Consider the following 55734-nt stretch of genomic DNA (forward strand, 5'->3'; position numbering starts at 1 on the left):
TCGTTGTCTGGTCAGAAACCGTCGCTCAGCCGTTGCTGGCTTTCAGTTTTAGCCACGTCGTGCGGACATTCTCCTTGACCTGTCCCCACTCGCTGGCCGCGACGTCCCAATTCACGATCTGGCGCGACGTACTGGCGGATGCACCGCTGGCGACGCTCGATGTCGCCATCGAGTCGTGCACATAGAGCACGCCGATGGTCAGCAGACAACCCAGCATCATTCCGATAAATGTTCGCATGTTATCCTCCGACAGATGCAACGCGGCGATGGCGCTAGAGTTCCATCGCACACGTGATCACCGGTAACTCGACGCCGTTCTTGAAACGCTTGCCGATCATCCGATCGTAACCGCCGGGTAGCCGCACGATCACTTGGCCGGCTGGCCGCGCGCACGATACGGACGCGATCGTCACGCGCGGAAATTTTCCCGACCGCGATGTTGTCACCGGCGCTGAAATTGTAGCGAACAAAATCCTGGAAGATCACGCCCATGTTTCCGCGCAGCGCGTCGAGATCGTAGTCGCGCAGGTCAGGTCGCCATGCGCGGCGGAACAAAAAGTTAAGAAGTTGCGGAGGGCCGGGATTTGTGCCGGAAAATGGTGGGCGCGACAGGGATCGAACCTGTGACCCCCTCGATGTCAACGAGGTGCTCTCCCGCTGAGCTACGCGCCCTTAAAGACCACTATTGCCGGGATGCGTCCCTATATCGGCTTGGACCGCCGCAGGCAAGGACGGGAAACCGTGTTTTGAGGGCTGATTGCCGCTTCAGGCCATCTTTTCGACGGCCTCTCAGGCCGCCAGCATCTTGTTCACTTCGCTGACCAATTCGCGCAGGTGCACGGGCTTGGAGAGAACCTTGGCGTTTTTCGGCGCTTCGGAGTCCGAATTGAGCGCCACGGCGGCGAATCCGGTGATGAACATGATCTTGATGTCGGGGTCGAGTTCCGAGGCCCGGCGCGCCAGTTCGATACCGTCCATCTCGGGCATCACGATGTCGGTTAGAAGCATTTCAAAGGGTTCTTCGCGCAGCCTCTGATAGGCTGACAGGCCGTTGTCGTAGGACGACACCTGAAAACCGGCATTCTCCAGTGCCTTGACCAGAAAGCGGCGCATGTCGTTATCGTCTTCGGCGAGGAGAATTTTGTGCTGCATGGCGCTGGTCGTTTATTCCGTGAAATGGAGAGGTCCCTGCCTTCTATTTGGCAGACGGGTAGTAAATTTCGGGTGAAGGCGAACTTCCTCTTGGCAGATCAGTTAGGTTTGCGGACAATGATGTTGCAGAAATTACCTGTTTTTCCGGCCAAAACAGATTGTCCGGTCGGGCCTGTCAGCAACGGCGAGCATAACGCCGTGATCGAGAATGGCGAGGAAAAGAGGCGGCAATGACGCGGTTCGAGGACGAGTTGTCGCCTCCGTTCGAAATCATGGAGCCGCCGGTCTGGCGCGCGCCGATCATCTTCAACTCCCCGCACTCCGGATCGGTGTATCCGCGCGAATTTCTGGCCGCATCCCGCATCGATGAAGCGGCCCTGCGCCGATCGGAAGATTCGTTCATGGATGAGATCATCGCGGACCTCACCGGCCGCGGATTTCCCATTGTCCGGGTGAATTTTCCGCGCTCCTATGTGGACGTCAATCGCGAGCCTTACGAACTCGATCCACGCATGTTCGCAGGCCGGCTTCCGAGTTTTGCGAACACCCGCTCGATGCGGGTCGCGGGGGGCTTGGGGACGATTCCCCGCGTCGTCGGCGACGGTCAGGAAATCTATTTCGAGCGGCTCGATGTCGAGGACGCGCTGAGCAGGATCGAGGCACTTTACAAGCCTTATCATCGGTCGCTGCGCCGTCTCATCAACAAGGCGCATCAAGCGTTCGGGACGGCGATTCTGGTGGATTGCCACTCAATGCCGTCGGTCGGCGTCTCGCGCGACGAGCCCAAGCGGCCCGACGTGGTGATCGGCGACCGTTACGGAACAAGTTGCTCCAGCTTGCTGCCTGACGCGGTGGAGGAAACCCTCACGACGCTGGGATATTCGGTCGGCCGCAACAAGCCCTACGCGGGCGGCTTTATCACCGAGCACTACGGTAACCCTGCAAGCGGATTGCATACGATCCAGCTCGAACTTAACCGCGCCATCTACATGGACGAGCGGCGGCGCGAACGCGGGCCGCGCTTCCGCAAAGTGGCCGACGATTTCGTGGTGCTGGCCGATGCGCTGGCCGCGATCCCGCTCGATAGCCTCGGACCTTTCCAGGCGGCGGCAGAATAACATTCTCGGTGTTGTTGCGCATGGTCTGGCCGAAAACCGACGCCAGCTATCGTGGGCCATATACCCAAGAAAAAAGGGCCACTCGCGAAAGCAAGTGGCCCAAGTCTAGGGAGGAAACGCCCAAGGAGGGCAGCAATAACGCGAGGCGTTATCGCACCGCAACAATATGCAGCCGCAACGCACTCAAGGCAAGTATTTTTAAAGAATTTGCTATGCTTTCCGAGCATGACAGACTTGCGGCATTACGAAACCAAGAAATAGAAAATCGTACGCATTAACAGATACTTACCGAAGTTTTGTCTCTCTGAGGACTGTCAAAAAAGCCCATAATTGCGCCCAAAGAATGAATCTTTGTTATTATCTTTAAGGAAGAGAGCTTTCGTTTATGCCTTCGCTTTGGAATCGCGGAGTAAGGAATGAACAGTAACCTGCACGACGGGTTCTTATCTTTCGGGCGAGTTGCTCCCCTGTCAGGACTCTTATAGGGCCGTGACCGGTTCGCATTTACACTCCGCAGGCATCTGTTTGCTGCAAAGGAATCTTCGTGACGGTCATCGATTTCACCGCTTTCATCGGACGACTGGCGACCGCCTCGGGCGAGACCATCCTTCCTTTCTTCCGTACTTCGCTCAGCGTCGAGAACAAGAACAAGGGCCGCGATCTCGACCCGGTCACTGAAGCCGACCGCGCGGCTGAAGCCGTGATGCGGCGGATGATCAAGGACAGCTTTCCGCTTCACGGCATTGTCGGTGAGGAATTCGGATCCGAACGCGCCGATGGGGAATACGTCTGGGTGCTCGATCCGATCGACGGCACGAAATCCTTCATCGCAGGCATGCCGATCTGGGGCACACTGATCGCGCTGATGCACAACGGCACGCCGGTGTTCGGCATGATGCACCAGCCCTATATCGGCGAACGTTTCAGCGGCGACGGCGGCTCCGCGCGCTACGAGGGCCCTTCGGGAAAACGAAAACTGTCGGTGCGGCGCTGCGCGTCGCTCGCGGAAGCCACGCTGTTTACCACCAGCCCGCGGCTGATGAACGATTCCGATCGCGCCCAGTTCGAGCGCGTCGAGAGCGAAGTGCGATTGTCGCGTTATGGCGGCGATTGCTACGCCTATTGCATGCTTGCGGCGGGCCACCTCGATCTCATCATCGAGACCGAGCTGAAATCCTACGACGTGGCCGCCCTGATTCCCATCGTCACCGGCGCGGGCGGCATCATCACCACCTGGGATGGCAAGCCGGCGCAATCCGGCGGCCGCATTGTCGCGGCCGGCGACAAGTACGTGCATGAGGCAGCGCTCAAGTTGCTCAACACATAACGCGCATCACAGCTTCGCAAACAGTTTCAGATGATCCGCCAGTTGCTGCACCGGCCGGGGCAGCAGCGACCGGCTTCGCATACAGATGGCAAGCCTGCGGCTGGTCCATGGATCGGTCATCCGGACCGTCCTGATTTTGGTGGACCTGCTGTAGCGACGCGCAGCCGCTTCCGGGATCACCGCCACGCCGACACCAGCCTCGACCATCTGGCAGATCGCATCGAAACTCTTGAGCCGTGCCCGCATTTTCGGACGCACGCCCAGTTCCGCCGCATGCGCGGCGATATGGTTCTGTAACGCACTGCCTTCGGTCAGGCCGACGAAATCGTGGGCCGCGACATCGCGAAAACCGATCTGGCGGCGTTGCGCGATCTCATCGTGAGGCGGCACCACCAGCACCAGCCGGTCGTCGCAGAACGGAAATCGTTCGAGACCTTCAGGCAATAGCGAAACAACTGCGATGCCGATATCGGCCGCGCCGGATGCCAGCGCCGTGGCGATCTCCGCGCTCTCGCGCTCCTCGACATCGACGCTGATGGCCGGATACTTCGCCAGAAACGCCGCCAGCGCCTTCGGCAGATGTTCGGTCGCGCCCGAGGTGTTGGCGAGCATGTGGATGCGGGCCTTCAGGCCGCGCGCATAGGTCGTGAGTTCGCCCTCCATCGTCGCCACCTGATGCAGCACGATGCGGGCGTGATCGAGGAGGCTTTCCCCGGCCGCCGTCAGCCTGACGCCGCGCCGCTGCCGCTCCAGCAGCTCCACGCCCAGCGCCGTTTCCATGCCCTTGATGCGCGCACTGGCCGAGGCCAGCGCCAGCGCCGAACGCTCGGCGCCGTGGGTGATGCTTCGCGTCTCGGCGACCGCCACGAACAGCCGCAGATCCACCAGATCGACATGCATGCTCCGACCTCCTGTCATGCCTTCGTTTAATCCGAAGGCTTACCACGTAAGCTCCAGATTGTGCAGTTTGTCGCTCTCGGTCAATGTGCGCGCATGTCCAGTTCAATGTCAGATCCGATTCTCATCGTTATCGCCGCCGTCTTTCTCCTTGCCGGTTTCGTCAAGGGCACCATCGGCCTTGGCCTGCCGACCGTGGCGATGGGCCTCCTGGCGACACGGATGCAGCCGGCGCACGCGCTGGCCATCGTGATCGTGCCGGCCATCGTCACCAACATCTGGCAAACCTTCGTCGGTCCGTATCTGCGTGACATCATGCACAGGCTGTGGCCCCTGATGATCGGAACGGTCGCCGGCATTCTCGCCGGTGCGGGCCTGATGACCGGGCCCTATGCGCGCTACGGCACCATCATTCTCGGTATTCTGCTGGTGATTTACGCCATCCTCGGTCTGTCGAAGGCTCGCTTCAGCGTCGCGCCTGCGAATGAGAAATGGGTCGGCGGCATCGTCGGCGTGCTGACCGGGATCGTTTCAGCGGCGACCGGCGTACAGGTCATTCCGTCGATGCCCTTCATGCAGGCCATCGGCATGGAGAAGGACGAACTGGTTCAGGCGCTCGGCGTTTTCTTCACCACCGCCACGGTCGCACAGGCCTTCAATCTGACAGGCGCGGGACTTCTGAACGCGACAATCGCCATTCCTGGCGCGGTCGCCATGGTGGCTGCTTTCGCCGGCATGTATCTCGGTCAGTTGCTGCGATCGCGGATGGACGCCGACACCTTCCGGCGCTGGTTCCTGGTCGCGATGCTGCTGCTCGGGATCTATCTGGCAGGCGAGATGCTGATGCGCATTTACGCCGAGACGGCAGCCTCCGGCGCGCGCTGACCGCGCATGGCGTGAAAATCGATGCCGGTTGCAACGGATCGTGCTACCCGTTCGACATGATCCGGGTGACGCGCGACATATCCATCGACGAGAAAGATCTCGACATCGTATTCGTCCGCGCCTCCGGACCGGGCGGGCAGAATGTCAACAAGCTCTCGACCGCCGCGCAATTGCGCTTCGACGTCCGTCGCGCGGCGCTCCAGCCCGACATGCTGATGCGGCTGAACACGCTGGCAGGCCAGCGCATGACCAAGGACGGCGTGATCGTCATTCATGCGCAACGCTTCCGCACCCAGGAGCGCAACCGCGCCGACGCCATCGACCGGCTGCTGGAATTACTGCGCGAGGCAGCCGTACGCCCGAAACCGCGCCGCGCCACCAGGCCGACCCTCGGCTCCAAAGTACGGCGTCTCGAAGGAAAAAAACGCCGCAGTGACGTCAAGGCAAAGCGTGGCAACAGCGGTTACGACGACTGAAAACCGTCCAACTGAAGAAACGGCAGCGCGAAAAACTCCGGCCGCGAAGCGACCGGAGTTCTGAAGGGAGGCGTTTTTCAAGAACGCTTAGCGCTTGAGGCCACCAGCGGCGGCACCGGCAGCTCCGTTGACGGCTCCTCCGCCGGCACCGGCTCCAACCGTACCCCTCGCACCCGTGTGGCTGCCGGCACCGACACTGGCGCCCGAACCTCCAGCGCTTGAATCAATACCGACACCGGTATTGGCCCCGCCAGACACGCCGGCAGGACCTGTGACCCCACCCTGTGCACCACCGCGAACCCGTGAGTCGGACGAAACACCCTGTGCCAGCACCGTGCCGGTCAGCATTGCCGAGGTTGCGAGTACAATCGCCGCTGTTTTTACAACCTTCATCCACTTCTCCTTGAATGACGACCCTCAATCCGGATTCTGCTCATGAGCCGTTCGCATTTGCCGGATCAGGCCGCCGGGAAACTCTCGCGAACGACGCAAGCGGATGCAATCTGCGTCGTGTGACCGTTGTTCAGAGATTTCGAGGTGATTTCGGGGAGTTTCCGCCATATCCAGACCGCATATACGGCAAGCTCACGGGGCCCGCTGCGATCTGGTGAAAGACGCGCAAATCATGTGGTCAAGGCTCCCTTTGCTCCATCCGACCAGATAAAATGCACCGGACATTGCCGCGAGTCGCGTCAGGAATCCCATGCCCGTCCGCCAGCTACCCATCCAGGTCGTCAACCGCATCGCTGCCGGCGAAGTGGTGGAGCGGCCCGCGAGCGCGGTGAAGGAACTGGTCGAGAACGCCATCGACGCCGGTGCGTCGCGCATCGATATTTTCACCGAGGGCGGCGGACGCAGGCGAATCGCCATCACCGACAACGGTGCGGGAATGACGCGCAGCGATCTCGCGCTGTCGGTGGATCGCCACGCAACCTCGAAGCTCGACGACGAAGACCTGCTGCGAATTCGCACGCTCGGGTTTCGCGGCGAAGCGCTGCCGTCGATTGGCGCGGTGGCGAAACTCGCCATCACCACGCGACACGCATCTGAGCCCCACGCGTGGTCGCTGAATGTCAATGCCGGAGAAAAGTCCGACGTGACGCCCGCCGCCTTGACAGGTGGCACGCGTGTCGAGGTCAGCGATCTGTTCTATGCGACACCCGCGCGATTGAAATTCCTCAAGACCGATCGCACCGAAGCCGAAGCCGTCCGCGAGGTGGTGCGGCGTCTGGCGATGGCGCGGCCCGATGTTGCATTCTCGCTCTCGGGCGAGGAACGCGCGCCGGTGACATGGGCTGCTGCATTGCCGGGCGCGGCGGGACGGCTGACACGGCTCGGCGATATTCTCGGCGCGGATTTTCGCGCCAGCGCCATCGAGGTCCGCTCCGAACGCGACGGCGTCAGCGTCGAAGGCTTCGCGGCAGCACCGTCACTGACCCGCGCCAATGCGCTCGGGCAATATCTGTTCGTCAATGGGCGGCCGGTGCGCGACAAACTTATTCTCGGCGCGGTGCGTGCAGCCTATTCGGACTACCTGCCGCGTGACCGGCATCCGGTGGTCGCGCTGTTCGTGACGCTCGACACGCAGGAGGTCGACGCCAACGTGCACCCAGCCAAGACCGAGGTGCGCTTCCGCAATGCCGGTCTGGTTCGCGCACTGATCGTGCACGCGCTGAAGGACGGGCTCGCGCGCGAAGGCAAGCGCACGGCGGCGAATTCCGACGGCGCGGCGATCATGGCATTCCGGCCGGGCAGCATTCCGCGCGGCGGCTGGGACTGGCGGCGTTCACCGAATTATCCGCCGGCCGCATTCGACAGCGAGACAGCCCCATCCTATGCACCATCTTTCGAAACAGGCGCGTTCGCGGAAGCCGCGCAGGCCGTGTTCGACACCGGCGCGCCGACTGCGGATCTGCGCGCCAATGCCATGCCCACGGGCGATCTGCTCGACCGTCCGCTTGGCGCCGCGCGCACGCAGATCCATGAAACCTATATCGTGTCGCAGACCCGCGACGGCCTTGTGGTGGTGGACCAGCATGCCGCCCACGAGCGCATCGTCTACGAACGCCTGAAGGCTTCGCTCGAACGTAACGGCGTGCAGCGGCAGATCCTGCTCATTCCCGAGATCGTCGAGATGGACGAAGCCTCCGTCGAGAAACTGGTGGCGCGCGCGGACGAGCTTGAAAAATTCGGACTCAGCATCGAGTCGTTCGGCCCCGGCGCGGTGGCTGTGCGCGAGACGCCGTCCTTATTGGGCAAGACCGATGCAGCCTCGTTGCTGCGCGATCTCGCCGAGCACATGGCGGAATGGGACGAGGCTCTGCCCCTCGAACGGCGGCTGATGCATGTCGCGGCAACCATGGCCTGTCACGGCTCGGTGCGCGCGGGGCGCATCCTCAAGCCGGAGGAAATGAATGCGCTATTGCGCGAGATGGAAGTGACGCCGAATTCCGGCCAGTGCAATCACGGCCGCCCGACTTACGTCGAACTCAAGCTTGCGGACATCGAGAAGCTGTTCGGGCGACGATAAAGCCGCTTACAATCACAAAGGCAAAACGGTGACGGTCTTCGCTGCAAAAGGCGAAACGGCAGACGAATTACGATGCCCCGGCGAATTCAGATTCAGCATCGAAGATGCGTCTAAATTCACTTGACTCGTTACATCTGAATGAAAATTCAAGCTATGCTGAAGCTGTTGCGCGCAGAAACGTGAACTCGGTCTCGTCATAGGCGCGGCGTTCGAGTTCCTCAAAGCCGTCACTTGCGACAAATGCCGCCTTTGATTCCTCCACCACCACCAGCGCCTCCGGCGTCAGCCATTTGCCGTCGCGCAATGACGCAAGCGCCTTGTCAGCAAGACCGCGCTTGTACGGCGGATCGATAAACACCAGAGAGAACGGCTCCATCGGATAGGCCGGACCGAGATTAGTGGCGTCGCGGCGATAGACTTTTGTCACGCCGCCAAGTCCCAGCGCTTCGACATTGTTGCGCAGAAGCGCCCGCGCCTCCGCGCCGTTGTCCACGAACAGCGTGAACGCCGCACCGCGCGAGACAGCCTCGATCCCGAGAGCGCCGGTGCCGGCGAACAGATCGAGCGCACGCGCGCCGTCGATGGGATTCTCGTAGGCGTGCATCAGGATGTTGAACAGCGCCTCGCGCAGGCGATCCTGCGTCGGGCGAATGTCATTCGACGAGGGCGAGGCGATGTTACGGCCTCTCAGACGTCCACCAACGACGCGCATGATAAGTTCAGTCTTCCGTGAAATCGGTTGGCGGCTTCATGTCGCGCTTGCCTTTGTAGCCGCGCGTCGGACGGCGCGGCGGACCGAATCCGCTGGCCTCTTCCTCGTTGCGCGCGCGCGCCTCGTCGCTGCCGGCGCGCGTCACCAGGATACGACGGCCCTTGCGGTCGGCAATCAATCCGCTTTTGGAGCCGGCGGGCTTGATGCGGCCCTTGATGCGCGGGGTATCGTCGCCTTCAGCAGCTTCCTTCACCGGCTTGTCGAACTGCGCGCCGGACATGGCGACGATCTTGTCGCCGAGCTGATCGCGCAGCACCCGCGACTTGATCTCCTCGACCTGGCCTTCCTCGATCTCGCCCAACTGGAACGGGCCGTAGGAAATCCGGATCAGACGGTTCACCTCAAGACCGAGATGCGCCATCACATTGCGGACTTCGCGGTTCTTGCCTTCACGGATCGCGAACACGATCCAGACGTTGGCGGCCTTGTCGCGCTCCAGTGTCGCATCGATGGAGCCGTATTTGACGCCATCGACCTCGACGCCCTTTTTCAGTTCGTCGAGTTGACCCTGGGTGACGTCGCCATGGGCGCGCACGCGATAGCGCCGCAGCCAGCCGGTGTCCGGCAGTTCCAGCGCACGGGCGAGCCCGCCGTCATTGGTCAGCAGCAGCAGGCCTTCGGTGTTGAAATCGAGACGCCCGATGCTGATAAGGCGCGGCAGGCCCTCGGGCAGATTGTCGAACACCGTGGGACGGCCCTCGGGATCGTCATGGGTCGTCATCAGGCCGCGCGGCTTGTGATACAGAAACAGCCGCGTGCGCTCGCGCTCCGGCAACGGCTTGCCGTCAATGGTGACGACGTCGTTGGTGGTGATGTCGAGCGCCGGCGAATTGATGACGCGGCCGTTCACGGCGACCCGGCCCTGCACGATCCAGTCCTCGGCGTCGCGGCGCGAGCAAAGCCCCGCCCGCGCGACAATCTTGGCGATGCGCTCGCCGCTCTTCTTTTTCTCAGGAACGGCGCGCGGCGGGCGCTTGTCGAAATCAGGCTTGCGCTCGCGATAGGCGCCACGGCCACCGAAGGCCGGGCGTTTTGCGAAGACCTTGCTGTCGTCCTCGTTCTCGCGGCGCGGGCGGTCACCGGTCTCGCTGCGCGGGTGTTCCTGCCAGTCGCTGCGGCCACGCGGCGCGCGATCCTCGCGCGGCTTGTCGAAGCGGGGACGATCGAATTTCGCACGGTCATCTCTCGGACGATCGAACTTGCGCGGGCCGCGATCTGCGCCGGCCGGGCGTTCGGGGCGATCTTCGCGTGGACGCGAGAACCTCGGACGCTCGCTCGAACCACGGTCGTCGCGCGGTTTGTCGAAACGCGGCTTGTCGAACCGCTTTCCGCCGTCACGCGACGGTTCGCGCTTCTGCCAGGGTTTATCGCCGCCGCGATCCTCGCCACGGTTGAATTCCTTGCGCGGCCCGCGATCCGGCGCGCCACGCGAAGGCCGGTCATCACGATTGAAGCGCGGGCGTTCGTCGCGTTGCGGCCTGTCGTCCCGGTTGAAGCGGGCGGGACGTGCATCGCCGCCTTCGCCGCGCGGCGTGTAAGGCCGCTTCTCGCCAAACTTCTTGTCCTGGAAACGTCCGGCGCCTGCACTGCGCGGCGCGCGATCATCGCGGTCACGCGGCTTGAAGGAACGACCCTCGCCACGATCCTCGCGCGGCTTGAACGGACGACCTTCGCTGCGATCGCCACGCGGCTTGAACGAACGGGCTTCTCCGCGATCCTCACGCGGCTTGAACGAGCGCCCTTCGGGACGATCGCCACGTGGCTTGAACGGCGCACGGCCCTCGCCGCGATCCTCGCGCGGCTTGAATGAACGTGCTTCCCCGCGATCTCGCGAACCGAAATCCTTGCGCGGTCCACGATCCGCGCGATCATCGCGCTGCGGACGATCGTCGCGTTTACCGGCGTAAGGCTTGGCTGCGTAAGGTTTGGCGCCCGGGCTGCGGGCGGCATATGGCCGCTTGTCGCCAAATTTCTTGTCGCCACCGCGCGGGCCTGCGCCACTGCGTCCGCCCGGGCCTGTCGAACGGCCCTTGCCGCCGCCCTTGTAACCCGCACCGGCTCCGCCTTCACGGCGCGGCGGACGACCGTTGTTTTTATCGTTATCGCGGGGCATGAATGATCTCTCAGGACTTGTGGCAGACTATATCGCGGCTGCGCGCTTTCGTGAAACCGGATCGGCATCGGCAAGGCGCGCCCCTGTCGATCAGGGCGTCTCTCACGCAAAACCGGTCATCACGTTTGCTGAAGCGGACCTACTAACAGAGTTTTCCGGCGGATACGAGGCATGACGGCACGATCTTTCATGGATTTGGCGCTGAAACAGGCGAAAATCGCCGAAACGGCGGGTGAAGTGCCGATCGGATGCGTCATCGTCCGGGATGGCGAGGTGATCGCGCAGGCCGGCAACCGCACCCTCGCCGACCGCGATCCGACCGCCCACGCCGAGATTCTGGCGATCCGCGAAGCCGCGCGCGTGACCGGCAGCGAGCGCCTGACCGATTGCGATCTCTATGTCACGCTGGAGCCCTGCACCATGTGCGCGGGCGCGGTGTCCTTCGCGCGCATCCGCCGGCTCTATTATGGCGCAGCCGATCCGAAGGGCGGCGCGGTGGACTCAGGCGTCAGGTTTTTCGCGTCGCCCACCTGCCATCACGCGCCGGAGATTTATCCCTCGGTCGGAGAGCGCGAGGCCGCGGCGCTGCTGACGAATTTTTTCAAGGCGAGAAGGTAAGTTGAATTGCGTCATTCCGGGGCGCGAGTGAAACGAGCGAACCGGGAATCTCGATGAGCTCTGCGAGATTCCAGATCAGCCCGCTTCGCGGCCTGTCCGGAATGACGGCGTGAAACTCACAAATCCAGCTTCATGCCCTCGTGGGACGCCTCGAAACCAAGCCGCTTGTAAAAGCGGTGCGCGTCAAGTCGCTGCTTGTTGGTCGTGAGCTGCAACTGCTTGCAGCCGCGCGTGCGGGATTTGGCGACAATCGCATCGATCATCTGTTCGCCGATTCCGAGACCGCGCAGCGAGCGATCCACCCGCACGCCCTCGACCTTCGCAATCCAGCTGCCGCCATAGGACATGCCGGGAATGAAGGTGAGCTGCAGACAGCCCATCACCGCACCATTCTCGTCCCAGACATAAAGCGTGTTGTTCGGGTCCGCCGCGATGACGTCGAACGCAGCATGATACGCCGCCATGTCGCCGGACAGATCCTCGCGGCCCCGCGCGACCTCATCGTCGGCCAGCATCTCGATAATGCGGCGAATGTCTTCCCGCCGTGCCTCGCGTAATGCCATCAGTCCTGCCCCGAAAAGAATTTCAGCAATGCCGCAGCCGTGGCTTGCGGGTTTTCCTCCGGCAGAAAATGCCCGGAATCGATCGGCTCACCCCGCACATCGGCCGCCCACCTGCGCCATGACTCGATCGGGCTGCTTGCCGACGACGCGATCCCCGCGGCACCCCACAGCGCCAGCAGCGGCACCGTGATCTTTTTCCCCGCATCGAGATCGGTCTTGTCATGTTCGAAATCGGCGTAAGCCCCTGCGCGATAATCCTCGCAAGCCGCGTGAATGCGCAGCGGGTCGCGAAAAGCGGTCAGGTAATGTTCGACCGCGCGCGGATCGAACGGATTCGGCCTATCCTTCTTGGCCCAGCTCTTGAACGTGCGGCCGAAATAGTCGTCGGGATTCGAAGCGATCAAATTCTCGGGCAATGGATGCGGCTGCGCCAGGAAGGCCCAATGATAGACGCGAAGGGCGAAGCTGCGATCCATCTTCGACCAGTAATCGTAGGTCGGAAGGATATCCAGTGTCGCCAATCGCGAGAGCCGCCCCGGATGATCGAGCGCAAGCCGATAGGCCACGCGGCCGCCGCGATCATGCCCGGCGAGCGCGAATTGCACATGTCCCAGTTTTTCCATCGCCTCGATCATCACCTGCGCCATGGCGCGCTTGGTGAACGGCGTGTGGTCGGCATCGGTCTTCGGGACGTCCGACCAGCCGTAGCCGGGCAGATCGGGGATCACGAGGGTGAATTTGTCCGCAAGCGCCGGGGCCACGCGATGCCACATCACATGCGTTTGCGGATAGCCATGCAGCAACAGCAGCGGCGGGCCCTTTCCGCCGACGCGCGCAAAGATGCGCCCGCCGCGGGTGCTGATCCATTCGGATGCGAAGCCGGGAAACAGATCAGCGAGATCGGACATGCTCAGTTCTCCGTATTCGCGGGGACGACATCGTAAATGGGGGCCGCCCGTCTAGCTTTTCAACGCTTTCTCGCGCGCGACAGCCTGCCAGCCGATGTCGCGGCGGCAGAAGCCTTCCGGCCACCGGATGCGATCAATCGCTTCATAGGCGCGGCGCTGCGCCTCGCTGACGGTCGCGGCCGTCGCGGTCACGTTCAAGACACGTCCGCCATTGGCGAGAATATGTCCGCCCTCGGATTTCGTGCCGGCATGAAATATCTCGACGCCCTCGACTTGCGCAGCAGCATCGAGGCCGTCGATCCGCGTGCCCTTGGCGTAGTCGCCGGGATAACCTTTCGCCGCCATCACCACGGTCAGCGCCGGCTCCGGATGCCAGCGCAGATCGAAATGTTTCAACTCGCCGTCCACCGACGCCAGCAGCGCCGGCACGATGTCCGACGTCAGGCGCATCATCAGCACCTGCGTCTCGGGATCGCCGAACCGCGCATTATATTCGATCAGCTTCGGGCCATCCTTCGTGATCATCAGGCCCGCGAACAGCACACCCTTGTAGGGCATCCCCATCGCCTTCATCGCACGCAGCGTCGGCAAAATGATCTCGTTCATCGTCCGCTCGCGCACGGCATCGGTGAACACGGGCGCGGGAGAATACGCGCCCATGCCGCCGGTGTTCGGACCCTTGTCGCCCTCGTAGGCGCGCTTGTGATCTTGTGCCGCCACCAATGGCAGCGCGTTGTCGCCGTCGCACAGCACGAAGAACGAGGCTTCCTCGCCCTCCATGAATTCTTCGACCACGGCTTCCGCGCCCGCTGAAGTGAACAATGCATCGACCGCGGCTTCCGCCTCGGCCAGCGTCATCGCCACCACGACGCCCTTGCCCGCCGCGAGACCGTCGGCCTTCACGACAATCGGAGCGCCGTGCTTGCGGATGTAGGCCTTCGCCGCATCGGCATCGCGAAAGCGCTCATAGGCCGCGGTCGGAATGTTGTTGGCCTTGCAGATGTCCTTGGTGAAGCCCTTGGAGCTTTCCAGTTGCGACGCCGCCTTGCTCGGGCCGAACGCCTTGATGCCGCTGGCGGCGAGATCATCCACGATGCCGGCGGCGAGCGGCGCTTCGGGGCCGACCACCACCAGATCGATTTTGTTCTGCTTGCAGAAATCAATCACAGCGGCATGGTTCGCCACATCGAGGGCGACGCATTCCGCTTCCTGCGCGATGCCGGCATTGCCCGGCGCGCACCACAATTTCGTCAGCAGCGGCGAGGCCGCCATCTTCCATGCCAGCGCGTGTTCGCGCCCGCCGGAACCGATCAAGAGGATATTCATGGATAAGGGTCGAACCGGCGTTTATGGGATGATAGAACCGTTTAACATGATGCTTCGCCATCGCAACAGATTCGAATCCTGATGAAAGCCACTGCTGCCGAACCGCTGCCCAATTCACCGGAATTCACCGTGTCGGAGCTGTCCTCGGCCCTGAAGCGGACGGTGGAGGACGCCTATGGCCATGTCCGGGTGCGTGGCGAGATTTCAGGCTTTCGCGGGCCGCACTCCTCCGGCCACTGCTATTTCGCGCTGAAAGACGACAGCGCCAAGATCGAGGCGGTGATCTGGAAGGGCGTCCACGGCCGGATGCGGTTCAAGCCGCAGGAAGGCCTTGAGGTCATCGCCACCGGCAAGCTCACCACGTATCCCGGCTCGTCGAAATACCAGATCGTGATCGAGGCCATCGAGCCCGCCGGCGTCGGCGCGCTGATGGCGCTGATGGAAGAACGCAAAAGGAAGCTCGCCGCCGAAGGTCTGTTCGACGAGGCGCGCAAGCAGCTTTTGCCGTGGCTGCCCGAGGTGATCGGCGTCATCACCTCGCCGACGGGTGCTGTGATCCGGGACATCCTGCATCGTCTGGAAGATCGTTTTCCGCGCCATGTTCTCGTCTGGCCGGTGCGCGTGCAGGGCGAAGGCTCCGCCGAACAGATTGCGGCGGCGATCCATGGCTTTAACGCGCTGGAGGAAGGCGGCAGGATTCCGCGTCCGGATCTGCTGATCGTCGCGCGCGGCGGCGGTTCACTGGAGGACCTCTGGTCGTTCAACGAGGAAATCGTGGTGCGCGCCGCGGCAGAGAGCATGATCCCGCTGATTTCGGCGGTCGGCCACGAGACCGACGTGACGCTGATCGATTTCGCCGCCGACAAGCGCGCGCCGACGCCGACCGCCGCCGCCGAAATGGCGGTGCCGGTGCGCGCCGAACTGTTCGTCGAGGTCACGTCGCTGGAGCGGCGCGCGATGCTGTGCTGGCAGCGTGGCCAGGAAACCCGCCGCAGCGAACTGCGCGCGGCGGTGCGCGCACTGCCGAAAGCCACCGAGCTGCTGGACATTCCGCGCCAGCGCCTCGATCGCGCCAGCGCACAATTGCCCCGCGCTCTGCGCGCCAACGCGCATGTCTACGAACGGCGGTTGTCCGCCATCGGCGGACGGCTGACGGTCACGGCGCTGCGCGCGCAGATCGATCGCAGCAAGGAGAAAGTGGAGCGGCTGGCGATCAGCGCGCGGCGCTGCGCGGATCTGCACATCCAGCAGCGTGACACCCGCTTGCGCTACGTGTCGCAGCTTCTGAATGCGCTGTCCTACAAGGGCGTGCTGGAACGCGGCTTCGCACTGGTCCGCGACGAACATGGCGCACCATTGCATGCGGCCGCGGGCGTGAATGCCGGCCAGCGCCTCAGCATCGAATTCACCGACGGCCGCATCGGCGTGACGGCGGACGGTGACGGAACCGCCACCACATCCAAAACGACATCGACGCCGACGCCAGCAAAGCCTGCATCGAAACGAGCCACCGATTTCGGCGTCAAAAAGGTTCAGGGCGACCTGTTCTGAGCCGCAGACAGGGCATGATCCCGTCAAAAGCGGGTTTCCCCTTTTCCAGATAGTGCCTATATTTAAGCAATCTTTCCGGACGATCACTGCCGGACCCCACAAGGACAACACTCGTGCTCAATAAATTCGGGCCTTCCGGCCAGGGCGAAGCGCAGGTCGAGTATCTCGACGGCGATTTCCGCGTGACGTCTCCCGGCTCCTACGTCCGCTGCGCCGTCACCGGCGAACACATCCCGCTGGATGAACTGAAATACTGGAGTGTGGACCGGCAGGAAGCCTATGCGACGCCGGAAGCCGTCTTGAGCCGGCATTATCCCGCGCAGCTGAAAAAGGCCTGAGGCCTATCGCGCGCGTGCTTTCGCCAGCCGCGCCGCCACGAAATTCCGCAACGCCGCTTCATCACTGAATTCCAGCGTGACCGCAAGGACGCGGATATTGTCCGCATGACGCGCGAGCCGTGCGTCGCTGCGGATACGCGCCATGTCCTTTTCGGTCGTCACCAGCGTGAGCGATTGTTCCGCCGCCTCCGACACCAGGCGTTCGATCTCGCCTGGCGTAAACGGATGATGATCGTCGAACGCTCGTTCCTCGATCACGGTCGCGCCGCCCTTGCGCAGCGTGGCGAAGAACCGCTCCGGATCGCCGATCCCCGCGAAAGCCAGCACGCGCTGATTGCGCAGCCCTGAAACCGATTCCTCATCGGGTGCAAGACGCGCGCGCAGAACCGGCGCGCCCCGCGCGGTGACGGCATCGGCGACCGGAGTGGCCGCCTGTCCCTCCCCGATCACAACCAACGCATCGGTGCGCGCGATCTGCGGCGGCAGAGGCGCACGCAGCGGCCCGGCCGGAAACACGCAACCGTTGCCGACGCCGCGTGCCGCATCAATCACGATCAGGGACACATCCTTCACCAGCGCCGGGTTCTGGAATCCGTCGTCAAGCACGACCACGCTCGCCCCCTGTCCGCGCGCGAGGGCCGCTCCGGCGACGCGATCGCGCGAAACGATGACCGGCACGAATGCGGCCATCATCAGCGGCTCGTCGCCGACGTCCGCGGCCGTGTGCAGCGACAGATCGGCACGAACCGGACCCTGAATGGTGCCGCCGTAACCGCGGCTGACGACGAAGGGCTGTTCGCCCATTCCGCGCAGGGTTTGCACAAGCGCCAGTGTTGTGGGTGTCTTGCCCGCGCCGCCGACATGATAATTGCCGACACAAATGACGGGCAGTCCGGCCGATGCACCGGCGCGCGCCATGCGCCGCGCGCTGACGGCGCCGTAAATCGCGCCAAGCGGCGCAAGCAATCGCGACATCAACGATGGCGGCCGATACCAGAAGGCCGGCTCACGCATCGGAGCCCCCTCCCTCCAGCCGCAACTGCAACAAGTACGGCTCGAGCGCACTGAGCGTCTTGTCGAGCGCGCCGCCGAGCCGGCCCACCACCTGCTCGGCAACGCCGACCGATCGCTGCCGCGCGATCGGGTTGACCAGCAAGTGGCCGAGCGACCGCACGAAGTCCTCGTCGGTCTCGGCGCGGATGGCGCCGCCGGCCTGATCGAGCGCTTCATAAATGTCGCTGAAATTGAAGACATGCGGCCCGTGCAGGATCGAAGCACCAAGCTTGATGCCCTCGATCGGATTCTGTCCGCCGTGCGCCACCAGCGATCCGCCCATGAACACCACCGGCGCGATCCGATAGAACAGTCCGAGTTCGCCGAGCGTATCTGCGACATAGATATCCGTGCCGCCGCCGGGCAGTTCATCCTGCGAGCGCAAGGCCACCCGCATTCCGGCCGCCGTCAGCATTTTCGCGATGGCGACGCCGCGCTGCGGATGACGCGGCACGATCACGCTCAGCAGTTGGGGAAACCGCGGCGCGAGACGCCGGTGCGCGTCGAGAACCGCTTCCTCCTCGCCGGGATGGGTGGACGCCGCGACGAACACCTGCCGGCGCTGCACGGCCTCCTTGAGGCGCTCGAGTTTCTTCACATCCGCCGGCAGATTTTCGACGTCCAGCTTGAGATTCCCGGACGTCACGACATTCGGACAACCCAATGCCGCGAAACGCTCGGCGTCGCTGTCGGACTGCGCGAGGCAAAGATCGAAGCATTGCAGCAGCGCGGAGATCGTGCCGCGCAGTTTACTCCAGCGCGGAAACGAACGCGGCGACATGCGGCCGTTGATGATCACCATCGGAATGCGCCGCTCGGCGCTCGACATAATCAGATTGGGCCAGATATCCGACTCGATGAACAGTGCGAGGCCAGGTTTCCAGTGATCGAGAAACGCCGAAACGAAGCGCGGCGAATCGAACGGCACAAACTGGTGGATGACGTCGGGCGGAAACCGCCGTGCGACAATATCCGCCGACGTCACCGTTCCGGAGGTCAGCAGGATGCGGACGTTCAACGCCCGCAACCGCTCGATCAGGCCGGCCGCCGCCAGAACCTCGCCGACGCTCGCGCCGTGAATCCAGATCAGCGGTCCCGGTGGGCGGGCTGCGCTTGCGACACCCCGGCGTTCGCCGATCCGCGCCGGATCTTCCTTACCTTGCTTCAGCCGCCGCGCGATCAGCGGAGACACCAGCGGCGCGGCCATCGCCGACAGCCGCCGGTACGCCGCAAGCGTCGCGGGGAGCGCGCTAGGCATGGATGCCCTCATCCGGCCGGCCGACGATCTGATAGGCGCGACGCGTCACGTCGTTGAGCCGTGTTTCGAGTTGCGCGCGCAGCGTCTGCATCGCCTCGTTGTCCGCGTCGGGCGGCACCCTGATGATCTCGCCGACCGAGATGACGCCGCGCCCGAATGGCAAATGAATGACCGAGCGGTCCCAGTTGTTGAGACGCTTGAAGCGGCTGGTGGCGATCGCCACCGGCAGGATCGGACGGCCCGATTCCCGCGCCAGCATGATGATGCCAAGCCCCGCCTTGCGCGACACCTTCGGCACGTCGGCGGTCAGGGCCATGTTGATCTTCTCGTCCAGCGTGCGCAGCATCGCCTTGAACGCGCTGACGCCGCCCTTGCGGTGGAACGACGTGCCATGATCGCCGGATCCGCGCACGGTTCCGACATCGAGCCGTTCCGCCGCGATGGCATTGATCTCACCATCACGATGGCGCGAAATCAAAACCTTGGCCGGATACTGCTTGCGCTTCAGGAACGGCATCATGAAATGCTGGCCGTGCCAGAACGCGATGATCAGCGGCATGTCCGGCTCGAGTCGCTCGTATGCGTCCGGCGGATCGATGCTGAAACGGTTGGTCCACCACACCAGCCGTAGGAACTCGGCGGCGGTGAAGCCGGCAGCACGATGCAGCCAGCTTGCGCGGCCTAGCTTTCGAAGTGCGGATTTCAACGGGCGGACTTCGCATCGTTGGCGGGGTCGAGCAGCCGGTGGAGATGGACGATGAAATAACGCATGTGCGCGTTATCGACGCTCTGCTGGGCCTTCGCCTTCCATGCCATATGGGCCGTGGCGTAGTTCGGAAACAGGCCGACGACCTCGACCTTGTCGAGATCCTTGAATGTCACGTGATCGAGGTCGAGCAGTTCGCCGCCGATAACGAGGTGAAGCAACTGCGGTTGCACAGTTTCGGACATGAGTCACATTCCCAAAGCGATGACCGGCACTTTGAATTCAAGCACCAAATAAGGACACAAGCATTACAAAATCGGGTTGTCCCGAAAGTGCTTGACGATATGCGCATGGCGCGCACGTCCCGCCGCCACCAGCAATCCATGACGAACGTCGGCCTGATTGTAAACCAGTCGTTCGCCAGCCAGTGTGGTCATTTCCCCGCCTGCTTCGTGCACGATTAAATCGGCCGCGGCAAGGTCCCAGTCGCGGCTATTCCCGCCTGCAAACGCGGCATCAAGCCGCCCTTCCGCCACCCTTACCAGCCGCAACGCCAGCGATCCGATCCGTGGATAAAGGCTTTCGCCGTCCTTCATGCCGCCGAGACGCTCGACCAGCGGCTTCGGTCCGGCAATTTTTGGAAAATCGATGGCGGCCCCCGGCGCTGCTGTGATCGGCAGACCGTTCAGCACGGTGCCGCGCCCGCGCGTTGCAAAAAAGAACTCATCGCTGGCCGGCGCAAACACCGCACCCAATACCGGCGAACCGTCCGCAACCAGCGCGATACTCACCGACCAGTCGTCCTGACGTGCGAGATAGGCGCGCGTGCCGTCGATCGGATCGACGATCCATGTCGGCGATTTGCCGAGCCGCGAGGAATCGTCCTCGCTCTCTTCCGACAGCCATCCGTAATCTGGTGTCGCGGCGCGCAGCCGGGTCTCGATCAGATCGTTGACCGCGATATCGGCCTCGGACACCGGCGACGACTTGCCCTTGATCCAGGTTTTCAATTCGGTGCGGAACAGACTGAGCGCGAGCGCGCCGGCCTCGCGCACCACGCCCTCAAGCAAGGCGGCATCGCGCGTCAGGGCAGCGCCTGCAAACTCGAGGTCAGCGCCCGGCAATCGTCAATCCTTCGATACGCACCGTCGGCGCGTTGACGCCGTACTTGAAAACGAGATCGTTGGCCGGAATCATCGACTTGAAAATCTCGAACAGATGGCCCGCGATGGTCACCTCGCTGACCGCATAGGTCAGTTCGCCGTTCTCGATCCAGAAACCCGCCGCGCCCCGGCTATAGTCGCCGGTGACACCGTTGACGCCCGAGCCGATCAGGTCGGTGACGTAGAAGCCTTCCTTGATATCCGACATCAACTCGGCAGGCGTGGCTTTGCCGGCTTCAAGATGAAGATTGTAGGGCCCGGGCGAAGGCGACGACGACACGCCGCGATGGGCATGACCCGTGGTGGCCATGCCGAGCTCCTTTGCGGTTGCTGAATCCAGCAGCCATGTCGTCAGCACTCCGCCATCGATGATCGCAAGTTTTTTTGTCGCCACGCCTTCGGCGTCGAACGATTGCGACCGCAGGCCGCGCACACGCAGCGGATCGTCGATGATGCGGATGCTGCTGTCGAACAATTGCTGGCCGAGACGGTCTTTCAGAAAACTCGTCTTGCGTGCGATCGATGCCCCGTTCACCGCGCCGACCAGATGGCCGACCAGCGATCCCGAAACGCGCGGATCGAACACCACCGGCACCTTGCAGGTCGCAACCTTGCGCGGATTGAGCCGCGCCACGGTGCGCTCGCCCGCCAGACGCCCGACGCTCGCCGGTGACGCCAGATCGCCGACATGAATCGCCGACGTGAAATCATAGTCACGTTCCATGCCGGTGCCTTCACCGGCAATCGCCGTCATCGAGATGCCCTGGCTCGAGCGCAGATAGGATCCGTGGAAGCCGGTCGAAGTCACGAGCACCATGCCGCCGATACCGGCGGAGGCCGACGCGCCTGAGGATTTCGACACACCCTTGACGGCAAGTCCCGCGGCTTCGGCTTCCTGCGCGCGCCGCTCCAGTTCCTCGACAGACGGCACCTGCGGATCGAGCAGATCGAGATCCGGAAACTGCTTCGCTAGCAAGGACGGATCGGCAAGGCCGACATAGTCGTCATCGGGTGCGACCTTCGCCATCGCCACCGCGCGCTCGGCAAGCTTCGCGGCGCCGTCGCCGCTGATGTCGTTGGTGGAGATGACGGCCTGACGCTTTCCGACGAACACGCGCAGTCCGACGTCATCTCCTTCGGAACGCTCCGATGCTTCAACCTTGCCGTCGCGAATCTCGACGCCTTGCGACACGCCGCGCACCGCGACCGCGTCGGCAGCATCCGCGCCCGCGCGTTTCGCTGCTTCAACGAGCCGCTGCGCCAATGCGCTTAATGCGCTCTGATCGAGAAGTTCGGATGTTGTTGATTTCGCCGACGACGGCTTCGAAGAAGACAACGAAGAGGAGACCCGCGCGTTTGGTGAAGAGTTCACGAACAAATTCCCGAAGCTTGATTGGAACGTCTGGATTGATGAGACTTAGCGGCGAATGCAATATATCATGAGATGTGCCTGTTTTATGCGGACTTCAAGCGTTTTCGCCGCCTTCCGGCAAAGATATTTGGCATAGCCTGGCAAGGTCTCGTCAATCATCTGCGCCAACCTCTCGTCAATCATGAGAAGTGAAGCAATGCCGGTGAGATAGGATTAACCAGCCTTCTTAAGCGGATTCCGACGCCGCTCTGGCATCGTCCACCCATCGACCGGGAACATAATTCCGGCGTGGGAGATAAAAGCCGTGAGGCGTCAATTCGGAGTCGGCGGGGCGCAACCCGTCGGGTCGAGCTGCATGTTGCAGCTCGACCCCCATTCTTTGCCGGTCAGCTTTGAGGCGCGCGATGGCCGCGCCGATGGCGGCGTCAGGCATATCGAAATCCACCGCGAGCGTGTCACCGTGCGCCGTGCCGTCGGCGGCATGCGCATGGCGATCAATGTCCGCGTCAGCGACTTTCTCGGCATCGCGTGCCGCGAAACGAATGACGGACACGCGCTGGTGCTGGTTCATCACGATCCGTCGCTGTCGGTGCCGCTGCTCGTGACGGCTGACGAATTGCAACTCGATCTGGCGTGGCAGATGTGGGGCGATCTGTTCGCATTACCTCAGATCGAGAACGAAGACGACGCTGCGCGCGGACCGGCGCCTCGCCGCCGCCGCCGCAATGTCATCAAGGACCGCCGCCCGAAATTTCTGGTGCGCCGCAAGGCCGGTCGCGCGACATCAGAACAATCCATTCACCGCGGCGAACGCGAGATCATCGCGCGGCACTGAAAATCAGGAACTGCGCAGCACCGCGTCCGCCAGCAATCCGGCGAACAGCAGCAGACCCGCGTCGCGGTTCGACTTGAACAGCCGCAGGCACAACGCCGAGTCGCCGATCCGGATCGTCCGGACCTGCCAGACCAGATGCGCCGCAAACGCCACCAGTCCCGCCCAGGCCAGCCATTGCGAGCCGGCGCGCCACAGCGCCATGCCGATCAGCAGCACGGCAAGGCCATAAAAAATCGTCAGCGCGGCCTGCGTCCGTTCGCCGAACAACAGCGCCGTCGACTTGATGCCGACCAGCACGTCATCCTCGGTGTCCTGATGGGCGTAAATTGTATCGTAGGCGATAACCCAGGCGATCGATCCTGCATAGAGGATGAGCGCCGTCGCATCGATACGGCCAAGAATAACCGCAAAGCCCATCAGCGCTCCCCATGAGAACGCAAGACCAAGGGTCGCCTGAGGCCAGTAGGTAATGCGCTTCATGAAGGGATAGACCGCGACGATCACGAGCGAGGCGATGCCGGTCATGATCGCGAAGCGGTTGAATTGCAGCAGCACCGCAAGCCCGACCAGCGCCTGGATCACCAGAAAAATCGCGGCCTGTGTCACCGTCACCTGGCCCGACGGGATCGGTCGCGACCGGGTGCGCTCGACCCGGTTATCGAGATCCCGGTCCGTGATGTCGTTCCAGGTGCAGCCCGCGCCGCGCATCACCATCGCGCCGATCAGAAACAACACGATGACAAGCGGCAGACCGCGCACGTCATGGGCGATGCCCGCGGCCAATGCCGCCGACCACCAGCACGGCATCAGCAACAGCCACCATCCGATCGGGCGGTCGAAACGCGAGAGGCGCAGATAGGGCCGCATCCAGAGCGGCGCGTGGGTATCGACCCAATTCGCGGTGGAGTCGGCGACGGGGGCTGCGGCGTTGCTCATCCCAAGCCTTCTGCTCTAAGCCTTTTGTGCCTTTTAGCTCGGAGCGCGCTCCAGGCAAATCACCGGGTGAGGACGTTGCCGTTCAGCGTGTCGAAGGTGCTGCCGCCCTTCTTCATGGATTTGGCTTCCGGAAGCGAGGCGGAGCCGAGCGCTTCGCTCAGGCTCGGGCCCGCTGGACCGGCTGGGCCCTGCGCTGCGGCGGCGCAGACTTTCGCCAGCAACTGCTCGGTGCCGGCATGGCCCTTCTTCATCTGCTCGCCGACATTCGGAGGAATGCCGCACTTTTTCGCATTGCCCTCGACGAACTTGATCATCTTCACTTCGGCCTGCGCGAAACTGCCGATCAATTTGCAGGCCTCCTGCGGAGGAGCCTTGCGCTTGCCGGCAGCCTTGATCGCGTTGGCCTTGGCTTCGGCATCCTTGCGCAGCGGCGCGAAGCCGGTCTGACACTCTTCCGCGCCGGGTGGAGGACCCGCTTGCTGCTGCGGCATTCCGAAGCCGCCGCCGCCGACCGGCGCCGCGCCGGTCGAGAACGCATTTGAGGATGGGGCAGGTTGCGGGGGCGCAGCCGCTGCGCCGTTCACGGGCGGGAACGGCGACGCCGCAGGCGCGCCGCCCACGGGAGGAAATGGCGAAGCGGCAGGCGCAGCCTGTCCCGGCAGCGGCGCCGGAAATGCGCCCTGCGCGCGGACGTCCGCGACATGCATGACGAGCGCGGCGGCAGCCAGCGATAGAATAAGACGGTGGGCGGTCACGGATTCTCCTCCGGCGGGTTCCAGTGTCCCTGGATGATGTTTTACGATTCCCGCCTGCCGTTAACAACCCGTCGAATTTGGCGACAGCGCGGCGGTTCGCCGCGTAAGTGGCTGCTAATCCGCATTCATTGGGCTAGAAGTCGGAACATGAACGGACCCGCCTGATGCCCAAACTCGATTTTCGCAGCCCCCGCCTTTTCGTGGATGCGCCGCTCGCCGGTGGCAGCGGCATCGCGCTCGACCGCGACCAGTCCAATTATCTCGGCAACGTGCTGCGGCTCGCGGCTGGCGACACCGTGCTGGTCTTCAACGGCCGTGATGGCGAATGGCAGGCCACGCTCGCGGGCCGCAAGCGGCCGGACCGCGCCGAAATCGTCAGCCAGACCCGCGCGCAGGATGGTCTGCCCGATCTGCATTACGTGTTCGCGCCGCTGAAGCACGCGCGGCTCGACTACATGGTTCAGAAAGCCGTTGAAATGGGGGTCGCAGCGCTCCGGCCGGTGACGACGCGATTCACACAGGCGAGCCGCGTCAACACCGAACGGATGCGCGCCAATGTCATCGAGGCCGCCGAGCAATGCGGCATCCTCAGCCTCGCCGAGGTCCGCGATCCCGAACCGCTTGAGCGCTACCTGAACGCACGCGACGGCGGGCGTCTGCTGGCGTTCTGTGACGAGGAAGCGCCGACCGCCGATCCTGTCGCTGCCCTCGCGCAGGCCCGCGCCGGCCATGCGGGCGGTACCGATGTGCTGATCGGCCCCGAAGGCGGATTTGCCGAGGAGGAACGCGCGCTGCTGTTAAAGCAGCCGCGCATCGTGCGCCTCGCGCTGGGTCCGCGAATCCTGCGCGCCGACACCGCGGCGGTCGCGGCGCTCGCCGTCGTGCAGGCGGCAGTCGGCGATTGGGGACAATCGAATACACGCTGAGGTTGCATTCCGGAAGACCTCTCATTAAGCCCTTTTCCGGATCGTCGTCGAAACCCAGTCATTCCCGTGCTAAGGGACTGCCGATTCAAGCCTTTACCCCCGTTGGATACCGAATAATGAGCCAGACCAGTGCCGCAACCGCGACCGGGTCCGCCGCACAGGCGGACGCCCTGCTGCAGACATATGCGCGGGCTGGCTACACCCATGCGCGGCCGCCGATCCTGCAACCGGCGGAGCCGTTTCTCGATCTGTCCGGCGAAGACATCCGCAAGAGTCTTTATCTGACCTCCGACGCCACGGGCGAGGAGCTGTGCCTGCGCCCGGATCTCACCATTCCGGTGGCGCGGGAGTATCTCGCATCGAAGCGCGTGGGAGCGCCCGCAGGATTTTATTATCTCGGTCCGGTGTTTCGCTTTCGCGGCGGCCAGGCCAGCGAATTCAATCAGGCCGGCGTCGAATCGTTCGGCCGCAAGGATCGCGCCGCCGCCGACGCCGAAATGCTGGCGCTCGGTCTTGAAGCCGCGTCCGCATTCGGCGTGACCGGCGTCGATATTCGCACCGGCGATGTCGCCTTGTTCTCGGCGCTGATCGACGCGCTCGATCTCTACCCGGTGTGGAAACGCCGGCTCATCAAGGATTTCAACCGCAAGATTAGTCTCGCCGAGGATTTGCAGCGCCTGACGCTGGAAACCGGCAAGACCCGCAACGAATATGAAGGCGTGCTTGCGGCACTCGCCGGCTCCGACCGCAAGGCCGCGCTGGCGCTGGTCACCGACCTGATGTCGATCGCCGGCACCAGCAATGTCGGCGGCCGCACCGTGTCGGAAATCGCCGACCGCTTCCTCGAACAATCGACGCTCAAGGGCGGCGCGTTGCCGCGCGACGCACTGCAACTGATCGAGCGCTTTCTCGGCATCGCCGGCGAGCCGGACGCCGCCGCCGCACAACTGCGCGCGCTGGCGGCGGACGCCAAACTCGACCTCACCGCGGCCATTGACCTGTTCGAAAGCCGCACCGGGTTCATGGCCGCACGCGGCATCGACACCAAAGCCATTCGTTTCTCCACCGCCTTCGGCCGCGGCCTCGATTACTACACGGGCTTCGAGTTTGAACTGCACGCCAGAGGCAGCGGCACGGAGCCGCTGGTCGGCGGCGGGCGCTATGACGGATTGCTGACGCGGCTCGGCGCGCGCGAGCCCATTCCGGCCGTGGGATTCTCGATCTGGATCGAAGCGCTTTCGCAAGGGAGCGCCGCATGAGCACGCCGTTCGTCGTCGCCGTCCCGTCCAAGGGACGCTTGCAGGAAAACGCCGAGGCCTTCTTCGCGCAGGCCAACCTGACGCTGGCGAAGCCGCGCGGCGCCCGCGACTATCGGGGCACCATCGCCTGCCTCGACAATGTCGAGATCGCCTATCTGTCCGCCAGCGAGATTGCCGCACAGCTCGCGCGCGGCGCGGTGCACCTCGGCATCACCGGCGAGGATCTGATCCGCGAAAGCATTCACGATGCGGACAAGCGCGTGATGCTGATCGAAAGCCTTGGCTTCGGCAGCGCCAATGTCGTCGTGGCCGTGCCGCAGGCGTGGATCGACGTCCGCACCATGGCGGACCTCGACGACGTCGCGACCTCGTTCCGCGCGCGGCACAATCACCGGATGCGGGTGGCAACCAAATACATCAACCTGACGCGCAACTTCTTCGCCACCCATGGCGTCGTCGATTACCGCATCGTGGAAAGCGCCGGCGCCACCGAAGGCGCGCCAGCCGCGGGAACGGCCGAACTGATTGTCGACATCACCACCACCGGCGCCACGCTCGTCGCCAACGGATTGAAGGTGCTCGACGACGGCGTGATGCTGCGCAGCCACGCCAATCTCGTGGCCTCGCGCGACGCCGACTGGTCGCCGGAGGCCCGCGAGACCGCGCGGATCATTCTCGACCACATCGCGGCCAGCGCCCGCGCCCGCAAATACAAGGAAGTCCGCACCCGTTTCGCGGCCTGCAACGATGCACTGCTCGCCGAGGCCCACAACAGGTTCGGCGTGGTGTCGCCGTTCGGCGGGCCGACCTCGTCGGGCATGGTGACGTTGCACTGTCCGCCGGCGCAGCTTTATGCGCTGGGCAGTTTCCTGCGCGACCACGGCGCGGAAACCGTCTCGATCGCGTCGCTGGAATACGTGTTCGATCGCGAGAATCCGCTTTTCGCCAAACTTCAGGCTTTCCTGGGGCGATGAGATGCGGGGCCTTTGGCTCGCGGCGCTGCAACCAACACCGCAGACGTTCTGCGACCGTGGCGACAGCGCACGGCGATTACCATATGATGGTCGACAGGATATTTCTGGAAGCTGATCGATGACGCCGAGTAGCGATGTCTCAAATCTGTCGGGCACAGGCCGCGCGCAAGGCCTGTCGATCGTCGTGCCCGTCTTCAACGAGGCCGCGGGTCTTGCCCTGCTGCATGAGCGTCTTTGCGTGCTCGCCGGTTCGCTGAAGCGAAAGCACAATCTCGCATGTGAAGTCGTCTATGTGGACGACGGCTCGACCGACACGACGCTGAGCATTGCGCGCGGCCTGCCGCCCACGGCGATCGACGTGCAGGTGGTGTCGCTGTCGCGCAACTTCGGCAAGGAAGCGGCGCTGATGGCGGGGCTGGATCATGCCCGGCGCGGCGCGGTGCTGTTCATGGACGGCGACGGCCAGCACGCGCCTGAACTGGTGGAGCGGCTGGTCAGCCACTGGATCGTGGACGGCTACGACGTCGTCTATACGGCCAAGGCGCACCGCGATAACGAATCCATCCTGCGGCGCTTGAGCGTGCGCACATTTTACACGCTCATCAACTGGGGCGCACGGCAGAAAATTCCGGAAGACGCGGGCGACTTCCGCCTGCTGTCGCCCCGCGCCGCCGCAGCCCTGAAGCAGCTTCCCGAACGCAACCGCTTCTTCAAGGGGCTCGCAAGCTGGATCGGCTTCAAGCAATTGCGGGTCGACTACGAACCCGAGGCCCGCGCGCACGGCGTCACGACGTTCAGTCCGGGCCGGTTGCTCGGCCTTTCCATCGAAGGCCTGACCTCGTTCTCGGTGGCGCCGCTGCGGGTCGCGAGCCTACTCGGGCTGCTGCTGGCCTTCGTCGCGTTCCTGTTCGGCCTGTCGATCCTGTGGGAGACCGTCGTCAGCGGCAAATCCGTCCCCGGCTATCCGTCGCTTGTGGTCGGCCTGATGACCATCGGCGGCGTGCAGCTCATCATGATCGGCGTGATGGGCGAGTACATCGGCAAGATCCTGTCCGAGATCAAGGCGCGGCCGATCTACTTCGTCGCGGAGCACAGCGTGAAAAGCGCCGAGGCCTCAACCGCCGCCGACAAGACGCCACAGACTGCGGCTGAATGACCGTGGAGACGCCGCCGCGCCGTATCTGGCTGTGCGCCGACGATTACGGAATGAGCCCCGGCGTCAATCGCGCGATCCGCGATCTCATCGTACAAAAAAGAATCAACGCGACGTCCGTCATGGTGGTTGGTGCCGCTATAGACCGCGCCGAGATCGACGCACTGACGCAGGCGGTTGCAGCAAACACGGATTGCGCGATCGGGCTGCATGCCACGCTCACCGCGCCGTTCAGCCCGTTGACCATGCACTTCAGGCCGCTCGACGGCGGACAATTCTGGCCGCTCGGACGGCTGTTGCGCGCCAGTCTGTTCCGGCGGCTCGATGCCGAAATCATTCAGGCCGAACTGCTGGCGCAGATCGCGGCCTTCCGGCAGATGTTCAACCGCGCGCCGGATTACGTCGACGGCCACCAGCACGTGCAACTGTTTCCGCAAGTGCGCGACGCATTTCTTGCCGCAGTCAAAGATGCTGCACCCGGAGCATGGGTGCGGCAATGCGGGCGCAACCTGCCGCTGTCGCAACGGCTCGGCAACCCGAAGGCGCTGCTGCTCGATGTGCTGAGCGAGACGTTCCGCAGAAAGAGTGCGCGCGCGGGCATTTCGTTCAATCCGGGTTTCGCGGGCGCCTACGACATGGTGCGCGGTGGTGAGTTCGGCACGGCGATGCAGGGATTTCTCGACGGCCTGCCCGATGGCGGCCTTGTGATGTGCCATCCGGGATTTGTCGACGACACGCTCGTCAGTCTCGACAACGTCACCCATCAGCGGGAGCGCGAGTTTGCGTTTCTCGCAGGCGACGATTTCCCTCGCCTGCTCGCGGCAAGCAACGTCACGCTGCAGCGGGCATAAGGGTTCATTGCGCGCCTTAAGTCTTTTTGTCGCACCGCGATGAGCGGCTTTCCTAAATTTAATTCTGTCCGGGACTTAACCCGACACAATGCGGCCCTACATCATGACGCGCATCCGCGTGCCGGATGCTTCAGGAGGACGTCATGACGCCGCAGGAACGCCAACTGGTTGACGATCTGTTCGACCGTCTCGCCAAGCTCGAAAGCTCTCCGCGCGAGCCCGACGCCGACGCTGCGATCGCGCAGGGTTTGCGTCGTGCGCCCAATGCCGTCTATGCGCTGGTGCAAACCGCGCTCGTCCAGGACGAGGCCCTGAAGCGCGCCAGTGCCCGCATTCAGGAACTGGAAGGCGGCCAACAGGAACCGCGTCCATCCGGCGGCTTTCTGGATTCGATGCGCGACGCGATTCTCGGACCCGGTCAGGGCCGCGGTTCGGTACCGAGCATCCGCCCCGGTGAAGGCGCGCAACGCGGTCCGGTCTGGAACAGCGGTCAGGCGCTCGAGCAGGCGGACGCCCGCCTGGGCAACGATCCGCGCATGAACGATCCAAGGTCCGGCAATCCGGGCGGCGGACTTTTCGGCGGCGGAAATCCCGGTGGCGGTGGATCGTTCCTCGGTACGGCGGCGGCAACCGCAGCCGGCGTGATCGGGGGCTCGATGCTGATGAACAGCATCAAGGGCCTGATGGGTGGCGGTGGAAATCAGCAGAGTCTCGGCAACACCGCCGATGCCGGTGGCAGCAAGATGCCGTGGGACAACAGTTCGTCCTCGGGCAATCTCGCCCGCGATGCCGGCGTCAACGATGTCGGCAGAAGCGGCGACGCCGGCCAGCGCCAGAATTCCTACGATCAGGCGCAGGCCGATGCCGATCAGGATCAAGACCAGGATCAGGATGACGACGACGATTACGATTCCGGTGACTTCGACGACGGCGACAGCGATTTCGCCTGATCGATATCTCCGGCGACAAACGAAAACGGCCGCTGAATCCAGCGGCCGTTTTTTTTACAAGTTCAGTTTCGCTCAGATCACGACAACGCGCGTGCCGACAGGAACGCGGCCGTAGAGATCGATCACGTCCTCATTGCGCATCCGGATGCAGCCTGACGATACGTTGGTGCCGATGGTCCAGGGCTCGTTGGAGCCATGAATGCGATAGAGCGAGGTGCCGAGATACATCGCGCGGGCGCCGAGCGGATTTTCCGGGCCGCCTTCCATATGCCGCGGCAGATCCGGACGGCGCTTGAGCATTTCAGCTGGCGGCGTCCAGGCCGGCCATTCCTTCTTGGCCGAGATCGTCTTCACGCCTGACCAGGTGAAGCCCGGCTTGCCGACGCCGATGCCGTAGCGCAGCGCCTTGCCGCCACCCTGCACCAGATAGAGGAACTTGTTCGGCGTATCGATCACCAGCGTTCCGGGCGCGTGCCGGCCGCTATACTCGACCACCTGCTTCTCGAATTTCGGATCCATCCCCGGTCGGCCGGGCTCGATCGAAACGTCGCCCTGCCGCATGTCCTGACGATACTGCGGGTCCATCGGCGGCAGTCCGCCGCGTGACGGCATTTGCTCGTAGCGCGGATCCTGACGCGGCTGCGCGTAACCGGAATCGCCCGGCTGACCGCCGCTGAAAAGGAATTCGATGAAGCCGCCGCCCATATTGGATCGCTCGTTATAAGCGACCCGGATCGGCATCGGCGGTGTCTGTGCGTAAATCACGCGGGGCTCAGCTCCCGGCATGTCGTCTTCGAAAGCGAAGGCTTGAAATGAACCGGCGCCGAAACACACTGCGCCGGCGACAAGCGCGAGGGACATTTTTCTGAACATCGACGTACTCTGCACTGTTTCGTCGTTGACGCGCGGACTGCGCGCCTGAACAGGAACCATTTAAGTTTTAAATCGCCTCAGTTTGGTAAATGAAAACGGGTTTGGGATTCACCACGTCCGCAAATGAGCGGTGTTCTTCGCGGTAGCGTTTATTTTGGATGAACGCGGACGCTACATGGTTAATCGTTGGTATGCGCCGCTGCCCGCTTTCAGCGGCCCGCGGTTCCGTCTGAAACTTCGCGTTAAATGCCGCCGGGTTACAACGCCTCATCAGGGAGTGAGACCGATGGCTGTTCAGCGTAAACGATTTCGTATTGAGACGATCCAGTCCGGCGATATGCCGATGCTCGATCACGAAGCGGGCGACATCAACCCGCATCATCATCAGATCATGAGCGAGTTGCGCGCCATTCGCGCGCAGATGGCGTCTCACCGTAACGGCGTGGTCGCGGAGCAGGACGATACGCCGTCGTCGAAGGAACTGACGGCAGCCCAGCAGCTGCTCGGCAGCTATCGCGCCCAGATCGAACAGTGTGAAAAGCTGAAGGTCGAGCTTGATCTCATTCACGATGCCATCAACCGCACCAAGCAGGAAATCGCCGTGCTGCACGGCAAGAGCTTCAGCGGCGACGAGATGTCCAAGGTGACGGGCGAACTCGGCGCCGTCGTCGGCGGCACCGAACAGGCCACCCAGCAGATTCTCGAAGCCGCGGAAGCGATCGATCAGGCGGCGAGCGCGCTCGGCAAGCCGATGTCGCCGGATCAGCAGGCCATACTGAGCGAGGAAATTCAGGATCGCGTGGTCGGCATTTTTGAGGCCTGCAACTTCCAGGATCTCACCGGCCAGCGCATCAGCAAGGTGATGGCCACGATGAAATTCATCGAACATCACATCACGGTCATGATGGACATCTGGGGCGGCGTCGATGCGATCAAGCAGCACGCGCCGGCCATCATCGATACGCGCGTCGGCGACGCCCGCCTGTTGAACGGTCCGAAGGCCGTCGATGATGAGGTGGGTCACGCGTCGCAGGACGACATCGACGCGATGTTCAACTAAAAATATCGAACAGCTTGTGACGAAAGAAACCCGGAGATCGCTCCGGGTTTTTCTTTTCAGGACGGCCGCCGGATCGCGATGAAACAGCCGAGCGCCAGCAGCGCCATCGCGATCAGCATTTCCAGCGCAACCGGTCCCGACCACCGGTCGATGACATAGGCCAGCGCGAACGGCGCGAACGCCTGACACATCTGCGCGGGCCGCGCGATCCGGCCCACCACGCGGCCGTATCCCACAGGCCCGAACAGCGCCAGCGGCAACGCGCCGCGCGCGATGGTGACAACGCCATTGGCCGCGCCGAACATCAGCGCGAACACCGTCGCGACGGCAGGCGAAATGCCGATCGCCACCAGAAGAGTGAATGCGCAGGCCATCAGCGCCATGGCTATCCGTGCGACCCAGAGCGGATGCAGCCGCCCGCCCGATACAAAGTCCGCAATCCGTGTGAGCACCTGCGCCGGCCCGAACAGCGCGCCGATGACCACCGCAGTTCCCGCATCGATCCCGCCGCGCTGCAGGATCGTCAGCAAATGCGCCAGCGTTCCGGATTGCACGAAGGCGTGGGCTGCAAATCCCGCCGCCATCAGAATGAATGGTACACCGGCGGCCGGTATGATCTTCGCAGGTTTCACCGGCACGGCGCCCTCAGCGACGGGCACCGGCACGTAGACCGCGTTGCGCGGCAGCACGAAGGCATAAAGCGGCGCGACGATGAACGCCATCACACCGGCGAATACGAAATAGACGCTGCGCCAGCCGCCATGCGAGATCAGCAACTGGGTCGTCGGCCATGAAAGAGTGGACGCAAGACCGCCGACGAAGGTCACCAGCGTAATCGGCCGCCGCGAGGCCATTCCGAAAATACGCGCCAGCGCCGTGAAGGCGGGGTCGTAGAGATTGCAGGCCATCGCGAGGCCGAGCAGCACCCAGCTTGCGAGATAAAGCCAGTACTGGTCGGTCAGCGGAAGAATTACGAGCCCGAGCGCGCCGATCAACGCGCCGCCTGCCATGATAAAATGCCCGCCATGGCGCTCGACCAGGCCGCAGGCGAACGGAGCGGCGAGACCGGAAACGCCCAGAGCGATGGAAAATCCGAAAAGCGCCTGCGCCAGCGACCAGCCGTGCGCGGCGGCGATGTGCGGCATCGTCAGCCCGGGCGGATAGAACAGCGCGCCCCAGCCCAATATTTGCGTAATGCAGAGAACACCGACAGCGCGGTAAGGGCCGGAGATCAGCACCCGAAGTCCGGCCTCCTTTTTTTGCCGCCCGTCTGCGCGAGCGGTCAGTCGTCAGGACAACGCTGAGGCCGGCTGCTCAGGCGCGCGGCGCGCAGCGGACGTACACCATTGTTCCATAGCGTCCCGAGGCGTCCTTGTCGATGAATCGCGTCATCAGAACCCGTCCATCGAAGGAAACAATCTCGCGATCCTTTTCCCCGCCAGCAGGACCGGCCGGACCGATGTAGTTCTTGCCGCTCTGGCTGCCCTTCAGGCGCAGCTCCTGCGGTGTGGCCTCGTCCGGAAGATGCATGATGACGCCACCGGTGGCGCCCTGCCCGATCACATAGGGATTTTTGCACTGGCCCCGCGCCGCCGCTTCAGTGCGGGCGCGATCCTCCGGTTTGTGGAACGACGCGAGCCCCCACCGTCCGACAATTTCATCGGATCGGATAGTCGCCGGGACGTCAGGCGCCACGCCGGGTTCCTGCACGGTGGGCTGCGATCCGCCGAAACCACCGAACCCGCCGAACCCTCCGCCGCCGCACGCGCCGAGAAAGCCCGACAGCACCGAGACGGCCATCAAGGTGGTGATTTTGGACCTGTTAGATGGCTCGATCGCTTTGATCATGGTGTCTCCCGGCAAGATTCTTGGGTCCCCGCTTGCCCGACTGACAAGCCGGGCCATCAACAGCGGATGATGGGGTGTTATCAAATACGCCCGCGCCCCTCTTATGGTTTCCAGATCATCCTATATTGGCCTCACCAAGGCCTTAAGGGCCTCGCTTGACAGGATCGGCGGCAACCCATATTCCGAACCCGTCATTAGCACTCTTGGAGCGTGATTGCTAAGGGTAAGGCTTCGGTCCCTCAAGGGGTTAGCTTAGCCCATTATCCACGGCCCGCGCTCCACCGCACGTCAAATCTTGCAATCAACGTCTAGAGGATACCCGATGGCCAAGACAACTTTTCGCCCGCTGCATGATCGTGTCGTCGTCAAGCGCATCGACGCCGATGAAAAGACCAAGGGCGGCATCATCATTCCCGACAGCGCCAAGGAAAAGCCTTCGCAGGGCAAGGTTGTCGGCGTCGGCCCCGGCGGCCGCGACGAAGCCGGCAAGCTGATCCCGATCGACCTCAAGGTCGGCGACACCGTGTTGTTCGGGAAGTGGTCGGGCACCGAAGTGAAGCTCGACGGCGAAGACCTCCTCATCATGAAGGAGTCGGACATCATGGGCGTGCTGAAGTAAGCGATCGACCAAAAAACGCGGCGCTCTCGGTCGTCATGCCCGGACTTGATCCAGGCATCCACGACTTGATCGACCGACGACGTGGATGGCCGGGACAAGCCCGGCCATGACGCAAAACAATCTTTCCATTTCGGAGTAACTCACATGGCTGCCAAGGACGTTAAATTTTCCGGAGACGCGCGCGATCGCATGCTGCGTGGCGTCGACATTCTCGCCAACGCCGTCAAGGTGACGCTCGGCCCGAAGGGCCGCAACGTCGTCATCGACAAGAGCTTCGGCGCACCCCGCATCACCAAGGACGGCGTCACCGTCGCCAAGGAAATCGAACTTGAAGACAAGTTCGAGAACATGGGCGCGCAGATGCTGCGCGAAGTCGCCTCCAAGACCAACGACACCGCGGGCGACGGCACCACCACCGCCACCGTGCTGGCGCAGGCCATCGTTCGCGAAGGCGCGAAGTCCGTCGCCGCCGGCATGAACCCGATGGATCTCAAGCGCGGCATCGACATCGCCGTGACGGCCGTCGTCAAGGACATCGAAAAGCGCGCCAAGCCGGTGGCTTCCTCGGCTGAAATCGCCCAGGTCGGAACCATTTCCGCCAACGGCGACTCCAACATCGGCTCGATGATCGCCAAGGCAATGCAGAAGGTCGGCAACGAAGGCGTCATTACGGTCGAGGAAAACAAGGCGCTCGAAACCGAGGTCGACATTGTTGAAGGCATGCAGTTCGACCGCGGCTATCTCTCGCCCTACTTCGTCACCAACCCCGAGAAGATGACAGCCGAGCTGGAAGACGCCTATGTCCTCCTGCACGAGAAGAAGCTGTCCGGCCTGCAGGCCATGCTGCCCGTGCTCGAAGCTGTCGTTCAGACCGGCAAGCCGCTCCTTATCGTCGCCGAAGACATCGAAGGCGAAGCTCTCGCGACGCTGGTCGTCAACCGTCTGCGCGGCGGCCTCAAGGTCGCTGCCGTCAAGGCTCCGGGCTTCGGCGATCGCCGCAAGGCCATGCTGGAAGACATCGCGATCCTCACCGGCGGCCAGCTGATTTCCGACGATCTCGGCATGAAGCTCGAGAACGTCACCGTGAAGATGCTCGGCCGCGCGAAGAAGGTCGTGATCGACAAGGAAAACACCACCATCGTCAACGGCGCCGGCAAGAAGGCCGACATCGAGGCGCGCGTGAACCAGATCAAGGCGCAGGTTGAGGAAACCACCTCGGACTACGACCGCGAGAAACTTCAGGAGCGTCTCGCCAAGCTCGCCGGCGGCGTCGCGATCATTCGCGTCGGCGGCGCGACCGAGATCGAAGTGAAGGAAAAGAAGGATCGCGTCGAGGACGCGCTCAACGCGACCCGTGCGGCCGTTCAGGAAGGCATCGTGCCGGGCGGCGGAACTGCCCTGCTCCGCGCCAAGAAGGCCGTCGGCCGCATCCAGAACGACAACTCCGACGTTCAGGCCGGCATCAACATCGTGCTGAAGGCTCTGGAAGCTCCGATCCGCCAGATCGCCGAGAACGCCGGCGTCGAAGGTTCCATCGTTGTCGGCAAGATCCTCGACAACAAGACCGAGACCTACGGCTTCGACGCGCAGAACGAAGAGTATGTCGACATGGTCGCCAAGGGCATCATCGATCCCGCCAAGGTGGTTCGTACCGCCCTGCAGGACGCAGCCTCTGTCGCCGGTCTTCTCGTCACCACCGAAGCCATGGTCGCCGAACTGCCGAAGGAAGCAGCACCGGCGATGCCGGGCGGCGGCGGAATGGGTGGCATGGGCGGAATGGGCGGCATGGGCTTCTAAAGCCCGTCGCTTTCACCCCAACTACATCAAAAGGCCGCCTCCGGGCGGCCTTTTTTATTGCCTCAGCCTCTGAAGAATTTTCGCGACAATCCGTCCCGGTTTTGAGATTGTCCGCATTCGACGCACTCCCCTGCGATTCAGGATCAAGTTCAGGATCAAATTCCATGCGCGCATTGATGATTGGCTGCACCGTCGCTCTCGTGAGCGCAGGATCGTGGTCGGCAACCCACGCCCAAACGGCGAAAGACGCGAAAGCTGCCCCCGAGGGCAGCGTGCGCTACTTCAATTCACTGGGCGACCTGCTCGGCGACCTGCCGGTCGATGCCTTCATCAAGGAAACGCGCGCAGGCGGAAAGCTTGTCTCGGCGCTGCTCGACGTCTGCTATTCGGTCTCGACCACGTCGGATCGCAAGGATCGCTTCGCCATCGAACTGAAGGTCGAGGGCGAGAAGCTCAGCGGCAGCGGACAGAGTTTCGAGAACAAGACCCCGGTGTCGGTCAACCTGATCCGCAAGGGCGGCAAGTCCACGTCATTCGACGGCAAGATCACTTTGGGAGGTGTTCCGAACTCCGTATCGTCGCCGGACAACTCCGATGTCGATGAGAAGGAATTCCAGCAGTCGCAGGTGGTCGATGACGACCTCTCCGACGCGCCCAAGGATTTCACGCAGGTGTCGCCGCAGTCGGTGGCTGTCCGCGTCAAGCGCGAGAATTTCGCCGATCTGGTCAAGAGTCTGAAAGGCCAGAACGTGCAGATCGCGCTCGACAGCATCGCAACCGATTGCAACGCGCTGCGCTCGGGCGGACAGGTGCTGCGCCTGGTGGTCGATCCGGCGCGCGCACCCGGCCTGGTCGCGAGCCTGAAGACGTCGCCCGGCGTGGTGACAGCGGGCTGGACCTCCGGCAGCTACGACATGGAGCGCGCGATCCGCTTTGCCGCGGCCGACTGGAGCGAAGGCGGAAAGCTGAAGCGGGACAAATTCGCCAACGCCATCGCCGCGACGGCCGCGAAAGTCATGTCGGCGAAACCAGGCACGGCAACCTGGAACGACACGACCGGCGAACTGACCTTCACCATCAAGCGTCCGAGCCAGCTGGCGCCCGCGCTCGACCTGACCGAGACGCTGGAAATCACGGCACTGATCAGCCCCGACAAACCCGGCGGGTCCGACCGCATGATCGTCTGGCTCGCCGTTCCCACCAGCAAGACCACGGACGAGAGCGCCGGTCCTCAGTTGCAGTTCGCGGACAACGCCGGCGGCGAGGAGGAAAGCACGTTCAATGACGACGACGGCATGATCAAGGCGATCGCGTCCGAGTTGAAAGGGCAGCGCTGGGACACCGACAAGGCGTCATGGAAGTAATCCACCGCCCCGCGTCCGCCCGCCACAAGGTCCGATAAAACATGACGCGCTATGATGCCGTCATCATTGGCGCGGGCCTCGGGGGTCTCACCGCCGGCGCGATCCTCGCACGTGCTGGACGCAAGGTGCTCGTGATCGAGCGCAGCAATTCGGTCGGCGGCGCGGCCTCAAGCTACAAGGTCGGCGATCTGTTCGTCGAAGGCTCGCTGCACGAAACCAGCGACCCGCACGATCCGCGCGATCCCAAGCATGGTCCGCTGACGCGCGCCGGCGTCCTCGACGCTGTGAAATGGATTCCCTCAGGCGCGTTCTACGAAGTGCGCGGCGGTCCGGTCGGCGCGCCGCTCACGCTACCCGACAATTTCGGCGCCGCCCGGCAAGCGTTGACGGAGCGATTCCCGGAAGCACGTGACGGCATCGCGCGATTGCTGGGCGAGATGGAGCGGATTTCCTCCGCGATGGGAACACTGTCGCGCGGCAGCCGGGCCTTCAGGACACCACTGCTAGCCTTCCGCGCGATGCGCAATCTGTTGCCCGCAATCCGCGACTGGAACCTGTCGCTGTCGCAAAAGCTCGACCGGGTGTTCGGCAACAATGAAGCCGTCAAAGCGGCCATTGCCGCCAACCTGTCCTACTATCACGACGACCCCGCCACGACGTGGTGGATGTTCTTTGCGATGGCGCAGGGCAGTTACTTCCTGAGCGGCGGACGCTATGTGCAGGGCGGATCGCAGCGGCTCTCCAGCGCGCTGGCGCGGGCCATCAAGACTGCTGGCAGCGACGTCATCCTGCGCCGCGCCGCAAGCCACATCGGCGTCGATGCGCAAGGCCGCGTCGTCAGCCTCACCCATACGGCGAAAGACGGCAGCGATCCGCAGACCGTGGACGCCGCGCGCGTCATCGGCAACGCTGCGCCGGAGGTGCTGGCCGCGCTGCTGCCCGATGCGGACGGCGCGAAACTGAACGCCGCCTACAGCAATCGCCCGCGATCGATTTCGTTGTTCGCGCTGACGCTCGGCCTGTCGAAGCCGCCGCGCGAGTTCGGCATCGCGCGGTATTCGACGCAAGTGCTGCCGGACTGGATGACCACGCTCAGCGATTACGCACTTGCCACGACGCTGATGGCGGGCGAGCCCGATCGGCGCATGCCGCCTCTCGCTGTCGTCGACTATGCGGCGATCGATTCAGGCGTGCCTGCGCCACCTTATGTTCTGTCAGTCGTCGGGCCGGATGTGTTGTCGAACTGGGACGGCAGCGACGATCAGGATGCTTATCGCGCCAAACGCGCACGGTGGCAGGACGCCATCGTGGCCTATCTCGACACACACTATCCGGGACTGGCGGGCGCCGTCGTGACATCGTCATTCAACACCGCGCTGTCGGTGCGGACATATCTCGGCGCGCCGCTGGGCGCTGTTTATGGTTTCGCGCCGGTGCCGCCGCGCTCGCTGTTCGGCGCGCCGAAACGCACGCCCGCGACGCCGATACCGGGACTTTACCTTGCATCGGCCTATGCCGGATTCGGCGGTTACACCGGCGTGATCCAATCCGCAGGCGCCTGCGCCGACATGATCCTCGGCGAGCGCTGAAACCCGCCGCTCAGTTCGTGTTCAGCCGGAACCGCAACGTCTTTGCACCGACGAACGACACGAAATCGCCCTGCCGCTTCCAGGTCGCCGCTTCGCTCAAGGTAGCAACCAGCGCGTCGTCCGCTTGCGCACGCGCAGGCGAGCAGCCGCGATCTTCCAGCACACCCGGCACGAAGATGACGGTGTCGTTGGCTACCGAGAACTGGCCCTTGCCGGACTTGCACCACAAATCGAGCACGGCCTCACCCTTGTCGCCAATTTCGAGCGTCGGAATTTTCTTCGATCCCGGCTGCGGCGCAACGTCCAGAGTCATTTCAGCGCCGAACGGAAACTCGCTGGCGGCGTTTGCCGGCGCAAGCCCGATCACACCCGCCGCGACGGCAAGCCCGAATACAGCGTGTCGCAAAATCGTCATGACTGAAGACCCCGGATTTCGATTTCGCGCAGGTTCTAGACGCTCGCAGAGTTGTTTTCCAGTGCGTGCGCTGCCCAAATTGCGCGCGCATGACTGACAGAAAAGCCAAATGAAAATCCCCGCAGCTTGCGCCGCGGGGATTTGTAGAGAGCCGTAACAGCGATGGGTTACTTCAGTACCATCGCAGTGAACGGATAGACGTAGGCTTGCAGCATCACGAGGAAGCCGACGAGACATGCCAGCACGATCGAGTGCCAGAACACGTAGCGAAGGATCGTGCCTTCGTGGCCGTACCAGTTGGTGGCGGTCGAAGCCACGACGATCGACTGGGCGTCGATCATCTTGCCCATGACGCCGCCGGACGAGTTCGCCGCCGCCATCAGGATCGGCGAAATGCCGAGCTGTTCCGATGTGATCTTCTGCAGGTTGCCGAACAGCACGTTCGATGCCGTGTCGGACCCCGTCAGCGCAACGCCCAACCAGCCGAGCAACGTGCCGAAGAACGGATACAGCACGCCGGTCGCGGCGAAGGCGAGACCGAGCGTCGCATCGACGCCCGACAGGCGCGTCAATGTGCCGATCGCAAGCATCGCCGAAATCGTGATCAGCGAGATCGCGCAGACCTTGATGGTGCGGCCATACTCTCCAATCAGCCTGGCGGGCGAGAAGCCCATCAGGAAGCCGGAGATGATCGCCGCGATCAGCATGCCCGTTCCGGTGAATGACAGATACGTGAACGAGAACACGGCGCCTTCCGGCGTCGGCTTCGCGGCCACCGGCGGCACCTTGTTGATCAGGTTGTGCAGTTCGGGAACCGGGTAGTTCCAGGTGAAGATCGAGTTCGCCCAGGTCTTGAACGACCCGTTACCCCAGATCAGCATCACGATACAGACGATGATCCATGGCAGCATCGCGCTCCAGAGCTGGCCCTGCGTCAGCGGTGTGGTATCGAGCGGCTTGTTCGCCTTCATCGTCGCCGACGATTCGTCCTTGCCGCGCAGCACTGGCGACAGCCACAGCTCCTTCGGCTGCCAGACCTTCAGGAACAGGATCAGCGCCCCCATCGAGATCAGCGATGCACCGATATCGACGATCCAGGGATTGATGTAGTTCGAGATCACGAACTGGGGAATCGCGAACGAAACAGCGGTGACCAGAATCGCCGGCCACACCTGCATCATGCCGCGCCATCCGGCGAACGCCCAGATCACCCAGAACGGCACCAGCAGCGAGAAGAACGGCAGTTGCCGTCCGACCATCGCACCAAGAACGTAGGGATCGAAGCCGGTGACGGACGCGAGGCCCTGGATCGGGGTGCCGAGTGCGCCGTAGGCGACCGGCGCGGTGTTGGCGATCAGCGACAGGCCGGACGCCGCAAGCGGCGAGAAGCCGAGACCGATCAGGACCGCACCGGTAATCGCGACCGGCGTGCCGAAGCCCGACGCGCCTTCGAAGAACGCGCCGAACGAAAACGCGATCAGCAGCAACTGGAGACGGCGGTCGGTGGTGACGCCGCCGATCGCACGTTGCAGCAGCTCGAACCGTCCGGTCTCGACCGTGATGCGGTAGAGGAAAATGACGTTGAGCACGATCCAGCCGATCGGGAAGAATCCGACCACGACGCCGAGCAGCGACGCACGGATCGACATGCCGGCAGGCATGGTAAAGACAAAAATCGTGATGATGTTGGCGACGATCAGAGCGATGATCGCGGCGATGTGAGCCTTGACCTTGCCGCTGGCGATCAGCACCAGCAGTGTCACAACGGGGATGGCGGCTGCTATCGTCGACAGCGCAGCGTTCCCCAGCGGATTATAAATTTGATTCCACATTGCAGTTTCCTCCCCACGTCATTGTTCGAACGGCCGACCAGCGTGGTTGGTCAACGCGTCTGCATGCTGGAGAGCACAAGCGTGTGATGAAAATCGTGAGCGCAGACCCGAGCCCCAAAACGCTCACAATGCCGCTAAATGAACGGCCCCCAGCCTTCGCCGTCGGCGCCATGCTAGAGTGAATGTCGCACCATGGACAAGATGCCGCAGGGTCAGCTCTTTGCGACTTTAGTCTAAAAATTGAGAATTTCTGATATTTTTCAGGGCCTTGCTGCCCATCCAAGGAGAAGAATTCTGTGAATGGTATCGGCGCGACGCTCAAAACCGTGTGGAGGATTGCCGCACCCTATTTCCGTTCCGAAGACAAATGGGCGGGCCTGGCCCTGCTCGCCGCGGTCATTGTCATCGAACTTGCGACGGTGGCCATCAATGTCTTGCTGAACTCCTGGAACAACCGCTTCTACAACGCGCTGCAGGAACGCAACTGGGACAACTTCGTCTCCGAAATTCTCTACTTCACGATCATCGTGACGATCTTCATCGCGATCGCGGTCTATCAGCTCTATCTCAATCAGTGGCTGCAGATCCGCTGGCGCAAATGGATGACCGAACGTTATCTCGGCGAGTGGCTCAATCACGCCAATCACTACCGGATGCAGCTCCAGGGCGACGCCGCGGACAACCCCGACCAGCGCATGACCGATGACGTCAAGCTGTTCGTCGACCGCACGCTGAACATCGGGGTCGGCCTGCTCAACGCCGTGGTGACGCTGGGGTCGTTCATCGTCATCCTCTGGACGCTGTCGAGCGCCGCACCGCTGCATCTGTTCGGACGGGACATCGACATCCCGGGATATATGGTCTGGGGCGCGCTGATCTATGCCGCGCTCGGCACTTGGCTGACGCACCTGATCGGCCATCCGCTGGTCGGGCTGGACTTCCGGCAGCAGAAATACGAGGCGGATTTTCGCTTCAACCTCGTGCGCGTCCGTGAGAACTCCGAACAGATCGCCCTGCTGGACGGCGACAGCGCCGAGCGTCAACGCCTGCTGACGCGCTTCGGATTCGTGGTCGAGAACTGGATCGGCATCATGAACCGCACCAAGAAGGTGACGGCCTTTACCGCGAGCTATTCGCAGGCCTCGGTGATCTTTCCTTATATCCTTGTCGCGCCCGCCTACTTCGCCAACAAGATGCAGCTCGGCGGCATGATGCAGACCGCCTCCGCCTTCGGCAGTGTGCAGGGCGCGTTGTCCTTCTTTATTTCGACCTATCGCACGCTCGCCGAATGGCAGGCGGTGATCGCGCGCCTCGACGGCTTCGAGACCGGAATCGGCGCGGCCAAGACGCTGGCGGCAAACCCCGCCTCGATCCAGACGGTCGCCACACCCGGCGCTTCCGTGATCGGCCTCGGCGATCTGCTGCTCGCGTTGCCGAACGGCAAACCGCTGATCCAGACCTCGGGATTCACGTTGCGAAAAGGCGAGCGCACGCTCGTCACCGGCCCATCCGGTTCAGGCAAGTCGACGCTGTTTCGTGCCATCGCCGGCATCTGGCCATTCGGCAAGGGCGCGATTTCGATTCCGAAAGGCGCATCGCTGATGATGCTGCCGCAGCGTCCCTACTTCCCGGTGGGCCCGCTGGCGTCCGCGATCACCTATCCCGCGAAGGAGAACACGTTCGATACGGCAAGGCTCGAGGAAGTGCTGAAACTCGTCGGATTGCCGGCGCTGGCGTCGCGGCTGGCCGAGGAAGGCCATTGGAACAGAACGCTGTCGCTCGGCGAGCAGCAGCGGCTCGGCCTCGCGCGGGCGCTGTTGCACGCGCCACAGTATCTCTTCCTCGACGAGGCAACGGCCTCGCTCGACGAGCCGTCGGAGACCCTGCTCTATCGCCTGATCGAGGAAAAACTGCCGGACACCACCGTCGTCTCGATCGGACACCGCAGCACGCTCGATGCATTCCATCAGCGCCGGGTGTCGCTGGTTCGGGACGGAGACCGATTCACGCTGAGCGACGAAGAGAAGCCAGCGACGGTGGCGTAACAATCGCGCGGGCGAAAGCAACACAAGCCGCTACAGCCAGTGCTCCGGCCATGGCTGCCGCCGGACCCAGCGGTGCCAGACGAAGGCAAATGCGGTCAGCAGCAGCGCGCCGGCGAAAACCGGCGCGACCACGAAGGTCCATGGCAGATTGGCTGACACCACCAGCAGCGGGTTGATCCCCGCCGGCGGATGAAACGTCCGGGTGACGAACATCGCAAGGACCGCCAGCCCCACCGCTGCGGCGGCCGCCCACGCCTGCGGGCCTGCGGCATGAAGCACCATCAGCCCCACCAGCGTCGCCACCAGATGACCGCCGATCAGGGCGCGCGGCTGCGCTGGCGGCGCATCGGGTGAGCCGATGACAAGCACGATCGAGGTCGCGAACGGAATAACGGCAAGCGGATAATTCATCGTGGCCGACAGCCACTCCATCCCACCGATCGCCAGCGCGGCGCCGAGACCGGCGATGGCGCCGGCTTTCACGTTGCGCTTTCCGGCCTCGTCCAAAAATTCCGATGACTGACGCCGGCTTCTGCTCACAGGAATTCACCGTCACGGCATTCGACAAACAAAAGGGGCGGCAGATTTCTCTGCCGCCCCTGAAGCTTTCAGATGAAGGCTCTTACTTCAGGCCGCTGAGCGTTGCGTCGGCCGAGAGCTTGGCGATGAACGTGTCGCCGCACCACTTGGAGCCGATGCCACCCGGATTGATCGGGGTCGCGTTGTTCTGCTGACCGGCATTGAAGTCGCTGGTGAAGGCGTTGCAATCACCCTTGCTGAGATCGGTGCCCGAGTAACGCAGGTCGAGGGTGAACACCTTGTAGGTGAAGCCCACGCCGATGTTCCAGGTGTTGTAGTCAGCATACTTGATGCCGAACTGGAACGGGTCGCCGACGATGCCGGTGCCATAGAAGGCATCAGAGGTGCCCAGCCACTGGCGGCCGAATTCACCCGACACGTAAGCGCCGATGCCGCTGGTGCCGAACAGCGTGCCCGGTGCGGTGATCTTACCGGTGATCGACGCGTAGGTGCCGTCAGCGCCGGTGTTCAGGAAGTTCGGCGAGTAGAACACGTTGCCGCCCAGCGAGAAGTTGTCGTTAAAGGTGTAGGCCACCTTGCCGTACACTTCGTAGAAGGAGACGTCCTTCTTCATGACGTTGCCGTTGGCGAGGATCACAGGATTTGCCTCGTTCGGGCAAACCGCGGCCACGGTCAGGATACCAGCGGTACAGGTTCCACCTGGATACAGGTAACCGAACACACCGAAGTCGAAGGCGACGGGGCCGAAGGTCGGGCGGATACCGCCGTAGACGTCGATTTCAGCAGCGGCGCGGTTGGCGAACGAAATGCTGGTCGCGGCCGTACCGACGTAGAGCTGAAGGTTTGGATTGATGTTGTAGCGCGGCTCGAAATAAGCGGTACCGGCCGGCTGGTTGTTCGACTGCGTGACGCCGCGGAACAGGTAGTTGCTCATGATGCCGGCGCCGAACGCGATATCCCAAGGCGACACGACTTCAACCGGCGGCGCCTTCTTGTAGACCTTGCCGAGATCGGCGGCCGACGCCGAACCCAGACCCATCGCAACCGCAACGGCTGCGATCGACAAACTTACTTTCTTCATGACGATCCCCATCATCGTTTAAAATTCAGTCCGATTGCCGAAGGTCCGAATGACAAGCGTAATCGACTGCGTGAACTCGTGGTCCCAATCTGCGGGGCACAGGGATGTTCGGAAAGCAAAAAACCCAAGCAATTGCCGCCTTTTTAGGCGTTTAAACCGCTTCAAAAGATGTTCTGCCGCAGTGTTGCATTCTGACAACAAATTTCGGCCTCAATTGAAGCCGGCAGCAGGTATTCCTGCGAACCCTTGGCAATTGAACATCCACCGAGACACCCGGACGCCAGGAATTGCGCGCCCCCTCGTCCGATTCGCCGCCGCCGCCGTTCGGCCCGGACCCCGCCAGCTCCGGACGCGCGCGCCTAAACGCGAAAGGCCGCAGCGATTGCTGCGGCCTCCCAAAATCCTGCGCCAAAAAGCCCTGCGGTACCCGCCGAGGCGGGCCTAGGACCTCAATTGTTGCTGTCGTCGCTGCCGGAGCCGAAACCAGACGACCAGCTTGGGGCCGGAGCTGGAGCAGGTGCCGGGCTGGACCAGCTGGGCTCGGCTGAACTCGCAGCGGATTCAGGCGCGGGCGCCGCAGCAGGCTTCGGAGCGCGCTTCTTCTTCGGAGCGGCCTTCTTGGGTGCAGCCTTTTTAGCCGCCTTTTTGGGAGTGGCCTTCTTGGCGGAAGATTTCTTTGCCGACTTCTTGGCGGCCTTCTTGCTCGCCTTCTTGCCGGACTTTTTGACCGCCTTCTTCGCCGATTTTTTGGCGGACTTCTTCGCAGACCTCTTGGAAGATTTCTTCGCGGTTTTCTTCTTCGCCGCGGTTACCTTCTTCGCCTTCTTGCTTTTAGCTTTCTTCTTCTTCGCTTTAGCCATTGTGGTCCTCCTGTTTCGCCAGCCGCACGTTCAAACCGGCGTTCAAGCACTCCCAACGCGGGGGCCCTTCATCGATGCCGCCAATAAATCCGGTCGAGGACCGCCTGTCGCCCAATCGAGCAGCTCAATCGTGTGCACCACAGGGACTGACGTTCCGTCGGTACTTTCCACCGAGCCAATCTGCACCATGCAACCGATGTTGCCGGCAGAGATGATGTCCGGCGTCGTCGAAGCGATGTTGGCGATCTTCCGTTCGCGCAGTCGCCTTGCAATGTCGGGCTGGAGGATGTTGTACGTTCCCGCCGAACCGCAACACAGATGACTCTCCGGCACATCTTTCACCACGAATCCGCTCTTGGAAAGCAATTCTTTCGGAAGCTGCGTGATTTTCTGTCCGTGCTGCAACGAACATGCGGAGTGATACGCGACGACGAGATCGTTTTTGCTTTGTGGCCACGCGATGTCGAGACCACCGAGATATTCGGTGACGTCCTGCGCGAGAGCCGATATTCGCGCGGCTTTCTCCGCATAGGCGCGATCCTCGCGCAACATGTAGCCATAATCCTTGATGGTCGTGCCGCATCCCGACGTGGTTACGAGGATGGCGTCGAGGCCGTTTTGGTCGGCCTCCCTTGTCCACACCTCGATATTCGCCCGCGCGCGCTTCAGCGCATCGCCGTCGTGGCCCATGTGATGCGTCAGCGAACCGCAGCACTGTTCGTCGGCCACCAGCACGACCTCGATGCCATGGCGGGTCAGCATCCGGATCGCGGCCTGATTGATACCCGGCGACAGCACCTGCTGGGCGCAGCCTTGCAGCACCGCCACGCGGCCGCGCTTTTCACCCTCGGCGGGAAATACCGTGCCACCGGCTGGCCCGGCCGCAGGTAAATGCGCCGGCGCAAGCGCGAGCATCGCGCGCAGCCGGTCGAAGAAGGTCGGCGTGGTCTGGCCTTTGGGGGAAGCCGGCAGCAACGCCGCGAACGGCTTGCCGAGCCGGGCCGCGATCATGCTTGCCCGAAACAGGCCGGGACGCGGCAGCACGAAGGCGAGGACGCCGCGCAGGAATCGCTCGGGAAGCGGCCTGGAATATTCCTCCTCGACCTTCACCCGCGCCTGATCGACCAAGTGCATGTAGTTCACCCCCGAGGGGCAGGTGGTCATGCAGGCGAGGCACGAGAGGCAGCGATCGATATGCTTGACCACCTCCTGCGTCGGGGCCCGGTCGTTCTCGAGCATGTCCTTGATGAGGTAGATGCGGCCGCGCGGGCTATCCAGTTCGTCGCCGAGCAGGACGTAAGTCGGGCACGTCGCCGTGCAAAACCCGCAATGCACGCAGGCCCGCAGGATCTTGTCGGCTTCGCGGATATCCGGATCGGCAAGCTGCGCGAGAGAAAATTCGGTCTTCATTTAGCGCACCATCCGGCCGCGGTTGAGAACATTGCGCGGGTCGAAACTCGCCTTGACGCGCAGGCCCAGCGCCGCCACGCCGGCCTCCTGCGGATGAAACACATCCACCGCGTTGCGCACCTGATCGCTGGCGCGCAGCAACGTGGCGTGGCCGCCGATCGCCTTCAGCCGCTCCCGCAGGAGTACCGCATGGGCGTCCGGTGCGGGCGGCAGCGCCGCCCAGATCAGCCCGCCGCCCCAATCGTAGATCACATCGCCGCCTGTTTCGCGCGCCAGCGCCTGCCCGAATGCCCCACCGGAGGCTGGCGGGCAGACGATACGCCACACCGGCCAGGCGCCCAGCGATCCGGCCGCCGCGAACGGCGTAACATCGCGAAGGGAAGTCCAGACCGATCCGGACGCTTCATCCTCGATCATGTCCGCCGCGCCAAATGGCGCAAGCGCATCGCGTACCGATCCCGCGCGGTGCGGAACCGAGGCGCCGATCCCCTCCAGCCGGACCAGCGTCACCGCCTGCCGGGTCTCGCCCAGACCGGACAATGTGCCGTCCGCACTCCGGAAGATCGAGGCCGGCAGATGCGCCACGCCCGACACGTCGTATGGCGATCCCAGCGCGACGGTCATGGCCCGGTTCGCCGTGACGTCGTCGAGGCCGCGCAGCACCAGCGTGCGCTCGGTTTCCGCCTTGGGCAGCACCTTGAGCGTCACCTCGGTCATCACCGACAGGGTGCCCCACGACCCCGCCAGCAGCTTGCAAAGGTCGTAGCCGGTGACGTTCTTGACCACCTTGCCGCCGGTCTTGAAGGAGTCGCCAAAGCCCGAGACGGCATGGGCGCCGAGCAGATGATCACGCACGCCGCCGGCCTTGATGCGCCGCGGACCCGCCAGACCCACCGCGATCATGCCGCCGACGGTCCCGGCACCGCGCGGAGTTCCCAGCAGCACCGAGGTGTCCATCGGATCGAACGCGAATTGCTGGTTCTTGGAATCGATCAGCGACAGAACATCCGCCATCGGCGCGCCGGGCTGCACGGTGATGATCAGTTCGTTCGGCTCATAGGACGTGATCGCGTTCAATGCCGAGACGTCCAGCACGGCATTGGTGGCCATCGGCTGGCCGATCGCGCGCTTGCTGCCATGACCGATAATTTCAAGCGGCTGCTCGGCGGCGACCGCATCGCGGACCGCCTGCTCCACATCCTTCGCATCACGCACTTTCAACGTATCCACGCCGCCGCCCGTTTTTCTATCTGTTGCAAATCAAATGATCCCTGCCGGTCACCCGGCGGTTGCTCTGGAAGCGATCGCATTCAAAATCGCGGGATATCAGGAAACGCGAGCTTGCCGCCGTGGACATGGACGCGGCCCAGTTCTGCACAGCGATGCAGCGTCGGAAACACCTTGCCCGGATTGAGCAGGCCTTGGGTGTCGAACGCGCATTTGAGGCGTTGCTGTTGGGCCAAGTCGATGTCGCTGAACATCTCGGGCATCAGGTCGCGCTTCTCGACGCCGACGCCATGCTCACCGGTCAGCACGCCGCCGAGCTTGACGCACAGCCGCAGGATGTCCGAGCCGAAGGCTTCCGCCTTGTCCATCTCCTCGGGGATATTGGCGTCGTACAGAATGAGGGGATGAAGGTTGCCGTCGCCGGCATGGAAGACATTCGCGACGCGCAGGCCGTATTTTTCCGACAGATCGCGAATACCGGCCAGTGCTTCCGGCAGCTTGCCGCGCGGAATCGTGCCGTCCATGCAGAGATAATCCGGCGAGAGCCGCCCGACCGCCGGGAACGCCGCCTTGCGGCCAGACCAGAACAGCAGCCGCTCCTGTTCGGAATTCGAGATCTGCAACGTGGTCGAGCCGCACGCGCGCGCGATTTTCTCCACGCGCTCGATCAGTTCGTCGACCTCCGCCTTCGGGCCGTCGAGTTCGATAATCAGCAGCGCCTCGACGTCGAGCGGGTAGCCTGCGTGCACGAATGCTTCCGCGGCGACGATGGCGTTCTTGTCCATCATCTCCATGCCGCCCGGAATGATGCCGGCGCCGATGATGTTCGCGACGCACTGGCCGGCGGCTTCGATCTCCGCGAAACCCACCATCAGGGCGCGCGCGGTCTCCGGCTTTTGCAGGATGCGCACGGTCACTTCGGTGACGACGCCGAGCAGGCCCTCCGACCCGTTGATGACTCCCATCACGTCGTAGCCGTCGTTCTCGGGCGCCTTGCCGCCGATGCGCAGGATTTCGCCGGTGATCAGCACGAATTCGCAGCCCAGCACATTGTTGGTGGTCATGCCGTATTTCAGGCTGTGCACGCCGCCGGAATTCTCCGCGACATTGCCGCCGATCGAGCAGGCGATCTGCGACGACGGATCGGGCGCGTAGTAGAAGCCCTTGTGCGCCACGGCCTGGCTGATGGCGAGATTGGTCACGCCGGGCTCGACCACCGCCACGCGGTTGTCGAAGTCGATTTCGCGCACACGCTTGAACTTGCCCAGCCCCAGCAGCACGCCGTCCGCAAGCGGCAGCGATCCGCCCGACAGCGACGTTCCGGAGCCGCGCGGCACCACCTTGATGCCGTTGTCGTGGCAGTATTTCAGAACCTGGGACACCTGTTCCGTGGTGTCGGGCAGCACCACCACCATCGGCGGCTGGCGATAGGCGGTCAGCGCATCGGATTCGTAGGGCTGCATCTCACGGGTCGTGGAGATCACGCCCTCACCCGGCACGATCTTTTGCAAAGCTGCGACGATTTCCTCGCGGCGATCAAGGATTGCCCGATCCGCTTCAGGCATAATGATAGACATGGCAATCTCCAGCGTGTTTGCGTCACGCATATTGTTCCGATGGTTCAAGCACAGCTTGCCGGTTTTGAATAGTTCCAAAGCGGGTCGCGCGAGAGGTGGATCTATCCGACCAGCGCACCCAGTTCCCGCCGAACCGGCATCACCGGCATCACGGCCTGCACCACCAGACCGCGGGCACGTGCATCGAGCACGCCGACGGCGCGCAACGCGAACAGGGTGATCGCCTGCACCGAATCGCGCAGCTTCACCGGATCGTCGATATCGTCAGGGGCGAGCGGGCCAACCAGCGATTCGTGCAGCGCCCCGATCAGGGCAGTTGCGGCAAGCGAGATGTCCTGCGCCGGAAGGTGCCCTGCCCTGACCGCCGCCTCGATCCGCGTTTCGACTTCAGCGGAGATTTCGCGGCGGCTGGCAAGGCGCGATGCGGTGACATCGACATCCACCGGCTCGGCAAGGATGCCCCAGGCGAGCTTGCGATTCGACACCACGTGCACGGCGATCGTCGTCACAGCCGCAGCCAGCGCGGACGAAGGTCCGGGGGCAGCGTCAGCGGCGCGGCGGATCGCCGTCAATTCCGCGCGCGACACATCGGCGATCAGTTCGGAAATCAGGTCGGCTTTGGACGGAAAATAGCGATAGACGGTGCCCGCCGCGACATTGGCGCGGGTGGCGACCGGCGCGATCTGAACCGCAGCCATCCCGCCTTCGGCAGCTGCGTCGCGTGCGGCGGAAAGGATCGCATTGCGGCGTGCCGCAAGACGTTTCACGACCTGATGAGTTCGCCTGTAAACCATTGACGGCGTTCGTCTCCCAAAAAGAAGTGAACATCAGTTCAAAAGCGAAGACAAGCGATTCGGCAGAACGGGAATTAAATTCGCAGTGCAGCATAACCTTTTTGGCCGAGGCACGATCTTGTCCAAAACCGGTTGCCACTTTTCGGGACCATGCCTAGCCGCTGAATCCCATCGCCCGCGCCAGTGCAGCCACCGCCATGCCTGTGATGACCGCAACGAACTCGTTGCGCCGGATAATCGTGATCGCGACCGCGGCACCAATGGCGAACAGAACGACGGCGCCGCCATTGACCGCGATCGGCAGCGATGCCGCGACGATGATCGATCCCGGCAATGCGTCGAGCATCCGCCGCACGCGCGGCGTGACATTGACGTATCCCATCAGCCAGAAGCCGCCGAGGCGCGAGGCGACCGTCACGACCGTCATGACGGCCAGTGCGATCATCACATCGGAGCGCAGGAAATCGCTCATGCGCGCTCTCCATGCGGCTTGATTTGCGCGTCATCGGCCGGATCGTCCATCAGCCCGGCACTGATCGCACCCGACAGCGCGCCGCTGATGATGAACCACCAGCCGGGCACAAGCCAATGCACCGTGAGCGCCACCACGCCCGCCACAACCCACGGGATCGCCCGTCTCGGGCCTTTCCAGGCCGGCACCAGCATCGCCGCGTAGAACGCGGGCACCACCAGATCGACGCCGTATTTTTTCGGGTCGCTCAACTGCCCGGCCAGCAAATATCCCGGCACCGACGAGAGAAACCAAAGGACATAGAGCAGAATGCCGCCGCCGACGAAGAAGGACGCGTCCGCGCCGCCGTGATTGCGATAACGCGTGGCGGCGAGCCAGCCGCCATCGGTGACCAGCAGCATCGAGGGATAGGACTGCCACGGCGGCAGCGTGCCGAACCACGGACGCAGGCTGGCGCTCATCAGCGAAAAACGGATATTCACGGTGATGGTCAGCAGCGCCAGCGTCGCGATCGACGACACCGTCAGCGTATCCGGCCAGGATGAGACCGCGACGAACTGCGACAGCCCGCCATAGACGAAGGCCATCATCACCTGCACTTCGGTGAGCGTGAAGTTCTTCTGCGCGCACAGCGCTCCGAACGCCATGCCGAACGCGATCGTGCCCGGCAGCATCGGCGCAATGGCGTAGATGCCGGGCATGATGGCCTTCGACGACCAGTAAGCTGGCGCGTGAAAATGGTCTTGGGGCGCCTCAGGCATCGTATTGGCCGTGGTCATCGATTCATCCGCAGGAGGATTCATCGGTGCGGCGAATAAGCCGGGCGGTCAAGCGACGCGGCTGTGACCCATGTTCAAATAAGGGTCAAACGCGTCCGCCCATGCGGATCGCGGGGAGCAGACGGCAAACCACAGCACGCTCAAAAGAAAAGGCCGGTTCGAAAACCGGCCTTTTCAAACGATTGATGTCTGGCGCGTTACGCCTGCGGCTGCGGTTCCAGGCCGGCGTCCGGACGCGGGCGCGGCTTCCCGGCGGGCGGCACCGCCGAAGTGCGCGGACCGGTCGGCTCGAGAACTGACTCGCGGTTCGGCTTCTTGCCGGCCAGCAGATCGGTGATCTCATCACCGGACAGCGTTTCGAATTCGAGCAGGCCCTTCGCGAGCGTCTCGAGATCGGCGCGCTTCTCGGTGAGGATTCGCGTCGCTTCCTTGTAGCCTTCTTCGACAAAGCGTCGGATCTCGGTGTCGATCTTCTGAACCGTGGCTTCCGATGCGTTCTGGGTGCGCGACACCGACATGCCGAGGAACACCTCGTCCTGGTTCTCGCCATAGGACACGGTGCCGAGTTCTTCCGACAGACCCCAGCGCGTCACCATCATGCGCGCAAGCCGTGTCGCCTGCTCGATGTCGGACGATGCGCCCGACGTCACCTTTTCCTTGCCGAAGATCAGTTCTTCCGCGACGCGCCCACCCATCATGATGGCGAGACGCGAAGTCATCTGCTCGAGCGACATCGACAGCTTGTCGCGCTCGGGCAACTGCATGACCATGCCCAGCGCACGGCCGCGCGGAATAATGGTCGCCTTGTGGATCGGGTCGGTCGCGACGACGTTGAGGCCGACGATGGCGTGTCCGCCCTCGTGATAGGCCGTCAGCATCTTCTCTTCCTCGGTCATGACGAGCGACTTGCGCTCCGCGCCCATCATCACCTTGTCCTTCGCTTCCTCGAACTCGGACTGCGTCACCATGCGCTTGTTGCGGCGCGCGGCGGTGAGCGCCGCCTCGTTGACGAGGTTCATCAGGTCCGCGCCGGAGAAGCCGGGCGTACCACGTGCAATGGTCTTGAGGTTGATATCCGGTGCCAGCGGCACCTTGCGGACGTGAACCTTGAGGATCTGCTCGCGGCCGACGACATCCGGATTCGGCACCACGACCTGACGGTCGAAGCGGCCCGGACGCAGCAGCGCGGGATCGAGCACGTCGGGACGGTTGGTCGCGGCAATGAGGATCACGCCTTCATTGGCCTCGAAGCCATCCATCTCGACCAGCAACTGATTGAGGGTCTGTTCGCGCTCGTCGTTACCGCCGCCGAGGCCAGCGCCACGATGACGGCCGACCGCGTCGATTTCGTCGATGAAGATGATGCAAGGGGCGTTCTTCTTGGCCTGCTCGAACATGTCGCGCACACGCGATGCGCCGACGCCGACGAACATTTCGACGAAGTCCGAACCCGAGATCGTGAAGAACGGCACATTGGCTTCGCCCGCGACGGCGCGTGCGATCAAAGTCTTACCGGTGCCCGGAGGGCCGACGAGCAGCACACCGCGCGGAATGCGTCCGCCGAGCCGCTGGAACTTGCCGGGGTCGCGGAGAAACTCGACGATTTCCTGCAAATCCTGCTTGGCTTCATCGACGCCTGCGACGTCCTCGAACGTTACGCGGCCGTGGGCTTCCGTCAGCATCTTGGCGCGCGATTTGCCGAAGCCCATCGCCTTGCCGGCGCCGCCCTGCATCTGGCGCGACAGGAAAATCCACACGCCGATCAGCGCGATGAACGGCAGCCATGAGACCAGCAGCGACACGAACCACGGCACATTGTCACCCGGCGGCTTGGCGGTGATCGACACCTTGCCGTCATACAGGCGCTTGATCAGCGTCGGATCGTTCGGCGCATAGGTGTGGAAGGTCGAACCGTTGGTGAATGTGCCGTTGATGTCCGGACCCTGGATGACCACGTCGCGGACGCGGCTCTGGTCAACCTCGGTCAAAAGCTGGGAGAACGAAATATCCTGCGAGGCAGCCCGCTGTCCCGGATTCTGGAAAAGCGTGAACAATGCCAACAGCAACAAGACGATGATGACCCAGAGGGCGAAATTGCGCAGGTTGGCGTTCATTGGGCTTCCTTCGTGGCCGCACCGATCGCGGCCTTATATCCTTGGGCCGACAACAGGTTTTCCGTGCGGTTGCAATACAATCTAGGTGCGGTCCCCCTTGCTGCCAAGGGAAGCGCCTAGGACTATTTAACGCATATTACCGGCATTCCGGGTGAAATAAGGGCACTGTTTCCAGCTATTTCGACAGTGGTTAAGGCAATCCAGCCTCAATCAAAGCAATCCAGCCTTGCGCCGGCCCCGTGGCGGCGCCGGCGCAATGTGGATGCGGTTGTTCCGGATGCTGATGACAGCCCCCGCGAGCGTCTGCTTCAGCCGAATGCGTCCATTCCCGGACTTTTCCCTCGCGGCCAGATCCAGGGCTTGTGACAGCGCCTCCACCTTGCCGAGTTCGGCCGGTCCTTCATGGCCGACGCGGTTGACGGCGCGCAACAACAGGCGGATCCGGATTTCGTCGGACAGGGCGGTGAAAGCCGCCAGATCGAAAGCCGCGCCCGAATACGCATGGTTGATACTGGCGAGATAGCGTTCCGCGCCATCCGTCATGATTTCCAGCGCAGCGTTGGCGCGGGCCAGACGCGTCGCGAGACGCGCCAGGCCCCGTGCATCGGCACCTTCAGCCGCCAGCCCCGGCATCAGCGCGCGCAGACGCGGTCGTGTAAAACGCGCGTCGTAA

The 55734-nt window shown here is 63.2% G+C and carries 56 protein-coding genes and 1 tRNA gene (1 of these 57 cut by a window edge); 22 read left to right on the forward strand and 35 right to left on the reverse strand.

Going from position 1 to position 55734, the window contains the following annotated elements; translation table 11 throughout:
* Positions 1 to 25: 25 nt before the first annotated feature.
* The 4 genes from AC07UB_RS20875 to cpdR all read right to left on the reverse strand — a co-directional run bounded on the left by AC07UB_RS20875 (position 26) and on the right by cpdR (position 1152).
* Positions 26 to 238 carry a hypothetical protein gene (locus AC07UB_RS20875; protein ID WP_492791882.1) on the reverse strand — a complete coding sequence of 71 codons (213 nt, stop codon included), beginning with the start codon at positions 236 to 238 and terminating at the stop codon, positions 26 to 28.
* A 34-nt stretch (positions 239 to 272) separates the two neighbouring features.
* Positions 273 to 413 (reverse strand): hypothetical protein, encoded by a 141-nt coding sequence (locus tag AC07UB_RS20880; protein ID WP_494653762.1) that lies wholly within the window; start codon positions 411 to 413, stop codon positions 273 to 275.
* A 184-nt stretch (positions 414 to 597) separates the two neighbouring features.
* Positions 598 to 672 (reverse strand) — tRNA-Val (locus AC07UB_RS20885).
* Between the two features lie 117 nt (positions 673 to 789).
* Positions 790 to 1152 carry a cell cycle two-component system response regulator CpdR gene (gene cpdR / locus AC07UB_RS20890; protein WP_002713397.1) on the reverse strand — a complete coding sequence of 121 codons (363 nt, stop codon included), beginning with the start codon at positions 1150 to 1152 and terminating at the stop codon, positions 790 to 792.
* On the opposite strand from cpdR, the gene AC07UB_RS20895 reads away from it, so the two are divergent.
* The 3 genes from AC07UB_RS20895 to hisN all read left to right on the forward strand — a co-directional run bounded on the left by AC07UB_RS20895 (position 1144) and on the right by hisN (position 3597).
* A complete protein-coding gene (locus AC07UB_RS20895) occupies positions 1144 to 1386 on the forward strand; it encodes a hypothetical protein (protein ID WP_492791881.1) in 243 nt (80 codons plus the stop codon). The genes cpdR and AC07UB_RS20895 overlap by 9 nt on opposite strands.
* Positions 1383 to 2270 (forward strand): N-formylglutamate amidohydrolase, encoded by an 888-nt coding sequence (locus AC07UB_RS20900; RefSeq protein ID WP_492791880.1) that lies wholly within the window; start codon positions 1383 to 1385, stop codon positions 2268 to 2270. Before AC07UB_RS20895 ends, AC07UB_RS20900 begins: the two co-directional genes overlap by 4 nt.
* Positions 2271 to 2814: 544 nt before the next feature.
* Complete coding sequence (gene hisN / locus AC07UB_RS20905) at positions 2815 to 3597, forward strand: histidinol-phosphatase (protein ID WP_492791879.1); 783 nt, start codon at positions 2815 to 2817, stop codon at positions 3595 to 3597.
* A gap of 6 nt (positions 3598 to 3603) precedes the next feature.
* Here the strand turns inward: hisN and AC07UB_RS20910 are convergent, their stop codons facing one another.
* Positions 3604 to 4497, reverse strand: coding sequence for a LysR family transcriptional regulator (locus AC07UB_RS20910; protein ID WP_492791878.1), 894 nt, complete (start codon positions 4495 to 4497; stop codon positions 3604 to 3606).
* A 105-nt stretch (positions 4498 to 4602) separates the two neighbouring features.
* Between AC07UB_RS20910 and AC07UB_RS20915 the strand changes: the two genes are divergently transcribed.
* On the forward strand, positions 4603 to 5379 hold the full coding sequence (locus AC07UB_RS20915; protein WP_492791877.1) for a sulfite exporter TauE/SafE family protein: 777 nt from the start codon (positions 4603 to 4605) through the stop codon (positions 5377 to 5379).
* A 56-nt stretch (positions 5380 to 5435) separates the two neighbouring features.
* Entirely contained in the window at positions 5436 to 5855 is a 420-nt protein-coding gene (arfB, locus tag AC07UB_RS20920; protein WP_492792768.1) for an alternative ribosome rescue aminoacyl-tRNA hydrolase ArfB, read from the forward strand.
* 87 nt (positions 5856 to 5942) lie between these two features.
* Here the strand turns inward: arfB and AC07UB_RS20925 are convergent, their stop codons facing one another.
* Positions 5943 to 6248: a hypothetical protein gene (locus AC07UB_RS20925; protein ID WP_492791876.1), complete on the reverse strand. Its 306-nt coding sequence runs from the start codon at positions 6246 to 6248 to the stop codon at positions 5943 to 5945.
* 310 nt (positions 6249 to 6558) lie between these two features.
* On the opposite strand from AC07UB_RS20925, the gene mutL reads away from it, so the two are divergent.
* Positions 6559 to 8385 (forward strand): DNA mismatch repair endonuclease MutL, encoded by a 1827-nt coding sequence (gene mutL, locus AC07UB_RS20930; RefSeq protein ID WP_492791875.1) that lies wholly within the window; start codon positions 6559 to 6561, stop codon positions 8383 to 8385.
* Positions 8386 to 8536: 151 nt separating this feature from the next.
* Here the strand turns inward: mutL and rsmD are convergent, their stop codons facing one another.
* On the reverse strand, positions 8537 to 9097 hold the full coding sequence (rsmD, locus tag AC07UB_RS20935; RefSeq protein WP_492791874.1) for a 16S rRNA (guanine(966)-N(2))-methyltransferase RsmD: 561 nt from the start codon (positions 9095 to 9097) through the stop codon (positions 8537 to 8539).
* A gap of 7 nt (positions 9098 to 9104) precedes the next feature.
* Positions 9105 to 11270, reverse strand: coding sequence for a pseudouridine synthase (locus AC07UB_RS20940; protein ID WP_494653758.1), 2166 nt, complete (start codon positions 11268 to 11270; stop codon positions 9105 to 9107).
* A gap of 171 nt (positions 11271 to 11441) precedes the next feature.
* On the opposite strand from AC07UB_RS20940, the gene AC07UB_RS20945 reads away from it, so the two are divergent.
* Complete coding sequence (locus AC07UB_RS20945; protein ID WP_492791872.1) at positions 11442 to 11888, forward strand: nucleoside deaminase; 447 nt, start codon at positions 11442 to 11444, stop codon at positions 11886 to 11888.
* 116 nt (positions 11889 to 12004) lie between these two features.
* Here AC07UB_RS20945 and AC07UB_RS20950 read toward each other — a convergent pair whose 3' ends face one another.
* From AC07UB_RS20950 to purD, 3 genes are read right to left on the reverse strand one after another with little or no spacing between them, the layout of a single operon-like run.
* Positions 12005 to 12451 carry a GNAT family N-acetyltransferase gene (locus tag AC07UB_RS20950; protein ID WP_492791871.1) on the reverse strand — a complete coding sequence of 149 codons (447 nt, stop codon included), beginning with the start codon at positions 12449 to 12451 and terminating at the stop codon, positions 12005 to 12007.
* Positions 12451 to 13359 carry an alpha/beta fold hydrolase gene (locus AC07UB_RS20955; protein ID WP_494653755.1) on the reverse strand — a complete coding sequence of 303 codons (909 nt, stop codon included), beginning with the start codon at positions 13357 to 13359 and terminating at the stop codon, positions 12451 to 12453. The genes AC07UB_RS20950 and AC07UB_RS20955 overlap by 1 nt, the downstream gene beginning before the upstream one ends.
* A gap of 51 nt (positions 13360 to 13410) precedes the next feature.
* Positions 13411 to 14685, reverse strand: a complete 1275-nt coding sequence (gene purD / locus AC07UB_RS20960) for a phosphoribosylamine--glycine ligase (protein ID WP_494653753.1) — start codon at positions 14683 to 14685, stop codon at positions 13411 to 13413.
* An 81-nt stretch (positions 14686 to 14766) separates the two neighbouring features.
* Here purD and xseA point away from each other — a divergent pair, with 81 nt between their 5' ends.
* Both xseA and AC07UB_RS20970 read left to right on the forward strand, forming a co-directional pair.
* Positions 14767 to 16236 carry an exodeoxyribonuclease VII large subunit gene (xseA, locus tag AC07UB_RS20965; RefSeq protein ID WP_494653751.1) on the forward strand — a complete coding sequence of 490 codons (1470 nt, stop codon included), beginning with the start codon at positions 14767 to 14769 and terminating at the stop codon, positions 16234 to 16236.
* A gap of 113 nt (positions 16237 to 16349) precedes the next feature.
* Positions 16350 to 16574 (forward strand): DUF2093 domain-containing protein, encoded by a 225-nt coding sequence (locus tag AC07UB_RS20970; RefSeq protein ID WP_492791867.1) that lies wholly within the window; start codon positions 16350 to 16352, stop codon positions 16572 to 16574.
* A gap of 3 nt (positions 16575 to 16577) precedes the next feature.
* Here the strand turns inward: AC07UB_RS20970 and lpxK are convergent, their stop codons facing one another.
* The 6 genes from lpxK to AC07UB_RS21000 form a co-directional block, all read right to left on the reverse strand.
* Positions 16578 to 17588, reverse strand: coding sequence for a tetraacyldisaccharide 4'-kinase (gene lpxK / locus AC07UB_RS20975; RefSeq protein ID WP_494653749.1), 1011 nt, complete (start codon positions 17586 to 17588; stop codon positions 16578 to 16580).
* Entirely contained in the window at positions 17581 to 18885 is a 1305-nt protein-coding gene (locus AC07UB_RS20980) for a 3-deoxy-D-manno-octulosonic acid transferase (RefSeq protein ID WP_492791865.1), read from the reverse strand. Before AC07UB_RS20980 ends, lpxK begins: the two co-directional genes overlap by 8 nt.
* A complete protein-coding gene (locus AC07UB_RS20985) occupies positions 18878 to 19591 on the reverse strand; it encodes a lysophospholipid acyltransferase family protein (protein ID WP_494653747.1) in 714 nt (237 codons plus the stop codon). The genes AC07UB_RS20980 and AC07UB_RS20985 overlap by 8 nt, the downstream gene beginning before the upstream one ends.
* Positions 19588 to 19836 (reverse strand): DUF4170 domain-containing protein, encoded by a 249-nt coding sequence (locus AC07UB_RS20990; protein ID WP_492791863.1) that lies wholly within the window; start codon positions 19834 to 19836, stop codon positions 19588 to 19590. Before AC07UB_RS20990 ends, AC07UB_RS20985 begins: the two co-directional genes overlap by 4 nt.
* A 63-nt stretch (positions 19837 to 19899) precedes the next feature.
* Positions 19900 to 20715 (reverse strand): 3'(2'),5'-bisphosphate nucleotidase CysQ, encoded by an 816-nt coding sequence (locus tag AC07UB_RS20995; RefSeq protein WP_492791862.1) that lies wholly within the window; start codon positions 20713 to 20715, stop codon positions 19900 to 19902.
* Positions 20702 to 22126 (reverse strand): TldD/PmbA family protein, encoded by a 1425-nt coding sequence (locus AC07UB_RS21000; protein ID WP_494653744.1) that lies wholly within the window; start codon positions 22124 to 22126, stop codon positions 20702 to 20704. The genes AC07UB_RS20995 and AC07UB_RS21000 overlap by 14 nt, the downstream gene beginning before the upstream one ends.
* Before the next feature lie 304 nt (positions 22127 to 22430).
* On the opposite strand from AC07UB_RS21000, the gene AC07UB_RS21005 reads away from it, so the two are divergent.
* Complete coding sequence (locus AC07UB_RS21005; RefSeq protein ID WP_494653742.1) at positions 22431 to 22961, forward strand: DUF6101 family protein; 531 nt, start codon at positions 22431 to 22433, stop codon at positions 22959 to 22961.
* 3 nt (positions 22962 to 22964) lie between these two features.
* Here AC07UB_RS21005 and ubiA read toward each other — a convergent pair whose 3' ends face one another.
* Together ubiA and AC07UB_RS21015 are read right to left on the reverse strand one after the other, a co-directional pair.
* Positions 22965 to 23897, reverse strand: coding sequence for a 4-hydroxybenzoate octaprenyltransferase (gene ubiA, locus AC07UB_RS21010; protein WP_494653740.1), 933 nt, complete (start codon positions 23895 to 23897; stop codon positions 22965 to 22967).
* A 59-nt stretch (positions 23898 to 23956) separates the two neighbouring features.
* Positions 23957 to 24652 carry a hypothetical protein gene (locus AC07UB_RS21015; RefSeq protein ID WP_494653739.1) on the reverse strand — a complete coding sequence of 232 codons (696 nt, stop codon included), beginning with the start codon at positions 24650 to 24652 and terminating at the stop codon, positions 23957 to 23959.
* Positions 24653 to 24816: 164 nt separating this feature from the next.
* Here AC07UB_RS21015 and AC07UB_RS21020 point away from each other — a divergent pair, with 164 nt between their 5' ends.
* From AC07UB_RS21020 to AC07UB_RS21045, 6 genes are all read left to right on the forward strand, one after another.
* Entirely contained in the window at positions 24817 to 25578 is a 762-nt protein-coding gene (locus AC07UB_RS21020) for a 16S rRNA (uracil(1498)-N(3))-methyltransferase (RefSeq protein WP_494653737.1), read from the forward strand.
* A 116-nt stretch (positions 25579 to 25694) separates the two neighbouring features.
* Positions 25695 to 26837, forward strand: coding sequence for an ATP phosphoribosyltransferase regulatory subunit (locus tag AC07UB_RS21025; RefSeq protein WP_494653735.1), 1143 nt, complete (start codon positions 25695 to 25697; stop codon positions 26835 to 26837).
* Positions 26834 to 27811, forward strand: a complete 978-nt coding sequence (hisG, locus tag AC07UB_RS21030) for an ATP phosphoribosyltransferase (protein WP_494653733.1) — start codon at positions 26834 to 26836, stop codon at positions 27809 to 27811. Before AC07UB_RS21025 ends, hisG begins: the two co-directional genes overlap by 4 nt.
* A 118-nt stretch (positions 27812 to 27929) precedes the next feature.
* Entirely contained in the window at positions 27930 to 28967 is a 1038-nt protein-coding gene (locus AC07UB_RS21035) for a glycosyltransferase family 2 protein (protein WP_492791855.1), read from the forward strand.
* Complete coding sequence (locus AC07UB_RS21040; protein WP_494653732.1) at positions 28964 to 29815, forward strand: ChbG/HpnK family deacetylase; 852 nt, start codon at positions 28964 to 28966, stop codon at positions 29813 to 29815. The genes AC07UB_RS21035 and AC07UB_RS21040 overlap by 4 nt, the downstream gene beginning before the upstream one ends.
* A 143-nt stretch (positions 29816 to 29958) precedes the next feature.
* Positions 29959 to 30765, forward strand: coding sequence for a DUF2076 domain-containing protein (locus AC07UB_RS21045; RefSeq protein ID WP_492791853.1), 807 nt, complete (start codon positions 29959 to 29961; stop codon positions 30763 to 30765).
* A gap of 72 nt (positions 30766 to 30837) precedes the next feature.
* On the opposite strand, the gene AC07UB_RS21050 is transcribed toward AC07UB_RS21045, so the two are convergent.
* On the reverse strand, positions 30838 to 31638 hold the full coding sequence (locus tag AC07UB_RS21050) for a L,D-transpeptidase (RefSeq protein WP_492791852.1): 801 nt from the start codon (positions 31636 to 31638) through the stop codon (positions 30838 to 30840).
* Positions 31639 to 31924: 286 nt separating this feature from the next.
* Here AC07UB_RS21050 and AC07UB_RS21055 point away from each other — a divergent pair, with 286 nt between their 5' ends.
* Positions 31925 to 32698 (forward strand): protein phosphatase CheZ, encoded by a 774-nt coding sequence (locus AC07UB_RS21055; RefSeq protein WP_492791851.1) that lies wholly within the window; start codon positions 31925 to 31927, stop codon positions 32696 to 32698.
* A 56-nt stretch (positions 32699 to 32754) separates the two neighbouring features.
* Here the strand turns inward: AC07UB_RS21055 and AC07UB_RS21060 are convergent, their stop codons facing one another.
* Entirely contained in the window at positions 32755 to 33936 is a 1182-nt protein-coding gene (locus tag AC07UB_RS21060; RefSeq protein ID WP_492791850.1) for an MFS transporter, read from the reverse strand.
* Positions 33937 to 34012: 76 nt separating this feature from the next.
* Positions 34013 to 34546 carry a hypothetical protein gene (locus tag AC07UB_RS21065; RefSeq protein ID WP_492791849.1) on the reverse strand — a complete coding sequence of 178 codons (534 nt, stop codon included), beginning with the start codon at positions 34544 to 34546 and terminating at the stop codon, positions 34013 to 34015.
* A 322-nt stretch (positions 34547 to 34868) separates the two neighbouring features.
* On the opposite strand from AC07UB_RS21065, the gene AC07UB_RS21070 reads away from it, so the two are divergent.
* The 4 genes from AC07UB_RS21070 (at position 34869) to AC07UB_RS21085 (ending at position 39915) form a co-directional block, all read left to right on the forward strand.
* Complete coding sequence (locus tag AC07UB_RS21070; RefSeq protein ID WP_492791848.1) at positions 34869 to 35165, forward strand: co-chaperone GroES; 297 nt, start codon at positions 34869 to 34871, stop codon at positions 35163 to 35165.
* Positions 35166 to 35309: 144 nt separating this feature from the next.
* Positions 35310 to 36962, forward strand: a complete 1653-nt coding sequence (gene groL, locus AC07UB_RS21075; protein ID WP_492791847.1) for a chaperonin GroEL — start codon at positions 35310 to 35312, stop codon at positions 36960 to 36962.
* Positions 36963 to 37126: 164 nt separating this feature from the next.
* Positions 37127 to 38326 carry a hypothetical protein gene (locus AC07UB_RS21080; protein WP_494653728.1) on the forward strand — a complete coding sequence of 400 codons (1200 nt, stop codon included), beginning with the start codon at positions 37127 to 37129 and terminating at the stop codon, positions 38324 to 38326.
* Positions 38327 to 38367: 41 nt separating this feature from the next.
* Positions 38368 to 39915: a phytoene desaturase family protein gene (locus AC07UB_RS21085; protein WP_494653727.1), complete on the forward strand. Its 1548-nt coding sequence runs from the start codon at positions 38368 to 38370 to the stop codon at positions 39913 to 39915.
* A gap of 10 nt (positions 39916 to 39925) precedes the next feature.
* On the opposite strand, the gene AC07UB_RS21090 is transcribed toward AC07UB_RS21085, so the two are convergent.
* Both AC07UB_RS21090 and AC07UB_RS21095 read right to left on the reverse strand, forming a co-directional pair.
* Positions 39926 to 40330, reverse strand: coding sequence for an META domain-containing protein (locus tag AC07UB_RS21090; protein ID WP_494653725.1), 405 nt, complete (start codon positions 40328 to 40330; stop codon positions 39926 to 39928).
* 167 nt (positions 40331 to 40497) lie between these two features.
* Positions 40498 to 42162, reverse strand: a complete 1665-nt coding sequence (locus AC07UB_RS21095) for an L-lactate permease (RefSeq protein WP_494653723.1) — start codon at positions 42160 to 42162, stop codon at positions 40498 to 40500.
* Positions 42163 to 42458: 296 nt separating this feature from the next.
* Here AC07UB_RS21095 and AC07UB_RS21100 point away from each other — a divergent pair, with 296 nt between their 5' ends.
* A complete protein-coding gene (locus AC07UB_RS21100) occupies positions 42459 to 44207 on the forward strand; it encodes an ABC transporter ATP-binding protein/permease (RefSeq protein ID WP_492791842.1) in 1749 nt (582 codons plus the stop codon).
* Positions 44208 to 44237: 30 nt separating this feature from the next.
* Here the strand turns inward: AC07UB_RS21100 and AC07UB_RS21105 are convergent, their stop codons facing one another.
* The 11 genes from AC07UB_RS21105 to tilS all read right to left on the reverse strand — a co-directional run.
* Positions 44238 to 44690 carry an HPP family protein gene (locus AC07UB_RS21105; RefSeq protein ID WP_492791841.1) on the reverse strand — a complete coding sequence of 151 codons (453 nt, stop codon included), beginning with the start codon at positions 44688 to 44690 and terminating at the stop codon, positions 44238 to 44240.
* A gap of 139 nt (positions 44691 to 44829) precedes the next feature.
* Entirely contained in the window at positions 44830 to 45828 is a 999-nt protein-coding gene (locus AC07UB_RS21110) for a TorF family putative porin (RefSeq protein ID WP_492791840.1), read from the reverse strand.
* Between the two features lie 449 nt (positions 45829 to 46277).
* Positions 46278 to 46688, reverse strand: a complete 411-nt coding sequence (locus AC07UB_RS21115; RefSeq protein WP_492791839.1) for a histone — start codon at positions 46686 to 46688, stop codon at positions 46278 to 46280.
* Between the two features lie 42 nt (positions 46689 to 46730).
* Positions 46731 to 48098 carry a glycolate oxidase subunit GlcF gene (gene glcF, locus AC07UB_RS21120; RefSeq protein ID WP_492791838.1) on the reverse strand — a complete coding sequence of 456 codons (1368 nt, stop codon included), beginning with the start codon at positions 48096 to 48098 and terminating at the stop codon, positions 46731 to 46733.
* Positions 48099 to 49328 (reverse strand): FAD-binding protein, encoded by a 1230-nt coding sequence (locus tag AC07UB_RS21125; protein ID WP_492791837.1) that lies wholly within the window; start codon positions 49326 to 49328, stop codon positions 48099 to 48101.
* Between the two features lie 80 nt (positions 49329 to 49408).
* Positions 49409 to 50902 (reverse strand): FAD-linked oxidase C-terminal domain-containing protein, encoded by a 1494-nt coding sequence (locus tag AC07UB_RS21130; RefSeq protein ID WP_492791836.1) that lies wholly within the window; start codon positions 50900 to 50902, stop codon positions 49409 to 49411.
* A 101-nt stretch (positions 50903 to 51003) separates the two neighbouring features.
* Complete coding sequence (locus AC07UB_RS21135; protein ID WP_492791835.1) at positions 51004 to 51696, reverse strand: TetR/AcrR family transcriptional regulator; 693 nt, start codon at positions 51694 to 51696, stop codon at positions 51004 to 51006.
* Positions 51697 to 51850: 154 nt separating this feature from the next.
* Positions 51851 to 52168: an AzlD family protein gene (locus tag AC07UB_RS21140; RefSeq protein ID WP_492791834.1), complete on the reverse strand. Its 318-nt coding sequence runs from the start codon at positions 52166 to 52168 to the stop codon at positions 51851 to 51853.
* Entirely contained in the window at positions 52165 to 52947 is a 783-nt protein-coding gene (locus AC07UB_RS21145) for an AzlC family ABC transporter permease (RefSeq protein ID WP_492791833.1), read from the reverse strand. The genes AC07UB_RS21140 and AC07UB_RS21145 overlap by 4 nt, the downstream gene beginning before the upstream one ends.
* A gap of 197 nt (positions 52948 to 53144) precedes the next feature.
* Complete coding sequence (gene ftsH / locus AC07UB_RS21150; RefSeq protein ID WP_492791832.1) at positions 53145 to 55061, reverse strand: ATP-dependent zinc metalloprotease FtsH; 1917 nt, start codon at positions 55059 to 55061, stop codon at positions 53145 to 53147.
* 210 nt (positions 55062 to 55271) lie between these two features.
* On the reverse strand, positions 55272 to 55734 hold the 3' end of the coding sequence (gene tilS / locus AC07UB_RS21155) for a tRNA lysidine(34) synthetase TilS (protein ID WP_492791831.1). It continues 587 nt past the right edge of the window; only the last 463 of its 1050 coding nucleotides appear in the window; its start codon lies beyond the right edge, outside the window; it ends in the stop codon at positions 55272 to 55274.

The sequence above is a fragment of the Afipia sp. GW821-FHT04G03 genome, assembly GCF_059419985.1.

What these genes read in the sequence shown, in the direction of transcription:
- AC07UB_RS21025 (WP_494653735.1), top strand. Translation starts at nt 25,695, where the DNA reads ATGAGCCAGACCAGTGCCGCAACCGCGACCGGGTCCGCCGCACAGGCG.
- groL (WP_492791847.1), top strand. Translation starts at nt 35,310, where the DNA reads ATGGCTGCCAAGGACGTTAAATTTTCCGGAGACGCGCGCGATCGCATG.
- AC07UB_RS21085 (WP_494653727.1), top strand. Translation starts at nt 38,368, where the DNA reads ATGACGCGCTATGATGCCGTCATCATTGGCGCGGGCCTCGGGGGTCTC.
- AC07UB_RS21070 (WP_492791848.1), top strand. Translation starts at nt 34,869, where the DNA reads ATGGCCAAGACAACTTTTCGCCCGCTGCATGATCGTGTCGTCGTCAAG.
- glcF (WP_492791838.1), bottom strand. Translation starts at nt 48,098, where the DNA reads ATGAAGACCGAATTTTCTCTCGCGCAGCTTGCCGATCCGGATATCCGC.
- ubiA (WP_494653740.1), bottom strand. Translation starts at nt 23,897, where the DNA reads ATGAGCAACGCCGCAGCCCCCGTCGCCGACTCCACCGCGAATTGGGTC.
- arfB (WP_492792768.1), top strand. Translation starts at nt 5,436, where the DNA reads ATGATCCGGGTGACGCGCGACATATCCATCGACGAGAAAGATCTCGAC.
- xseA (WP_494653751.1), top strand. Translation starts at nt 14,767, where the DNA reads ATGAAAGCCACTGCTGCCGAACCGCTGCCCAATTCACCGGAATTCACC.
- AC07UB_RS20980 (WP_492791865.1), bottom strand. Translation starts at nt 18,885, where the DNA reads ATGCCTAGCGCGCTCCCCGCGACGCTTGCGGCGTACCGGCGGCTGTCG.
- AC07UB_RS20900 (WP_492791880.1), top strand. Translation starts at nt 1,383, where the DNA reads ATGACGCGGTTCGAGGACGAGTTGTCGCCTCCGTTCGAAATCATGGAG.
- AC07UB_RS21065 (WP_492791849.1), bottom strand. Translation starts at nt 34,546, where the DNA reads ATGATCAAAGCGATCGAGCCATCTAACAGGTCCAAAATCACCACCTTG.
- AC07UB_RS21140 (WP_492791834.1), bottom strand. Translation starts at nt 52,168, where the DNA reads ATGAGCGATTTCCTGCGCTCCGATGTGATGATCGCACTGGCCGTCATG.
- AC07UB_RS21110 (WP_492791840.1), bottom strand. Translation starts at nt 45,828, where the DNA reads ATGAAGAAAGTAAGTTTGTCGATCGCAGCCGTTGCGGTTGCGATGGGT.
- cpdR (WP_002713397.1), bottom strand. Translation starts at nt 1,152, where the DNA reads ATGCAGCACAAAATTCTCCTCGCCGAAGACGATAACGACATGCGCCGC.
- AC07UB_RS21130 (WP_492791836.1), bottom strand. Translation starts at nt 50,902, where the DNA reads ATGTCTATCATTATGCCTGAAGCGGATCGGGCAATCCTTGATCGCCGC.
- AC07UB_RS20925 (WP_492791876.1), bottom strand. Translation starts at nt 6,248, where the DNA reads ATGAAGGTTGTAAAAACAGCGGCGATTGTACTCGCAACCTCGGCAATG.
- AC07UB_RS21115 (WP_492791839.1), bottom strand. Translation starts at nt 46,688, where the DNA reads ATGGCTAAAGCGAAGAAGAAGAAAGCTAAAAGCAAGAAGGCGAAGAAG.
- lpxK (WP_494653749.1), bottom strand. Translation starts at nt 17,588, where the DNA reads ATGCGTGAGCCGGCCTTCTGGTATCGGCCGCCATCGTTGATGTCGCGA.
- AC07UB_RS21035 (WP_492791855.1), top strand. Translation starts at nt 27,930, where the DNA reads ATGACGCCGAGTAGCGATGTCTCAAATCTGTCGGGCACAGGCCGCGCG.
- AC07UB_RS20950 (WP_492791871.1), bottom strand. Translation starts at nt 12,451, where the DNA reads ATGGCATTACGCGAGGCACGGCGGGAAGACATTCGCCGCATTATCGAG.
- AC07UB_RS21145 (WP_492791833.1), bottom strand. Translation starts at nt 52,947, where the DNA reads ATGACCACGGCCAATACGATGCCTGAGGCGCCCCAAGACCATTTTCAC.
- AC07UB_RS21090 (WP_494653725.1), bottom strand. Translation starts at nt 40,330, where the DNA reads ATGACGATTTTGCGACACGCTGTATTCGGGCTTGCCGTCGCGGCGGGT.
- AC07UB_RS20940 (WP_494653758.1), bottom strand. Translation starts at nt 11,270, where the DNA reads ATGCCCCGCGATAACGATAAAAACAACGGTCGTCCGCCGCGCCGTGAA.
- AC07UB_RS20990 (WP_492791863.1), bottom strand. Translation starts at nt 19,836, where the DNA reads ATGTCCGAAACTGTGCAACCGCAGTTGCTTCACCTCGTTATCGGCGGC.
- AC07UB_RS20945 (WP_492791872.1), top strand. Translation starts at nt 11,442, where the DNA reads ATGACGGCACGATCTTTCATGGATTTGGCGCTGAAACAGGCGAAAATC.
- ftsH (WP_492791832.1), bottom strand. Translation starts at nt 55,061, where the DNA reads ATGAACGCCAACCTGCGCAATTTCGCCCTCTGGGTCATCATCGTCTTG.
- AC07UB_RS21040 (WP_494653732.1), top strand. Translation starts at nt 28,964, where the DNA reads ATGACCGTGGAGACGCCGCCGCGCCGTATCTGGCTGTGCGCCGACGAT.
- AC07UB_RS21055 (WP_492791851.1), top strand. Translation starts at nt 31,925, where the DNA reads ATGGCTGTTCAGCGTAAACGATTTCGTATTGAGACGATCCAGTCCGGC.
- AC07UB_RS21050 (WP_492791852.1), bottom strand. Translation starts at nt 31,638, where the DNA reads ATGTTCAGAAAAATGTCCCTCGCGCTTGTCGCCGGCGCAGTGTGTTTC.
- mutL (WP_492791875.1), top strand. Translation starts at nt 6,559, where the DNA reads ATGCCCGTCCGCCAGCTACCCATCCAGGTCGTCAACCGCATCGCTGCC.
- purD (WP_494653753.1), bottom strand. Translation starts at nt 14,685, where the DNA reads ATGAATATCCTCTTGATCGGTTCCGGCGGGCGCGAACACGCGCTGGCA.
- rsmD (WP_492791874.1), bottom strand. Translation starts at nt 9,097, where the DNA reads ATGCGCGTCGTTGGTGGACGTCTGAGAGGCCGTAACATCGCCTCGCCC.
- AC07UB_RS20955 (WP_494653755.1), bottom strand. Translation starts at nt 13,359, where the DNA reads ATGTCCGATCTCGCTGATCTGTTTCCCGGCTTCGCATCCGAATGGATC.
- AC07UB_RS20875 (WP_492791882.1), bottom strand. Translation starts at nt 238, where the DNA reads ATGCGAACATTTATCGGAATGATGCTGGGTTGTCTGCTGACCATCGGC.
- hisG (WP_494653733.1), top strand. Translation starts at nt 26,834, where the DNA reads ATGAGCACGCCGTTCGTCGTCGCCGTCCCGTCCAAGGGACGCTTGCAG.
- AC07UB_RS21020 (WP_494653737.1), top strand. Translation starts at nt 24,817, where the DNA reads ATGCCCAAACTCGATTTTCGCAGCCCCCGCCTTTTCGTGGATGCGCCG.
- AC07UB_RS21095 (WP_494653723.1), bottom strand. Translation starts at nt 42,162, where the DNA reads ATGTGGAATCAAATTTATAATCCGCTGGGGAACGCTGCGCTGTCGACG.
- AC07UB_RS20910 (WP_492791878.1), bottom strand. Translation starts at nt 4,497, where the DNA reads ATGCATGTCGATCTGGTGGATCTGCGGCTGTTCGTGGCGGTCGCCGAG.
- AC07UB_RS21135 (WP_492791835.1), bottom strand. Translation starts at nt 51,696, where the DNA reads ATGGTTTACAGGCGAACTCATCAGGTCGTGAAACGTCTTGCGGCACGC.
- AC07UB_RS20915 (WP_492791877.1), top strand. Translation starts at nt 4,603, where the DNA reads ATGTCAGATCCGATTCTCATCGTTATCGCCGCCGTCTTTCTCCTTGCC.
- AC07UB_RS21080 (WP_494653728.1), top strand. Translation starts at nt 37,127, where the DNA reads ATGCGCGCATTGATGATTGGCTGCACCGTCGCTCTCGTGAGCGCAGGA.
- AC07UB_RS21045 (WP_492791853.1), top strand. Translation starts at nt 29,959, where the DNA reads ATGACGCCGCAGGAACGCCAACTGGTTGACGATCTGTTCGACCGTCTC.